The sequence below is a fragment of the Arhodomonas sp. AD133 genome (assembly GCF_051195215.1).
Classification (GTDB): domain Bacteria; phylum Pseudomonadota; class Gammaproteobacteria; order Nitrococcales; family Nitrococcaceae; genus Arhodomonas.
Genome location: NZ_JBNAZM010000007.1, coordinates 1 through 56,225, shown reverse-complemented (window position 1 = coordinate 56,225; position 56,225 = coordinate 1). Strand labels below are relative to the sequence as shown.

General features: G+C 65.0%; 55 protein-coding genes, 2 tRNA genes and 1 pseudogene (1 of these 58 running past the window's edge). 21 read left to right on the top strand and 37 right to left on the bottom strand.

Annotation, left to right across the window (positions count from 1 at the left end):
* The 4 genes from ACPEES_RS06250 to ACPEES_RS06235 all read right to left on the bottom strand — a co-directional run.
* Window positions 1-893 carry the 5' portion of a DUF1513 domain-containing protein gene (locus tag ACPEES_RS06250; protein ID WP_435102154.1) on the bottom strand. Its footprint begins 229 nt before the window's first position, so 893 of the gene's 1,122 nt are visible here — the first part of the coding sequence; it begins with the start codon at window positions 891-893; the stop codon falls past the left edge of the window.
* The gene (locus ACPEES_RS06245) at window positions 890-2,272 is read right to left on the bottom strand and encodes a di-heme oxidoredictase family protein (RefSeq protein WP_435102152.1); all 1,383 of its coding nucleotides are present in this window, start codon (window positions 2,270-2,272) and stop codon (window positions 890-892) included. The genes ACPEES_RS06250 and ACPEES_RS06245 overlap by 4 nt, the downstream gene beginning before the upstream one ends.
* A 53-nt stretch (window positions 2,273-2,325) precedes the next feature.
* Window positions 2,326-3,903, bottom strand: a complete 1,578-nt coding sequence (locus ACPEES_RS06240) for a di-heme oxidoredictase family protein (protein ID WP_435102150.1) — start codon at window positions 3,901-3,903, stop codon at window positions 2,326-2,328.
* Window positions 3,904-3,986: 83 nt separating this feature from the next.
* Window positions 3,987-5,282: an imelysin family protein gene (locus ACPEES_RS06235; protein ID WP_435102148.1), complete on the bottom strand. Its 1,296-nt coding sequence runs from the start codon at window positions 5,280-5,282 to the stop codon at window positions 3,987-3,989.
* 260 nt (window positions 5,283-5,542) lie between these two features.
* On the opposite strand from ACPEES_RS06235, the gene ACPEES_RS06230 reads away from it, so the two are divergent.
* From ACPEES_RS06230 to ACPEES_RS06210, 5 genes are all read left to right on the top strand, one after another.
* A complete protein-coding gene (locus ACPEES_RS06230; RefSeq protein ID WP_435102146.1) occupies window positions 5,543-5,983 on the top strand; it encodes a (2Fe-2S)-binding protein in 441 nt (146 codons plus the stop codon).
* 12 nt (window positions 5,984-5,995) lie between these two features.
* Window positions 5,996-8,149, top strand: coding sequence for a molybdopterin cofactor-binding domain-containing protein (locus tag ACPEES_RS06225; protein WP_435102144.1), 2,154 nt, complete (start codon window positions 5,996-5,998; stop codon window positions 8,147-8,149).
* Window positions 8,150-8,323: 174 nt separating this feature from the next.
* Window positions 8,324-8,767, top strand: a complete 444-nt coding sequence (locus ACPEES_RS06220) for an NfeD family protein (RefSeq protein ID WP_435102142.1) — start codon at window positions 8,324-8,326, stop codon at window positions 8,765-8,767.
* 115 nt (window positions 8,768-8,882) lie between these two features.
* The gene (locus ACPEES_RS06215) at window positions 8,883-9,818 is read left to right on the top strand and encodes an SPFH domain-containing protein (RefSeq protein ID WP_435102372.1); all 936 of its coding nucleotides are present in this window, start codon (window positions 8,883-8,885) and stop codon (window positions 9,816-9,818) included.
* Between the two features lie 236 nt (window positions 9,819-10,054).
* Window positions 10,055-10,321, top strand: coding sequence for a DksA/TraR family C4-type zinc finger protein (locus tag ACPEES_RS06210; RefSeq protein WP_435102140.1), 267 nt, complete (start codon window positions 10,055-10,057; stop codon window positions 10,319-10,321).
* Between the two features lie 239 nt (window positions 10,322-10,560).
* Here the strand turns inward: ACPEES_RS06210 and ACPEES_RS06205 are convergent, their stop codons facing one another.
* From ACPEES_RS06205 to pncC, 9 genes are all read right to left on the bottom strand, one after another.
* The gene (locus ACPEES_RS06205) at window positions 10,561-11,703 is read right to left on the bottom strand and encodes a sulfite oxidase (protein WP_435102138.1); all 1,143 of its coding nucleotides are present in this window, start codon (window positions 11,701-11,703) and stop codon (window positions 10,561-10,563) included.
* A 302-nt stretch (window positions 11,704-12,005) separates the two neighbouring features.
* Window positions 12,006-12,095, bottom strand: a tRNA-Ser gene (locus ACPEES_RS06200).
* Between the two features lie 79 nt (window positions 12,096-12,174).
* The gene (csrA, locus tag ACPEES_RS06195; RefSeq protein WP_435102136.1) at window positions 12,175-12,381 is read right to left on the bottom strand and encodes a carbon storage regulator CsrA; all 207 of its coding nucleotides are present in this window, start codon (window positions 12,379-12,381) and stop codon (window positions 12,175-12,177) included.
* Window positions 12,382-12,609: 228 nt separating this feature from the next.
* Window positions 12,610-13,869, bottom strand: a complete 1,260-nt coding sequence (locus tag ACPEES_RS06190; protein WP_435102134.1) for an aspartate kinase — start codon at window positions 13,867-13,869, stop codon at window positions 12,610-12,612.
* 60 nt (window positions 13,870-13,929) lie between these two features.
* On the bottom strand, window positions 13,930-16,533 hold the full coding sequence (gene alaS / locus ACPEES_RS06185) for an alanine--tRNA ligase (RefSeq protein WP_435102370.1): 2,604 nt from the start codon (window positions 16,531-16,533) through the stop codon (window positions 13,930-13,932).
* A 32-nt stretch (window positions 16,534-16,565) separates the two neighbouring features.
* Complete coding sequence (locus ACPEES_RS06180) at window positions 16,566-17,021, bottom strand: regulatory protein RecX (RefSeq protein WP_435102133.1); 456 nt, start codon at window positions 17,019-17,021, stop codon at window positions 16,566-16,568.
* A gap of 6 nt (window positions 17,022-17,027) precedes the next feature.
* Window positions 17,028-18,074: a recombinase RecA gene (gene recA / locus ACPEES_RS06175; RefSeq protein WP_435102130.1), complete on the bottom strand. Its 1,047-nt coding sequence runs from the start codon at window positions 18,072-18,074 to the stop codon at window positions 17,028-17,030.
* Window positions 18,075-18,199: 125 nt separating this feature from the next.
* On the bottom strand, window positions 18,200-18,736 hold the full coding sequence (thpR, locus tag ACPEES_RS06170) for an RNA 2',3'-cyclic phosphodiesterase (RefSeq protein ID WP_435102128.1): 537 nt from the start codon (window positions 18,734-18,736) through the stop codon (window positions 18,200-18,202).
* On the bottom strand, window positions 18,723-19,232 hold the full coding sequence (pncC, locus tag ACPEES_RS06165) for a nicotinamide-nucleotide amidase (protein ID WP_435102126.1): 510 nt from the start codon (window positions 19,230-19,232) through the stop codon (window positions 18,723-18,725). The genes thpR and pncC overlap by 14 nt, the downstream gene beginning before the upstream one ends.
* Before the next feature lie 129 nt (window positions 19,233-19,361).
* Between pncC and mutS the strand changes: the two genes are divergently transcribed.
* Window positions 19,362-21,932, top strand: a complete 2,571-nt coding sequence (mutS, locus tag ACPEES_RS06160) for a DNA mismatch repair protein MutS (RefSeq protein ID WP_435102124.1) — start codon at window positions 19,362-19,364, stop codon at window positions 21,930-21,932.
* A 95-nt stretch (window positions 21,933-22,027) separates the two neighbouring features.
* Window positions 22,028-22,351 carry a ferredoxin FdxA gene (gene fdxA / locus ACPEES_RS06155; protein WP_435102122.1) on the top strand — a complete coding sequence of 108 codons (324 nt, stop codon included), beginning with the start codon at window positions 22,028-22,030 and terminating at the stop codon, window positions 22,349-22,351.
* A gap of 24 nt (window positions 22,352-22,375) precedes the next feature.
* Here fdxA and relA read toward each other — a convergent pair whose 3' ends face one another.
* Entirely contained in the window at window positions 22,376-24,592 is a 2,217-nt protein-coding gene (gene relA, locus ACPEES_RS06150; RefSeq protein WP_435102120.1) for a GTP diphosphokinase, read from the bottom strand.
* 140 nt (window positions 24,593-24,732) lie between these two features.
* Here relA and ACPEES_RS06145 point away from each other — a divergent pair, with 140 nt between their 5' ends.
* A complete protein-coding gene (locus tag ACPEES_RS06145; protein ID WP_435102118.1) occupies window positions 24,733-25,854 on the top strand; it encodes a hypothetical protein in 1,122 nt (373 codons plus the stop codon).
* Window positions 25,855-25,916: 62 nt separating this feature from the next.
* Here ACPEES_RS06145 and ACPEES_RS06140 read toward each other — a convergent pair whose 3' ends face one another.
* Window positions 25,917-26,870, bottom strand: coding sequence for an ABC transporter substrate-binding protein (locus tag ACPEES_RS06140; RefSeq protein WP_435102116.1), 954 nt, complete (start codon window positions 26,868-26,870; stop codon window positions 25,917-25,919).
* Window positions 26,871-27,084: 214 nt separating this feature from the next.
* Here ACPEES_RS06140 and ACPEES_RS06135 point away from each other — a divergent pair, with 214 nt between their 5' ends.
* Together ACPEES_RS06135 and ACPEES_RS06130 are read left to right on the top strand one after the other, a co-directional pair.
* Window positions 27,085-28,311: an RtcB family protein gene (locus ACPEES_RS06135; RefSeq protein WP_435102114.1), complete on the top strand. Its 1,227-nt coding sequence runs from the start codon at window positions 27,085-27,087 to the stop codon at window positions 28,309-28,311.
* On the top strand, window positions 28,296-28,877 hold the full coding sequence (locus ACPEES_RS06130) for a DUF1643 domain-containing protein (RefSeq protein WP_435102368.1): 582 nt from the start codon (window positions 28,296-28,298) through the stop codon (window positions 28,875-28,877). The genes ACPEES_RS06135 and ACPEES_RS06130 overlap by 16 nt, the downstream gene beginning before the upstream one ends.
* Here ACPEES_RS06130 and ada read toward each other — a convergent pair.
* On the bottom strand, window positions 28,811-29,908 hold the full coding sequence (ada, locus tag ACPEES_RS06125) for a bifunctional DNA-binding transcriptional regulator/O6-methylguanine-DNA methyltransferase Ada (RefSeq protein ID WP_435102112.1): 1,098 nt from the start codon (window positions 29,906-29,908) through the stop codon (window positions 28,811-28,813). The genes ACPEES_RS06130 and ada overlap by 67 nt on opposite strands.
* The gene (locus tag ACPEES_RS06120) at window positions 29,905-31,107 is read right to left on the bottom strand and encodes a DMT family transporter (protein WP_435102110.1); all 1,203 of its coding nucleotides are present in this window, start codon (window positions 31,105-31,107) and stop codon (window positions 29,905-29,907) included. Before ACPEES_RS06120 ends, ada begins: the two co-directional genes overlap by 4 nt.
* On the opposite strand from ACPEES_RS06120, the gene ACPEES_RS06115 reads away from it, so the two are divergent.
* Window positions 31,106-31,531 carry a GNAT family N-acetyltransferase gene (locus tag ACPEES_RS06115; protein ID WP_435102108.1) on the top strand — a complete coding sequence of 142 codons (426 nt, stop codon included), beginning with the start codon at window positions 31,106-31,108 and terminating at the stop codon, window positions 31,529-31,531. The two genes, ACPEES_RS06120 and ACPEES_RS06115, sit on opposite strands and share 2 nt — an antisense overlap.
* 98 nt (window positions 31,532-31,629) lie before the next feature.
* On the opposite strand, the gene ACPEES_RS06110 is transcribed toward ACPEES_RS06115, so the two are convergent.
* The 16 genes from ACPEES_RS06110 to ACPEES_RS06035 all read right to left on the bottom strand — a co-directional run bounded on the left by ACPEES_RS06110 (window position 31,630) and on the right by ACPEES_RS06035 (window position 46,414).
* Complete coding sequence (locus ACPEES_RS06110) at window positions 31,630-32,601, bottom strand: OmpA family protein (protein ID WP_435102106.1); 972 nt, start codon at window positions 32,599-32,601, stop codon at window positions 31,630-31,632.
* Window positions 32,602-32,621: 20 nt separating this feature from the next.
* Window positions 32,622-33,392 (bottom strand): TadE/TadG family type IV pilus assembly protein, encoded by a 771-nt coding sequence (locus ACPEES_RS06105; protein WP_435102104.1) that lies wholly within the window; start codon window positions 33,390-33,392, stop codon window positions 32,622-32,624.
* Window positions 33,393-33,423: 31 nt separating this feature from the next.
* On the bottom strand, window positions 33,424-33,873 hold the full coding sequence (locus tag ACPEES_RS06100; protein ID WP_435102102.1) for a tetratricopeptide repeat protein: 450 nt from the start codon (window positions 33,871-33,873) through the stop codon (window positions 33,424-33,426).
* Window positions 33,873-34,208, bottom strand: a complete 336-nt coding sequence (locus tag ACPEES_RS06095) for a DUF192 domain-containing protein (RefSeq protein ID WP_435102100.1) — start codon at window positions 34,206-34,208, stop codon at window positions 33,873-33,875. Before ACPEES_RS06095 ends, ACPEES_RS06100 begins: the two co-directional genes overlap by 1 nt.
* Window positions 34,209-34,215: 7 nt before the next feature.
* Entirely contained in the window at window positions 34,216-35,079 is an 864-nt protein-coding gene (locus tag ACPEES_RS06090; RefSeq protein WP_435102098.1) for a type II secretion system F family protein, read from the bottom strand.
* A 15-nt stretch (window positions 35,080-35,094) separates the two neighbouring features.
* A complete protein-coding gene (locus tag ACPEES_RS06085; protein WP_435102095.1) occupies window positions 35,095-35,949 on the bottom strand; it encodes a type II secretion system F family protein in 855 nt (284 codons plus the stop codon).
* Window positions 35,949-37,694, bottom strand: a complete 1,746-nt coding sequence (locus ACPEES_RS06080) for an ATPase, T2SS/T4P/T4SS family (RefSeq protein ID WP_435102093.1) — start codon at window positions 37,692-37,694, stop codon at window positions 35,949-35,951. The genes ACPEES_RS06085 and ACPEES_RS06080 overlap by 1 nt, the downstream gene beginning before the upstream one ends.
* A gap of 49 nt (window positions 37,695-37,743) precedes the next feature.
* Window positions 37,744-39,084 carry a type II and III secretion system protein family protein gene (locus tag ACPEES_RS06075; RefSeq protein WP_435102091.1) on the bottom strand — a complete coding sequence of 447 codons (1,341 nt, stop codon included), beginning with the start codon at window positions 39,082-39,084 and terminating at the stop codon, window positions 37,744-37,746.
* Window positions 39,081-39,986, bottom strand: coding sequence for a Flp pilus assembly protein CpaB (cpaB, locus tag ACPEES_RS06070; RefSeq protein ID WP_435102089.1), 906 nt, complete (start codon window positions 39,984-39,986; stop codon window positions 39,081-39,083). Before cpaB ends, ACPEES_RS06075 begins: the two co-directional genes overlap by 4 nt.
* 56 nt (window positions 39,987-40,042) lie before the next feature.
* A complete protein-coding gene (locus ACPEES_RS06065) occupies window positions 40,043-40,222 on the bottom strand; it encodes a hypothetical protein (protein ID WP_435102087.1) in 180 nt (59 codons plus the stop codon).
* 5 nt (window positions 40,223-40,227) lie between these two features.
* Window positions 40,228-40,935 (bottom strand): hypothetical protein, encoded by a 708-nt coding sequence (locus ACPEES_RS06060; protein WP_435102085.1) that lies wholly within the window; start codon window positions 40,933-40,935, stop codon window positions 40,228-40,230.
* Between the two features lie 35 nt (window positions 40,936-40,970).
* Window positions 40,971-41,798: a hypothetical protein gene (locus tag ACPEES_RS06055; RefSeq protein WP_435102083.1), complete on the bottom strand. Its 828-nt coding sequence runs from the start codon at window positions 41,796-41,798 to the stop codon at window positions 40,971-40,973.
* Between the two features lie 129 nt (window positions 41,799-41,927).
* Complete coding sequence (locus tag ACPEES_RS06050) at window positions 41,928-42,368, bottom strand: hypothetical protein (protein ID WP_435102081.1); 441 nt, start codon at window positions 42,366-42,368, stop codon at window positions 41,928-41,930.
* A gap of 19 nt (window positions 42,369-42,387) precedes the next feature.
* The gene (locus ACPEES_RS06045; RefSeq protein WP_435102079.1) at window positions 42,388-43,926 is read right to left on the bottom strand and encodes a Tad domain-containing protein; all 1,539 of its coding nucleotides are present in this window, start codon (window positions 43,924-43,926) and stop codon (window positions 42,388-42,390) included.
* Window positions 43,927-44,168: 242 nt separating this feature from the next.
* Window positions 44,169-44,453 (bottom strand): Flp family type IVb pilin, encoded by a 285-nt coding sequence (locus ACPEES_RS06040; protein WP_435102077.1) that lies wholly within the window; start codon window positions 44,451-44,453, stop codon window positions 44,169-44,171.
* A gap of 1,265 nt (window positions 44,454-45,718) precedes the next feature.
* Window positions 45,719-46,414, bottom strand: a complete 696-nt coding sequence (locus tag ACPEES_RS06035) for a S24 family peptidase (protein ID WP_435102075.1) — start codon at window positions 46,412-46,414, stop codon at window positions 45,719-45,721.
* Between the two features lie 271 nt (window positions 46,415-46,685).
* On the opposite strand from ACPEES_RS06035, the gene ACPEES_RS06030 reads away from it, so the two are divergent.
* The 9 genes and pseudogenes from ACPEES_RS06030 to ACPEES_RS05990 all read left to right on the top strand — a co-directional run bounded on the left by ACPEES_RS06030 (window position 46,686) and on the right by ACPEES_RS05990 (window position 52,109).
* Window positions 46,686-46,886: a hypothetical protein gene (locus tag ACPEES_RS06030; protein WP_435102073.1), complete on the top strand. Its 201-nt coding sequence runs from the start codon at window positions 46,686-46,688 to the stop codon at window positions 46,884-46,886.
* On the top strand, window positions 46,883-47,119 hold the full coding sequence (locus ACPEES_RS06025; protein WP_435102071.1) for a hypothetical protein: 237 nt from the start codon (window positions 46,883-46,885) through the stop codon (window positions 47,117-47,119). Before ACPEES_RS06030 ends, ACPEES_RS06025 begins: the two co-directional genes overlap by 4 nt.
* Before the next feature lie 644 nt (window positions 47,120-47,763).
* On the top strand, window positions 47,764-48,315 hold the full coding sequence (locus ACPEES_RS06020; protein ID WP_435102069.1) for a class IV adenylate cyclase: 552 nt from the start codon (window positions 47,764-47,766) through the stop codon (window positions 48,313-48,315).
* A gap of 310 nt (window positions 48,316-48,625) precedes the next feature.
* Window positions 48,626-49,057 (top strand): VOC family protein, encoded by a 432-nt coding sequence (locus tag ACPEES_RS06015; RefSeq protein WP_435102067.1) that lies wholly within the window; start codon window positions 48,626-48,628, stop codon window positions 49,055-49,057.
* Window positions 49,058-49,221: 164 nt separating this feature from the next.
* Window positions 49,222-50,307 carry a calcium/sodium antiporter gene (locus ACPEES_RS06010; protein ID WP_435102065.1) on the top strand — a complete coding sequence of 362 codons (1,086 nt, stop codon included), beginning with the start codon at window positions 49,222-49,224 and terminating at the stop codon, window positions 50,305-50,307.
* Between the two features lie 168 nt (window positions 50,308-50,475).
* Window positions 50,476-50,766 (top strand): AAA family ATPase, encoded by a 291-nt coding sequence (locus ACPEES_RS06005; protein WP_435102063.1) that lies wholly within the window; start codon window positions 50,476-50,478, stop codon window positions 50,764-50,766.
* Window positions 50,767-50,903: 137 nt separating this feature from the next.
* The gene (locus ACPEES_RS06000) at window positions 50,904-51,371 is read left to right on the top strand and encodes an AAA family ATPase (protein WP_435102061.1); all 468 of its coding nucleotides are present in this window, start codon (window positions 50,904-50,906) and stop codon (window positions 51,369-51,371) included.
* A gap of 210 nt (window positions 51,372-51,581) precedes the next feature.
* A pseudogene (locus ACPEES_RS05995) lies at window positions 51,582-51,875 on the top strand (TetR-like C-terminal domain-containing protein); the annotation flags it as partial.
* 147 nt (window positions 51,876-52,022) lie between these two features.
* Window positions 52,023-52,109: transfer RNA gene (locus ACPEES_RS05990), tRNA-Leu, on the top strand.
* Window positions 52,110-52,675: 566 nt separating this feature from the next.
* On the opposite strand, the gene ACPEES_RS05985 is transcribed toward ACPEES_RS05990, so the two are convergent.
* On the bottom strand, window positions 52,676-53,020 hold the full coding sequence (locus ACPEES_RS05985; protein ID WP_435102059.1) for an HVO_A0114 family putative DNA-binding protein: 345 nt from the start codon (window positions 53,018-53,020) through the stop codon (window positions 52,676-52,678).
* Window positions 53,017-53,301 (bottom strand): toxin-antitoxin system TumE family protein, encoded by a 285-nt coding sequence (locus tag ACPEES_RS05980; RefSeq protein WP_435102057.1) that lies wholly within the window; start codon window positions 53,299-53,301, stop codon window positions 53,017-53,019. Before ACPEES_RS05980 ends, ACPEES_RS05985 begins: the two co-directional genes overlap by 4 nt.
* A 487-nt stretch (window positions 53,302-53,788) precedes the next feature.
* Between ACPEES_RS05980 and ACPEES_RS05975 the strand changes: the two genes are divergently transcribed.
* Window positions 53,789-54,451 carry a hypothetical protein gene (locus ACPEES_RS05975; RefSeq protein ID WP_435102055.1) on the top strand — a complete coding sequence of 221 codons (663 nt, stop codon included), beginning with the start codon at window positions 53,789-53,791 and terminating at the stop codon, window positions 54,449-54,451.
* Window positions 54,452-54,518: 67 nt separating this feature from the next.
* Here the strand turns inward: ACPEES_RS05975 and ACPEES_RS05970 are convergent, their stop codons facing one another.
* The gene (locus tag ACPEES_RS05970) at window positions 54,519-55,049 is read right to left on the bottom strand and encodes a hypothetical protein (RefSeq protein ID WP_435102053.1); all 531 of its coding nucleotides are present in this window, start codon (window positions 55,047-55,049) and stop codon (window positions 54,519-54,521) included.
* Window positions 55,050-55,480: 431 nt separating this feature from the next.
* Window positions 55,481-55,861: a hypothetical protein gene (locus ACPEES_RS05965; protein WP_435102051.1), complete on the bottom strand. Its 381-nt coding sequence runs from the start codon at window positions 55,859-55,861 to the stop codon at window positions 55,481-55,483.
* Window positions 55,862-56,225: the final 364 nt, after the last annotated feature.

Below are 56,225 nucleotides of genomic sequence, written 5' to 3'. Positions count from 1 at the left end.
CGGTGGCCCCGCGGGCTGGTGAGCCCCACACGGCGCCGGCGCGGATCCACCACCACGCTCAAGGCATAGTCGCGCATACGCGCGAACTCCTCCACGCCGTCGGCCAGGCGAATGCCCGCCCCCGGTCGCCAGAAAGCGAGCAGGGGCACGGGCTCGTCATGCCCGGCGGCACGGCGTTGGTACTGGATCGCCACTGCCGCACCGCCATCCGGCCCCGGGGCGAGATGCCGCAGGCTCATGTACTGATCCGTCGCCCGTGCGCGCTCCACCAATCCGCCGTCGGTCGATATCACCACCAGCGAGGAGTCCATGTCCGCGAGCGCGAGCTTGCGCCGGCCCGCCTCGGGGTTCGTGCGGATGCCACCGTTGGCCACCAGCAGCCGGTCATCGCCAAGCCGCCGTATCTCGTGGGGGCCCACGCCGTGGGAGGCAAGCTCGCCGAGGAACTCGAAGCTGCGCCCATCGCGCACGCCGATGACGCCGCGGCCGCCGGCGTAGTCGTTCTCCGCGGTGTAGAGATAAGCACCGTCGGCGCTGAAGCAGCCGTGGCCGTAGAAGTGGCGGTCCGCGGTGGGCTCGAATACGTCGGTGATCTCGCCGCGACGCAGGTCGAAGGCACAGGCGGCAAAGCCGGGACGGCGTCCGAACATCACGCCGCGATGCGGCGCACCCGGCACGAAGGCGAAGCCGTGCCCGCGGAAGTCCGCCGGCACGGTGGCGCTGCCGGGCCCGGACCAGGCCACGTGGTGACTGCCGTCGCGATAGTCCTGCGCGGCCACGAAGCGCTCGCCGTCACCACCCGCCGCAAGTGCACGGCCGGGCCACATGCCGGCGGCGAGCAGCGCGCCGGCACTCTTGAGCAATGCCCGGCGTTGCCGGTCAACCGTCGTCACAATGCCTCCAGAAAACTGATCAGTGCCGCACGTTCGTCGCGCGCCAGGGCGGCGAATCGAGCCCGCGCGGCCGCCGCCTCGCCGCCGTGCCACAGTACGGCCTCCGCCAGGGTGCGTGCGCGGCCGTCGTGAAGATAGCTCTGCCCATCGGTGACCCGTCCGGTGAGCCCGATGCCCCACAACGGCGGTGTCCGCCACTCCGCCGAGCGCGCCTCGGCGGTAGCCAGACCGTCGTCGAGCCCCGATCCCATGTCATGGAGCAGGAGATCCGTGTAGGGGTAAATTCGCTGACCGCTGAGCTCCGGAAAGCCTGCCAGCTGCTCCGTGCGGTGGGCGGGCACGTGGCAGGCGGCACAGCCGATGCGCTCGAACAGCGCCTCGCCGCGCCGGGCCGTGCCTTCCACCGGCCCGCGCGCCGTCACCGCCAGGGTGCGAACGTAGAACGCCGTAGCCGCAAGCAGGTCGTCGGCAATCTCCACCCCCGCCTGCTGCGGCCCATCGCCGTTGGGCTGGGCCCGGCAGGCCGTCTGGGCCGCGGTGCACGGCTGCTCGCGAAAGAGCGCGCTGGTGATCCCGAGATCGTCACGGAAGGCGGCCGCGGTTTGCGCGAGCACGTCGGGCTGGGAAGCCTTGTGGCCGAAGCGCCCCACACGGCCATTGCCGAGGCGCGCCAGCCGGCCGGAGATCCCGTCACCGTCACGATCGTCCGGGTCAGCGAGCGCGGCAAGGCGTGCCTCCGGAATGGCCTCCAGGAGCCCCACACCCAACAGGGGCTGGGCCACCCGCCCCGACAGGCGCGCCCGCTCCGACAGCGGCCCGTAGGCAAGCTCCTCGATGTTGAAGCGCGGCTCGCGCAGGCGATAGGGCGTGCCGTCGTCGTAGTGTCCCTCGACCGTGCGGTAGCTCACCGACACCCGCGCCTCCCCGGTGGCGGTGCGCCCGTCGAGTGCCGCATTCGCCGCCGCCAGCCCCTGTGCCGGGCCGCGGGAAACGCCGTAGGTCTGAATCTGGCGGCCGTAGGTAGGCTCCGGCCGGCTGGTGGCGCCGTCGGGCACACCCACGTGCACCACCAGGGACTGCAACGGCTCGTCGCCCTGTGGTGGGTGGCCGCGACCACCGCCGCGGTGGCAGGCGAGACAGGAGCGGGCGTTGAACACCGGTCCCAGCCCGTCGCGGGCATCGGTGCTGGAAGGGGGAATTACCCACGGATTGCGAAACAGCGAGCGCCCGATGAGATGGCGCTCCTGGCGCAGCAAGCCGAGATTGGCCAGGGGCTCGAGAAAGTCGTCCGCCCGGGCGCGCGAGACCGTGGTCTCCCCGCCCGCGAGTCGTGGCGACGCCGGCGCCGCCGCGGGCCCCCCCCACAGTGCCAGGCACAACAGGCCGGCAGCTGCTCGCCGCCACCTGGCGCGCCGATGTGTCCCGCCGCCGCTCACAGGGTGCGCAGGAAGGCGATGAGCGCCGCACGCTCATCGGCGCTCAGGTGCGTGAATGCTGCGCGCGCTGACGACGCCTCGCCGCCGTGCCAGAGAATGGCCTCCTCCACGGTACGCGCGCGCCCGTCGTGGAGATAGCCGGCACGCGGGTTGACGGTCCTGGTGAGCCCCAGGCCCCAGAGCGGTGGGGTACGCCACTCCCGGCCCGTGGCGTTGCCCTCGGGCCGGCCGTCGGCGAGCCCGTCGCAACGCTGCACCCACACACAACGGTCGCTCGCAGCCGGGTCACAGGCCTCGCCCGCGGGCGTCTCCACCGCCACCCGGCAACTTCCGCCCATGTCATGCAGCAGGAGATCGGTATAGGGCCAGATATGCTGGTCGGATAGGCTCGCGCGCGGCCGGGCCTCACCCTCCAGGCCCAGCAGGGCGATCTCCCCGAGCACGCTGCCGGGCGCATCGCCGGTGGTGTGACTGGGCACATGGCAGGCCGCGCAGCCCGTTTCCTCGAACAGGCGCCGTCCCTCGGCCACCCGCGGTTGCCAATCCCCGGCGGCGGTATTCCAGCCCCGCGCGGCCGGCACGGCGAGATGACGTACGTAGAACTCGACGCGCGCAAGCCGCAGGTCGCTCACGTCCACGTCCGCCGGGGCGTCGGCGGCGGCTGCCTCGGTCTTCGCGGCCCGCAGACAGGCCGCCTCCGCTGCGGTGCACGATTCCTCGGGAAACAGGCGGTTGGTAAGGCCCATGTCGTCCCGATAAGCCGCGGCGGACTGCTGCAGCACCGTGGGTGCGCCCCCCTTGTAGCCGAACCGCCCCACCGCGTCGGCGCCGGCGATAACGTCGCGGGTGAGGCGCAGCCGCCCCGAAACGCCGTCGCCGTCCGCGTCCCCCGGATCGGCGAGCGCCTCGAGCCGTGCCCGGGGAATCGCCTCCAGCAGACCCGCGCCAAAAACCGGCGGCGCCACGCGGGGCGAAAAGCGCACGCCGTCCATGAATGGCCCCACCGCCGGATCGCGCAGATGGTACGCCGGGCGGCGCAGCGTGTAGGCAGTACCGTCGGGATAGCGGCCCTCAACGGGCTCGTACTCGATCCAGACGTACGCCTCACCCGGCGTGCCATCGCTCGGTGGTTTTTCGCCGGCAACCGCCGGCACTTCACGGCCGGGGGCATGGCCAAGCGGCTGGAGCTGGTGGCCATAGCGCGGGTCCGGCTGCCAGCCGGCTTCCGTCCGACCGCTCAGGCGCACGAGCATGGACGCAAGCGGCTGGTCCGGACCGTCGGGCACGTTGCCGCGGCCGTCCTGACGGTGGCAGCCCTGGCAGGTGCGGGCGTTCAGCAGCGGCCCGTCGCCCGCGTGGGGGCTGCGGAAGAACATGTTGCCGGCCTTGAAGCTCGCCTCGTCCCGGAAATCGAGCTGCGGGACCGACTGCGAGAACGCCTTGGCACCGGCCTGCTCCACCGTGGCGGCGCCGCCCGCGCGGCGGGCGGCCGGATCGAGAATGTCACTCGCCGAGACACCGCCAGCGAGGAAGGCGGCGGCCGCCGCCAGAGCTACGAGTAAGAGACGCGTCATTGCCGTCGGCATTGCCTCCAAGACGACGGCCCCACCGACGCCTTCGCGCCGTGGGGCCGTATTCCGGTTCACTGGATTCCGGTCTAGAGCTGCTCGAGGTTCTCCTCGGTGTCCTGACGCAGGTCGGCGTCCAGGTCCAACTCCGCCATCAACCTCTCGATGTAGTGGGTCTGGTCGCGCAGGTCCACGATCACGTCGCGCACCAACGGCTGATACTCAGAGGACTGGATCTGGACATCGAACGGCGCACCCGCCTTGGCCACACCGTCCATGCGGGAGATGTCCACCAGGGTCTTGCGCAGCGCCTCGTCCAGCCTGGCAGCGAGCTCGGGGTGTTCGCTGCGGATGTAGTCCGCCACACCCGGGCCCGAGACCACGCGGCCGTCGCTACGCACGTAGGTACCCTGGTAGCTGTTCTGCACGCCCTTGGCGTTCAGCAGGATATCCCGGTGCGTATTGTCCGCGAAACAGCTGTGCTCGTCCTCCTGGGAATTCGCCGCCAGCGCGATGAGCATGCGCTCGCCGGCGAGCTCGCCATAGGAGAGCCGGCCCATGCCTTCGAGAATTTTCCGCAGGGCACTCTCGCCACCGGCAACGAACGCCTGGTAGTGCACGCCCTCGCCGGGCGCCCAGGCGTTGGTCACACGCTCCAGATCGGCCACCAGCAGGCCGGCGACCGCATTGAGATACGCGCCGCGGCGGTCACAGTGGCCGTGGGTGCAGCCCTCGCCGGTGACGTAATCGGTGTACGGACGGCTGCCGGCGGTGGCGTCACGGGAACCGTAGCCCTTGCCATCGGCGTTGAGGTCCTGGCCCCAAAGGAGAAACTCGATGGCATGATAGCCGGTGGTGACGTTGCGCTCGTCGCCGCCGAGCTCGTTCATCGAGGCGAGTTTGTCGACGCTGATCTCGAAGGTCTCGTCGGCGATCAGGTTATCGCCGACGTCGGCGACCGTTTCCGGGCTCTCCGGCCCGGCATCGCCGTCCACACGCTCGGCGGTGTAGTCGATCAGCGCCTCGCCGAGCGGCCAGGCATTGATGCGGCCCTCGGGACCGTCACCCTCTGCCCCCATGGTGCCGTCGTCCCGCAAGGCATCGATGGGACCGCCACGGAAGCGGTAGACCTCGGTCTGGCCGTAAGGCTCACGGGCCTCGAGCCAGGCGGCCTTCGCGGCGGTGAGGGTCTTCTCCGACGGATTCTCCACCAACGCCTCGATGCGCGACTCCAGGCGCCGGGCTGTAATCAGAGAATCCTCGTAGGCGGCGTGCGCGATGCGGGCGTTCGTCTCGAGCACAGCGTCCAGGCTGGGGCTGTTGGCCAGCACCGCCGTCGGCGCCACCAGGGCGACGGTGAGGGCAACATGGCGAGCGATAGGCATTGGGTCGATCCTCGATTCTTGTCGGCGTCCAAACGCCGGAATCGTAGACGGGCGATTTTACGATTACAAGTAATTCTTATTTGCTATAGCACTTCACATCAATCCAGCGACAAATCCACCCCGCCCCACCGCTTCGCATCCCCCGTGCATAGCCACGGTAAAAAGCTACACTGGAGACGCTAGATCCCTCTCCGGACAAATAGCCCCGCAATGTTCCATTCCGACACGGCGCACGAGAACGCCGTCGAAGGGAGGCCGTCATGGCGATAGAGCTAACAGTCAACGGCGAACCACATACCGTGGACGTGGCCCCTGACACCCCGCTGCTATGGGTACTGCGCGACAATCTCGGGCTCACCGGCACCAAGTTCGGCTGCGGTATCGCCCAGTGCGGCGCCTGCACCGTGCACCTCGACGGGCAGGCAACCCGCACCTGCGTGCTGCCTGTCTCCGCGGTTGGCGACCGCGAGGTGCGCACGATCGAGGACATGGACGGCCACCCCGTCCAGCAGGCCTGGCGGGATGAGCAGGTGCCGCAGTGCGGCTACTGTCAGTCGGGCATGATCATGGCGGCAGCCGCCCTGCTCGAGCGTACCCCCCAGCCGAGCGATGCCGATATCGACCAGGCCATGACCAACATCTGCCGCTGCGGCACCTATGCGCGGGTTCGCCGTGCCATCCACGCCGCCGCCAAGAGCTGATCAGGAGGCGAGATGACCGAGACAATCGACCGCGGACGCCGCCGCTTTCTGCAGGCAGGCGCCGCCACCGCCGGCGCCCTGGTCATTGGCTTTCATTTGCCGATCGGTGGCCGGGCGGCCCGGGCCACTGCCGCAAGTGGCGACACCGAGCTGGTGAACGCGTGGCTGCGCATAAGTCCCGACAACACCGTGACCGTAACCGTACCCTCTTCCGAGATGGGTCAGGGCGTCTACACGGCGCTGCCCATGCTGGTCGCCGAGGAGCTCGCCGTGGACTGGCGTGACGTGCGCGCCGAAATGGCCCCTGTGGGCGAACAGTTCACCAACCGGATGTTCAACATGCAGGCCACCGGGGGCTCCACCTCGGTGCGCTGGACGCACGAGCCACTGCGCCGGGTCGGCGCCCAGGCCCGGGAGGTGCTACGCAAGGCGGCAGCCAGCGAATGGGGCGTAGAGGTTTCGAAATGTCGTGCCGAGGCGGGTCGAATTCACGGCCCCGATGGCCAGGCCCTCACCTATGGTGAACTCGCTGGCGCCGCTGGCGAGCTCCCGGTACCCGAGCAGGTGACACTCAAGCCCCGGAGCCAGTGGACATTGCTGGGCACCCCGGCACCCCGACTGGACGTACCGGCGAAAACCAACGGCAGCGCGGAGTTCGGCATCGACGTCACGCTCGATGGCATGCTGGTGGGAGCGATCCGCGCCTGTCCGACCTTCGGTGGCCGGCTCGACAGCGTGGACGAGGCCCCGGCCCTGGATATCCCGGGCGTGCAGCGGGTAATCCGGCTGGACGACGCCGTCATCGTCCTCGCCAGCGGCTACTGGCCGGCCCAGAAGGGCGTGGAGGCGCTGAAGCCTGAATGGGACCCGGGTGCAAACGCGGAGCTGGACAACGAGGCAGTTTCCCGTCAGCTCCGGGCGGGCCTCGCGAGCCCGGATCCGGCGGTGGGACACGACGAGGGTGACGCGGCCAGCGCGCTGGAGACCGCCGCCCGACGGATCGAGGCGGACTACGAGGTACCCTACCTCGCCCACGCCACCATGGAACCCATGAACGCCACCGTACACGTGCGCGACGACGGCGTGGAGGTCTGGGCGCCCACGCAGTCCCCCGGCCTCATTCCTGTGGTGCTCTCCCAGGCGATCGGGGCTGATCCGGATCGTGTCGCCGTGCACACCACGTTCCTCGGCGGCGGCTTCGGCCGGCGCTTCGAAATGGATTTCGTGGTGCAGGCAGCATTGGCGTCACGAGCGGCCGGCGCGCCGGTCAAGCTTATCTGGTCGCGGGAAGAGGACGTCCGGCACGACTTCTACCGACCGGCCGCCGCCGCGCGCTTACGTGCCGGCGTCGACGACGCCGGCAACCCCACGGGCATCATCGCCCGGGTGAGCAGCCCGTCCATCTGGGCGCGGGTGAACCCGCAGCAGGTCCAGGACGGCCTCGACCACAGCGCTGTGGAGGGTCTGGAAGGCTCCCACTACCGACCGACGGCGATGCGCGTCGAGTATGCGCTTCAGGACATTGGCGTGCCGGTCGGGTTCTGGCGTTCGGTGGGCCACAGCCACAACGCGTTCTTCATGGAGAGCTTCATCGACGAGTGGGCGGAAGCGGCCGGCAAGGACCCGGCAGCCATGCGCCGGGCTCTGCTGCCGGAGGACGCCCGCGCCCGGCGGGTGCTCGACCGCGTCGTCGCACTCGCCGGCTGGGGTGAGACGGGTGCCGGGCGGTTCCAGGGCCTCGCGCTGCACACATCGTTCGGGAGCATTGTCGGCGAGGTCGCCGAGCTCTCCGTGGACGACGCCGACCGCATCACCCTGCACAAGGTGAGCTGCGTGGTGGACTGCGGTACGGTGGTCAACCCGGACACCATCGAAGCGCAGGTGGAAAGCGCCGTGGTCTACGGGCTGACCGCCGCGATGTATGGCGAAATGACCCTCGAAGAAGGCGCCGTGCAGGAAGGCAACTTCGACACATACCGCATGGTGCGTCTGTCGCAGATGCCCGCCATCGCCACCGAGGTCATCGCCGAGGGTGACGATCCCGGCGGGCTGGGTGAGCCGGGGACGCCCCCCATCGCCCCGGCACTCGCCAACGCACTCTACGCGGCCACGGGCAAACGCATTCGCTCACTACCGCTCACCCGCCACGGCTTCGAGCTGGCATAGGCCTGAACACGCGAGGGCCGCGTCGACGACCGGCCCTCGCCGGCCATCCGCACATGCCCCGCCACGCGTACCGCTCGCCCATCGCTGCGCGCTGAATTGCTGGCATAATCCAGACGCCATCACGCGCTGCGAAACTGACCACCAGCGCGGACAACAACGGAGAAGGAACGGATCATGTTGGGTTTCGAGGCCTGGCACCTGTGGATCGCACTGGGGCTGGCGCTGGCGGTAGCGGAGCTGCTGGGCGCGGAGTTCGTCCTACTCGCTCTGGGCCTCGCCTGCCTCGGGGGTGCGGTCGCTGCGGTAACCGGCGCGGCCCTCGCCACCCAGATTCTCACTGCCGGCGTGCTGGCCGGCGTACTCGTCCCGCTCGCCGTCATCAAGTTCCGCCACGCCATGCGCCCCAACAGCCGCTATGGCGTCACGGGATCGGGCGTGGAGCGTGGCACGGTGGCCGAGATCGTCGAGCAGGCCGGCGAGATCGGTCTGAAATTTCGCGGCGATTTCCTGCCCGCGCGCCTGCCGGACGGTAACAGACCCGTACCCGGCACACGCGTGCGGATCAGAGAGGTACGCGGTATTACCGCCATCGTCGAAGCCACCGGGCCCGACGACTGATTGCCATCACCACTACCGGCAACAACGGAGCGTTCACGTGGAGTTCGTCAACCCTACCCTCATCCTGGCCGTCATCGTGGCCATTCTCGTGGTCGTGTTCCTGTTCAAGGGGATCATGCTCGTCCAGCAAAGCGAAGCCGTGGTGATCGAGCGCCTCGGTTCGTACCTGCGCACGTTGCAGCCCGGCATCAACTGGGTGGTGCCCTTCGTCGACCAGCCGCGGGCAATCACCATCCGCCGTTACCGCGAGAGCGGCGGTGAGAACGTCGCCTACATCGTGCAGGAAACGCACATCGACCGGCGCGAGACCGTGCTCGACTTCCCGGGGCAGAACGTGGTGACCCAGGACAACGTCACCGTTACGGTCAACGGCGCCCTGTACTTCCAGATCCTCGACCCAAAGCTTGCCGTCTACGAGGTGGAGAACTTCATCCAGGCGGTGGAGGTCCTCGCAAAGACCTCCCTGCGCTCGGAGATCGGCAAAATGGAACTGGACAAGCTCTTCGAAAGCCGTGCGGAGGTCAATCAGGCCCTGCAGACCACCATGGACGAAGTCGGCGACAAATGGGGCGTCAAGGTCAACCGGGTCGAGATCCAGGACATCTCCATGCCCGAAGAGGTGGAAGAGGCGATGCGGCTGCAAATGGCCGCCGAGCGCCGCCGCCGGGCCACCGTGACCGAGGCGAACGGTGAGAAGGAAGCCGCAATCGCCCGGGCCGAAGGCGAGAAACGCTCCGCCGTTCTGACCGCCGAAGGTGAGCGCGAGGCGGCGATTCTTCGCGCCGAGGGCGAGCAGAAGGCCATTGGGATGGTGCTGGAGGCCGGGGGCGAAGGCACTGACGTGGACACCGTGATCGGCTATCTCCTCGGCCTTGAGTACCTCAAACGCCTGCCGGATATCGCCAAGGACGGCGAACGCGTGTTCGTCCCGTACGAGAGCTCCGCGCTCATCGGTGCCCTGGGCAGTCTACAGAAGGTCGGCGCCAACACGGCGGATGCCGGCCGTGCACTCGGCCTCGCCGGCGTCAGCGCCGCCAGCGGAAGCAGCTAACACCGCCACCATCGGATCCGCGCGGCGGCCGTGCCGCCGGACATCGCCCCCGGCCCTGCGAGCCGGGGGCGTTGAGCGCCACGCGCACCGGGGTTAGGCTTACTGAGCTTTGACAAGTATTGCCATGTCTCAGCGAAGGTTAGTCCGGGCCACGGCGGCCCGACCCATCCGGGATGCATGACCACCGGCGGCGGGCGCGCCCGCCACGGCAGGTCCCCTGCACGGGAGGCGTTCACATGGCCAACGGCTGGACGCACGACGGCGCCGTCCAGGAGCAGATCGACAGCACGGTCGAGGACGCGCTGGCACACATCCGTGAGCAGCTGCCCCGCGGCGAGAGCCTGCAGCATTGCGAGGAATGTGGCGAAGCGATCCCGCAAGCGCGCCGCGAGGCGATCAAGGGCGTTCGCCTGTGCGTCGGCTGCCAGAGCGAGCACGACGGCGAGAGAGCGGCTCACAGCCCCTATAACCGACGCGGGAGCAAGGACAGCCAGCTGCGCTGATCGGCCCTGCACCGACCTGCTTCGGTCGTGCCGTCGACAGAGCGACTCGCAGGCGTGGATTCCACGCCTGCGCAGCTGTCCGGTCATCCAGCGCGGGCGTGTCAGTGCCGGGGCTGGTCAGCAGCCCGGAAAGCATCCACAGCCCCACCAATGCCACGACGGCCGCGGCATCCAGCCAGCTTCTGGAAACGCGCCCAATGAATAGACGTTGGCCGCCTGGCCGGTGAGCGATTGTGACCTCACGGGACGACCATCACCTCCACGCGCTGGACCATATTGTTCCCCATGCCCTGGTAGTTCCAGCGCTGGCCGAACGGCTGCGTCTCGCCGGTGGTATCCGTCGCGCGGACACAGAGCGTATAGCGCCCGGGCTTTGCCTCCCATCGATACGTCCAGCCACGCCAGGCCGGCCCGTGCATGGGCGCCTCGAGCTCCGCATCGCGCCAGAGCGTTCCCCCGTCGAGACTCACCTCGACAGTGGCGATATCGGCACGACCCACCCACGCCCGTCCCTGCAACGTCACCGGACCCGGAGACAAAATCCGCACCCGGGTCACGAAGTCCGGGATGCCGGGCGGGATCACGAGCGACTTGGGACGGATGAGACTGATGGGCAGCCCCGGGTCCTCGGCGTCCAGGGAATCGCGGTAGGATTTCACCATCTGAAAGCCATCGAACGGCTCGGCACTCACCTCGATGGCGGTCAGCCACTTGACGCTGGTCATGCCGTACCAGCCGGGCACGAGCAGGCGTAGCGGGTACCCGTGTTGGGCTGGCAGCGGTTCGCCGTTCATCGCGTACACCAGTAGAACGTCGTCGCGCAGCGCTTCGGTGACGGTCAGGCTGCGCTGGTACGGCTGCACCTCCCCACCCTGAACGCCCCAGTCCTCGCCGGTGAAGACGATTTCTTCAGCGCCCTCGACGATTCCGGCCTCCTCGAGCACGCCCCGCAACGGTGTCCCGGTCCACTGTGCCGTGCTGACGGCTTCGCACAGCCATGGCTGGCTCAGAGAGCGCGGCGACAGCCGCGCCCGCCCGTTGCCGGCGCACTCCATGGTGACGGGCACGGTGACGGCCCGACGTGCCTTGATATCGGCGAGGCTGAGCTGCAACGGGCGGGCAACCTGTCCACCGACGGTGAGTTGCCACCGTCCGGTCTCCACGGCAGGGATATCGAAGTGGACGAGCAAATAGTGCAACCCGGCCGGTGTCACCGGATATCGCAAGGCCTCCAGCGGCAACCCCCGGTTTCGCAAGGCGAGTTGAATCTCTTCCGGGTAATAGCGATTATCCGGTGACAGGCCGCTGCCATCGCCGACCGTAGGCAGCCCACTGATTTCACGGGTCGCGACCGGAGGCGTCGAAGGTGGTGGTCGCGTCATGAATCCGCCCCTCCCAATGCCGCCGTTCACTCACACGGCCCGCGCCCCGCGTGGACCGCAAGCCGGTGTGTCTCATGAGCGTAGCAGCCGGCCGCGAAATCGGTGGACGCAACCCGACAGGAAACCAGCGAGACGATGGACGGGAAGGGGGAAACGATAACGGGGCGGTGAACCGCCCCGTTATCAAGGCGCTGCCATTGCGGCAGCGGCCCTGGCAGATTCAGCCCGCCCGGCTCAGCCGGGACGAACGAAAGCACGATAATAGGCGTCGTGTCTTTCCAATGCTTGATCTGCTGCTTGTATGGCGGAGAGAGAGGGATTCGAACCCTCGATGGGCGTTAGCCCATACTCCCTTAGCAGGGGAGCGCCTTCAGCCACTCGGCCATCTCTCCGTTGCTGCCGCTTGATCAGCGGCAACGGGGGCGAAATATACGGGAATTGGCTTCCGTCGTAAACCCGCCCCTGCGAGGATCACTCCTGCCCGGCCGATCCATCACCCGACGGCTCGTCGTCGTGCTCTTTCTGGATCCGGTCGTAGATCTCCTCACGGTGCACAGAAACGTTCCGTGGCGCATTCACCCCGATACGTACCTGGTTGCCCTTGACGCCGAGCACCGTCACGGTGACTTCGTCGCCGATCATTAGCGTCTCTCCGACGCGCCGAGTCAAAATCAACATCGCTCCGACACCTCCTTGCCTCATCGGCGCCACGCAGCTCCATCTCGCCGCTCGCGATCCTCGCGTATCGTCGGTCCTTCCCCCGACCCACGCCGGACCCGCCGGACACAAAGCCCCGGGCACCCGATCACCCTTCCAACAAGTGAACCCAAACGTCGACTGTCTAAACGCAAGCATGAGGGCGTTCCGTCGCCCTCGCAACCAATGCGTCGACCCTACGGGCCTTCGCTACTGGACTTCACCCTCGACGCGCACCGTGGCACCGTCCTTCGCATCCAGATCGAAGGCACGATGGAGCGCGCGCACTCCGAGCTCCAGATATTTTTCGTCCACCACCACCGACACCTTGATCTCGGAGGTGGAGATCATCTGGATATTGATGCCCTCTGCGGCGAGCGCCTCGAACATGCGGCTCGCAACCGCCGCATGCGAGCGCATGCCGACCCCCACCAGCGAGAGCTTGACGATGCCCGTATCCCCGTAAACTTCGGACGCGCCGAGCGCCTGCGCGTGCTCGCGGAGAATGGCGAGTGCGTTTTCGTACTCGTTACGGTGCACCGTAAACGTGAAATCGGTCAGCCCGTCATTGCTGATGTTCTGGACAATCATGTCCACGTTGATATTGGCACTGGAAACGGGGCCGAGGATCTGCGCGGCGATACCCGGATGATCCGGCACGCCGATAACGGTGATTTTCGCCTCGTCGCGGTTGAACGCGATCCCGGAGATCAGCGGTTCTTCCATGCCTTCTTCCTCGTAGGTAATCAATGTGCCTGGGCCCTCTTCGAAGGTGGAGAGCACCCGCAGCGGAACCTGGTACTTGCCGGCAAACTCGACGGCACGGATCTGGAGGACCTTCGAGCCGAGGCTCGCCATCTCGAGCATTTCCTCGAAGGTGATGCGGTCGAGCCGGCGCGCCATCGGCACCACCCGGGGGTCGGTGGTATAGACGCCGTCCACGTCAGTGTAGATCTGGCACTCGTCGGCCTTCAGCGCGGCGGCGAGGGCGACGGCGGTGGTATCGGAGCCGCCACGGCCGAGCGTGGTGATCGAGCCGTTCTCGTCCACGCCCTGGAAGCCGGCGACCACGACAATGCGCCCGAGCTTGAGGTCCTCGCGGATGACGTCGTCGTCGATATCCTGAATGCGTGCCTTGCTGAAGGCGCTGTCGGTGAGAATGCGCACCTGCGCGCCAGTGTAGCAGCGTGCCGGCGCACCCAGACGCTCGAGCACCATGGTGAGCAGGGAGATGGTGACCTGCTCGCCGGTGGACAGCAGCAGGTCGAGCTCACGGGGGCGCGGTGTGGGCGACTGCGCCGCACCGTGCGCGAGCTCCATGAGGCGATCGGTCTCCCCCTTCATGGCCGAGACCACGATCACCACGTCGTGACCGGCCTCGCGACTCGCGATGGCTTTGCGGGCGACATGCTCGATGCGCTCGATGCTGCCCACCGAGCTGCCGCCGTACTTCTGTACGATCAGTGACATATCCCTTTTCCTGGATTGTCCGTGGGTTTGGCAGATGGCCCCCAGGCGCCGCACGGACGCCTAGCCGAGTCGCTCCCTGACCCAGTCGGCCACCGAACGGAGGGCGTCGTCGAGCCTGCCGGGATCGCTGCCGCCAGCCTGCGCGAAATCCGGCCGACCGCCGCCACGCCCGCCAACCTGCTCGGCGACGACGTTGACGAGATCACCGGCCTTGATCCGGTCGGTGTAGTCCTTGGTCACACCCGCGACCAGGCGCACCTTGTCGCCGTCCACGCTCGCGAGCACGATGGCGGCGCTGCCCAGCTTGTTCTTGAGCTGGTCGACGGTATTGCGCAACGCCTTGCTGTCGCCGCCCTCCACGCGCGAGGCCAGCACCCGTACCCCGTTCAGGTCCACGGCCTGATCGGCGAGGTCGGTGCCGGCCTGACTGGCGAGCTTCTGCTTGAGCTGCTCGATCTGCTTCTCGAGCTGGCGATGGCTGTCCACCATCTGCTCGAGACGCACCTCGATGTTGTCGGTACTCGAACGCAGCAGCTCGCCGATCCGGCCGAGGCGGCGCTCGACCTGTTCGGCCCAGGCGACCGCCGCGTCGCCGGTGATCGCCTCGATCCGTCGCACCCCGGCGGAGATGCCGGTCTCGGAGACGATTTTGAAAAACCCGATGTCACCGGTACGCGCGACATGAGTGCCGCCGCAGAGCTCCGTGGAAAACTCCCCGAAGCGCATCACGCGAACCTCGTCACCGTACTTCTCGCCGAACAGCGCCATGGCGCCGAATTCCATGGCCTCGTCATAGCTCATGCGCCGCACGTCGGCGGCGACGTTGGCGCGGATCTGGTCGTTGACCATCCGTTCCAGGCGCTCGAGCTGCTCTTGGGACAGCGGCTCGAAGTGGGAGAAATCGAAACGCAGGCGGTCCGGTGCCACGAGCGACCCCTTCTGCGTCACGTGCTCGCCGAGCACTGTGCGCAGCGCCGCGTGCAGCAGATGGGTGGCGGAGTGGTTGAGCACCGTGGCCTCACGGCGCTGCCCGTCCACCTCGGCAGCGAGCGTATCGCCGGGTACGACTCGGCCCCGTCGCAGCACGCCCACGTGGCCGACGCCGTCGCCGTACTTGACGGTATCCTGAACCTCGAACTCCACGCCCTCGGCGCTCAGCACACCACGGTCGCCGACCTGACCGCCGGACTCGGCGTAGAACGGCGTGCGGTCGAGTATGATCATACCCTCGGCGCCCTCGGCGAGCTCGTTGACGGAACGGCCCTCAGTATAGAGCGCGTCGACCCGACCGGTATCGCGCAGGTGCTCATAGCCAGTGAACTCGGTGGCGCCCTCATAGTCCGCGCCGCTGCCGTAGTCGGCCTTGAAACCGCTGGCCGCGCGGGCGCGCTCGCGCTGCGCCGCCATCTCCCGCTCGAATCCGTCGAGGTCCACCTCGAGCTCACGCTCCCGGGCAATGTCGGCGGTTAGGTCGACGGGGAAGCCGTAGGTGTCATAGAGCTTGAAGACAGTCTCGCCGGGGATAATACGGCCCTCGAGCCCGGCAAGGTCGGCCTCCAGCAGCTTCAACCCCTGCTCCAGGGTCTCGCGGAAACGCTCCTCCTCCTGCTTGAGCACGCGTTCCACCTGCTCGCGGCCGCGGGGCAGCTCCGGGAACGCCTCGCCCATCTCGTCGATGAGCGGTCCCACCAGGCGATGGAAGAACGTCCTGGAAATCCCGAGCTTGTAGCCGTGACGCACCGCGCGGCGAATGATCCGCCGAAGCACGTAGCCACGCCCCTCGTTGCTGGGGAACACACCGTCGACGATCAGGAAAGCGCAGGCGCGGATATGGTCGGCGATCACGCGCAGGGAGCTGTTGGCGTGATCCGTGACACCCGCCAGCTCGCCGGCGGCGGCTACCAGGCGCTGGAAGAGATCGATCTCGAAGTTGTTGTGCACGCCCTGGACCACGGCGGCGATGCGCTCCAGGCCCATACCGGTATCGATGGACGGCTTGGGCAGCGGATGCATGGTGCCGTCGGCGTCGCGGTCGTACTGCATGAACACGAGATTCCAGATCTCGACGTAGCGATCGCCGTCCTCTTCAGGCGTTCCGGGCGGACCACCGGGCACCTCGGGACCGTGATCGTAGAAGATCTCCGAGCACGGCCCGCACGGACCAGTATCGCCCATGGACCAGAAGTTGTCGTGAGCACCGATGCGGGAGAAGCGGTCGGGATCGACGCCGATCTCCTTCAGCCAGATGTCGGCGGCCTCGTCGTCGTCCTCGAATACGGTCACCCACAAGCGTTCGGCGGGCAGGCCGATGACCTCCGTGAGGAACGTCCAGGCGTACTGGATGGCATCACGCTTGAAATAGTCGCCGAAGCTGAAGTTGCCCAGCATCTCGAAGAAGGTGTGATGCCGGGCCGTATAGCCGACGTTCTCCAGGTCGTTGTGTTTGCCGCCGGCGCGCACGCAGCGCTGGCTGCTCACCGCCCGGGTATAGCCACGCTGCTCGCGGCCGAGGAACACGTCCTTGAACGGCACCATGCCGGCATTGGTGAACAGCAGCGTGGGATCGTTGCCCGGCACCAGCGGCGCGCTGGGCACGACCTCGTGGCCGCGCTCGCGGAAGAAATCGAGAAATGCCTGGCGAATCTGTGCGCTCGTGTTGATCATGTCCATACAGCCATCGGTCAGAATCGACGGGGTCACTCGTCTTCGAGGCCCCCCACCACGCGGCGTACCTGCTCCGCGGTAAAGCCCCGGTTGGCAAGATAGCGCGTGCGCCGCGCCTTCTCCCGCACGTCCTGCGGCGGCGCGTCGCCGTAACGTTTTCGGTGGAGCTCGCTGGCCGCCGCCACCCACTGGGCGTCGTCGGACAGATGGGGCGTGATGAGAGCGTCGTCCACGCCCCGGCGGGCAAGGTCAGCGCGGATGCGCAGGGGGCCGAATCCCTGGCCACTACGGGCGCGAACGAACTCCTCGGCGAATCGTTCATCGCTGACCAGGCGCTCGGCGGCGAGATCGGCGATCACCTCGTCAACCACGGTGCGCTCGTAACCACGCTGTGCAAGCTTGCCGGCGAGCTCGCGCTCGGAGTGTTCCCGCCGCGCCAGCAGGCGGAGGGCGCGCTCGCGCACCTCCGCGTGGAGGTTCTCCTCCATGATGCGTCAGCCGTTCGACCCGCTCTCAGCGGTTTCGTCCTGGGCCTCTTCGCTGGCCTCGGGGCGCCCCAGGAGCTGCGCGCGGAGCTTGCTCTCGATGTCGTCGGCGAGCTCCGGGTTGTCCTTGAGGAAGTTGCGGACGTTGTCCTTGCCCTGGCCGATGCGGTCGCCGTTGTACGAATACCAGGCACCGGCCTTCTCGATCAGGCCCTGCTTGACGCCCAGGTCGATGAGCTCGCCGTGCCGCGAAATACCCTCGCCGTAGAGGATCTCGAACTCGGCCTGCTTGAACGGCGGGGCCATCTTGTTCTTGACCACCTTCACGCGCGTTTCGTTGCCGAGCACCTCGTCACCCTTCTTGATCGCGCCGAGACGGCGGATGTCCAGACGCACGGAGGAGTAGAACTTGAGCGCGTTGCCGCCGGTGGTGGTCTCGGGGCTGCCGAACATCACCCCGATCTTCATGCGGATCTGGTTGATGAACACCACCAGCGTGTTCGAGCGCTTGATATTGGCGGTGAGCTTGCGCAGCGCCTGGGACATGAGCCGCGCCTGCAGGCCGACATGGGAGTCGCCCATCTCGCCCTCGATCTCGGCCTTGGGCGTGAGCGCGGCCACCGAGTCGACGACCACGATGTCCACCGCGCTGGAGCGCACCAGCATGTCCGCGATCTCCAGTGCCTGCTCGCCGGTGTCCGGCTGGGAGACCAGGAGCTCGTCGACGTTCACGCCGAGCTTCTCGGCATAGTCCGGGTCGAGGGCATGCTCGGCGTCGACGAACGCCGCCGTGCCGCCGGCCTTCTGCGCCTCGGCCACGGCATGCAGGGTGAGTGTCGTCTTGCCGGAGGACTCCGGCCCGTAGATCTCCACCACGCGGCCACGGGGCAAACCGCCGACGCCGAGCGCCATGTCGAGGGTCAGCGAGCCAGTGGAGATGACGGGCACGTCGCGCACGGCCCGGGCATCGCCCATGCGCATCACGGCACCCTTGCCGAACTGCTTCTCGATCTGTCCTAACGCGACCCCTAGGGCCTTCTTGCGGTCTTCGTCCATTGCCATCCCCAAGACGTGGGTGAAGCCGTCTCACCATGTCCAAATGACCGGTCATTATTCCACAATCGCTGCCCGCCTCCCACCCCTGCCCCCGGCACAACCGCCGGCGAAACGCGCACCTGCGCTCACGCCGGGGCGGCCGCAAGCGGCCACCGGTGCAGGCGCTCGTAGCGTGAGCCATCCGGGTGCAAACGCGAGACGACCAGGCAGAACTCGGATACCGGCCAGTCGACCGGGGTGATGGTTCGCGTGCGTTGCGGCGCGGCCTTGCGGGCGACCGTCACGTGAGGGCGGAAGGGACGGCGGTCGAGATTGAACCCCGTCTCGATGAGCCCTTCATGCAAACGGGTGACGAGCGTCTGCAGCGCGGGCGGCGTCACCTCCGGGGCGAGCCATGCGACACCGCTGCGGCGGAAGGTGCCGCAGCGCGTCAGCGTGAGCGCGAACGCCGGCGCCACGACGGTACCCGCAACCCGCACGGCCGCCTCACGGGCGCGTTCGTCGCAGTCGCCGAGAAAAGCGAGGGTGAGATGAAGATTCCCGGTCGGCACGCGCCGGCCATGCCGCACCGTCTCGGCAGCAGCGGCCAGACGGGCGCGCACCGCGTCGTCGGGCCACAGGGCGAAGAACAGCCGCTCGCGTTGCCCGCTATTCCCGGGCACGGTCGAGCAGTCCGGACAGGGCATAGGCGACGCTCGCCCGGCGCACTGCGTCACGGTCGCCGTCGAACTGGTGACACTCACAGTCGGGCTCGCCGTCGCGGCGGCACCAGCCGAACCACACCGTGCCCACGGGCTTGTCCGCACTGCCGCCTTCAGGGCCGGCGATGCCCGTCACCGCCACGGCGAGATCCGCGTCCGCCGCCGCGCGGGCGCCGGCAGCCATCGCCGCGACCGTGTTCAGGCTGACAGCGCCGTGCACCCGGAGCGTGTCGGCGCTCACACCGAGCAGATCCACCTTTGCGTCATTGCCGTAGACGATGAAACCGCGCTCGAACCAGCCGGAGCTGCCGGAGACGTCGGTGAGCACCTTGCCGATCCAGCCGCCGGTGCACGATTCGGCCGTGGTCACGCGCCAGCCGCGCGCGGCGAGCGCTTCGCCCAGCTGCGCGGAGAGCTCGGTGAGCGCGGTGTCCGTAGGGAGCCTGTTCCCGTTCATAGATGCCTCCTGCTCGACCGTCGTCAATTGTGGCGCTCGCGCCCGAACACCGGCAATGATGCCTGCAAACACTGCCACGGCGCCGGTATACTGCCGCGCCTAACCAAACGAAGAGCCAGCGCCGTCCCAATGAGCGAGACAGCCACCGCGCCGCAGAAGCACACCCCGATGATGCAGCAGTTTCTGCGCATCAAGGCCGAGCACCCGGACATCCTGCTCTTCTACCGCATGGGGGATTTCTACGAGCTGTTCTTCGAGGACGCCCGCCGGGCGGCCCAGCTGCTGGACATCACGCTGACGACCCGGGGCGAGTCCGCGGGCCAGCCCATCCCCATGGCCGGGGTACCGGTACACGCCTACGAGTCGTACCTCGCCAAGCTCGTGCGCCTGGGCGAGTCGGTGGCAATCTGCGAGCAGATCGGCGACCCGAATACCGCCAAGGGCCCGGTGGAGCGTCGCGTGGTACGCATCGTCACCCCGGGAACGCTGACCGACGATGCCCTCCTGGAGGAACGCCAGAGCAACCTGCTCCTCGGGGTCGCCGCCGAAGGCGCGCGCTACGGCCTGGCCGCGCTGGAGCTCTCCAGCGGCCGCTTCACCGTCTCCGAAGTGGAGGGTTCGGAAGCACTGATCGCCGAGGTCGAGCGCTTGTACCCCGCCGAGGTACTGATTCCGGAGGACGGCGAGCTCCCCGCGGCGCTCACCGAACGCACCGGGCTCACCCGTCGGCCACCGTGGCATTTCGAGCGCGAAGCCGCCGAGCGCCTGTTGACCGACCAGTTCGGCACGCGCGATCTCGCCGGTTTCGGCGTCACCGGGCTGCCGCTGGCAATCGGCGCGGCCGGCTGTCTGATGCAGTACGTCGCCGATACCCAGCGTGCCGCCCTGCCCCATATCCGCGGCATGCAGGTGGAATCCCGCGAAGAGGCGGTAATCATCGACGCGGCGAGCCGGCGCAACCTGGAGCTCGAGCACAACCTCTCCGGCGGCAGCGATCACACCCTCGCCTGGGTACTCGACACCACGGTCACCGGCATGGGTAGCCGGCTGCTGCGGCGCTGGATCAACCGTCCGCTGCGCGACCGTGCCATTCTCAATGCCCGCCAGGACGCCATCGCCATGCTCCTGGAAACGGCGACGGTGAGCGAGCTGCGCGAGACGCTGCGTGGCTGCGCCGATGTGGAACGCATCGGCGCGCGCATCGCCATGCGCTCCGCGCGCCCCCGGGACCTGACCGGCCTGCGCGAAGCGGTCCGCCGGTTGCCGACACTGCAGGCCACCCTCGCCGGCATGGACGCGGAGCTGATGCTCCAGCTGCGCGCCCATCTCGCCCCGCGTGCCGCGCTCCTGGACCTGCTCGACCGTGCCGTGGTGGAGCAGCCGCCGGTGGTCATTCGCGACGGCGGTGTGATCGCCGATGGCTACGACGCCGAGCTCGACGAGCTCCGGGGTCTCTCGCGCAACGCCGACCAGTTCCTGGTGGACCTGGAGACCCGGGAACGCGAAGCAACCGGCATCAGCACACTCAAGGTGAGCTTCAACCGCGTTCACGGCTACTACATCGAGATCAGTCGCGCGCAAAGCGACAACGCGCCCGCTCATTACGTTCGCCGGCAGACGCTCAAGGGGGCGGAGCGCTACATCACGCCGGAGCTCAAGGAGTTCGAGGACCGGGTGCTCTCCGCCCGCGAGAAAGCCCTGGCACGGGAGAAGGCGCTCTATGAAGCGCTCGTCGAAGAGCTCGCCGGCGATATGGACAACCTCCTGCGCCTGGCCGAAGGCCTCGCCACCCTGGATGCCGTCACTTGCCTGGCCGAGCGCGCCGAGGCGTTGGACTACGTACGCCCGACCCTGAGCCGGGAGAATGGCGTGCGCATCGAAGGCGGCCGCCACCCGGTGGTGGAGCGCGTGATGACCGAACCTTTCGTACCCAACGACGCGCGCCTCGAGGAAGGCCGGCGCATGCTCATGATCACCGGCCCGAACATGGGCGGTAAGTCCACCTACATGCGACAGGTGGCGCTGATCGCGCTGATGGCCTCCATCGGGAGCTTCGTGCCAGCGGCGAGCGCGCGCATCGGGCCAATCGACCGTATCTTCACGCGCATCGGTGCCTCCGATGATCTCGCCGGCGGGCGCTCCACGTTCATGGTGGAAATGACCGAGACCGCCGCCATACTGAACAACGCAACCGCGCGCAGCCTGGTGCTGATGGACGAAATCGGCCGCGGCACCTCCACCTTCGACGGCCTCGCCCTCGCCTGGGCGGCGGCCGCGGATCTCGCCGAGCGCATCGGCGCCTACACGCTGTTCGCCACGCACTATTTCGAGATGACGGTGCTGCCCGAGCAGTACGACGGGGTGGTCAACGTCCACCTGGATGCGGTGGAACACGGCGATCGCATCGTCTTTCTGCATTCCGTCAAGGACGGTCCCGCCAATCAGAGCTACGGCCTGCAGGTGGCTGCGCTGGCTGGCGTGCCGCGACCGGTGATCCAGGCTGCACGGCGCAAGCTCTCGCAGCTCGAAGAGGATTCACGCGCCCATCAGCCCGAGCCCGCGGGGCAGCTGGCGCTGTTCAACGCGGCCGCACCCAACCCGGCGGTGGAGCGGCTGCGGGACATCGACGCCGACGAGCTCAGCCCACGGGCAGCGCTGGACCTCGTCTACGAGCTCCAGCGGCTGGCCGATTCGGACTGAGCCGCGCCACGACTATTCCCTTTGGTCCTGTAGGTTGATGGCCACCCGGACCCTGTTACCTTAGGCGCCATCTGAACTGACCCGGAGTTCATGCGATGACTTACGTCGTTACCGAGAACTGCATCAAGTGCAAGTACACCGACTGCGTCGAAGTCTGCCCCGTGGACTGCTTCCACGAAGGGCCGAACTTCCTCGCCATCGACCCGGAAGAGTGCATCGACTGCACCCTCTGCGAGCCCGAATGCCCGGCCGAGGCGATCTATTCGGAGGATGATCTGCCCGCCGAGCAGGAGCATTTCCTCGAGCTCAACGCCGAGCTGGCCCAGAAGTGGCCTGTGATCACGGAAATGAAGGACCCGCCGGAGGACGCCGAGGAGTGGGACGGCAAGCCCGACAAGCTTCAGCACCTGGAGCGCTGAGCCGTCCGCCGCAGCGCGCCCGGATCAATGCCCGGGCGCCCGGCGCACTTCGCTCACGTTACGCAGCCCCGCCAACCGATCCATGATCCGGCTCAACTGAGCCACGTCCCGCACCTCCAGCGTCAGCGTCATGTGCGCGAGCTGATCCTCACGGTCGGTACGCGTGTTCACGCCCGCCACCGGCACCTGCTCGTTGGTAAGCAGGGCAGTCACGTCCCGCAGCAGCCCCTGCCGGTCGTAAGCGATGACCTGCACGTCCACGGGGTAACGGTGATCGCCGGGGCGGTTCCAGCTCACCTCGATGAAGCGTTGACCGTCCTCGGCCTGCTCGAGCTGCTCCACGTTCGGGCAATCCCGCCGGTGGATGGTCACGCCCTGCCCCCGCGTGATGAACCCGACGATCGGATCGCCCGGTGTCGGCTGACAGCAGCCGGCCATGCGGGTGAGCAGGTTGCCCACACCGTAGATGGTGACGTCGTCGTCCTGGCGGTCCTCGCGCTTCTTGCCGCTGCGCCGGGAACGCGGCGGCATCGGCTCCTTGGGTGCTTTGGGCAAAAGCTGATCGCCCACCAGCCCGGCGATCTGCCCGCCGGTGATATCCCCCCGGCCGACAGCGGCGAAGAACTCGTCGAGCCGCGGATACCGCGAGCGCTCGGCGAGACGCTCGAGCTTCACGTCGCTGAGGCCGAGGCGGGAGAGCTCCCGCTCGACGATGCTGCGCCCGTCGGCGACGTTCTGTTCGAAATCCTGCTGGCGGAACCAGGCACGCACCCGTGAGCGCGCCTTGGGCGTGACCAGATAACCCAGCGAAGGGTTCAGCCAGTCCCGGCTCGGCTGGCCATTGCGGGCGGTGAGAATCTCCACCTGGTCACCGTTACGCAGCTCGTAGGTCAGCGGCACTATGCGGCCGTTGGCCTTGGCGCCCCGGCAACGGTGGCCCACCTGGCTGTGTACGTGGTAGGCGAAATCCAGCGGCGTCGCCCCGCGGGGCAGGTCGAAAACATCGCCCTGAGGCGTTATCACGTAGACCCGGTCCTCGAACACCTCCGCCTTGAAGCGGTCGAGGAGATCGTCGCCATCCTCTTCCTGGCCGCTGTCGAGGAGCTGGCGCACCCAGGCGATCTTGTTGTCGAAGCCCGGATCCACGCCCCGACCCTCCTTGTAGCGCCAGTGCGCAGCGATGCCCAGCTCTGCCTGCTGGTGCATCTCGCGGGTGCGGATCTGCACCTCCACGTTCTTGCCCTCGGGGCCGACCACCGCAGTGTGCAGCGAACGGTAGTTGTTCTCCTTGGGCGTGGCGATGTAGTCGTCGAACTCCCGCGGGATCGGCTGCCACAGCGCGTGCACCACGCCGAGCGCGGCATAGCACTGTGCAACGGTATCAACCAGCACCCTCAGGGCGCGGATATCGAAGAGTTCCTCGAAGCCCAGGCCCTTGCGCTGCATCTTCCGCCAGATGCTGTAGATGTGTTTCGGCCGGCCTTTGACCTCGGCGGGAATCTCCTCTTCCTCCAACGCCGCTTCCAGGCGCGCCTGCACCTCGCCGATGTAACGCTCGCGGTCGACACGTTTCTCGGCGAGCAGCTTGGCGATGCGCTTGTAGGTCACCGGCTCGAGTACCGCGAAAGCCCGGTCCTCCAGCTCCCACTTCACCTGCCAGATGCCCAGCCGGTTGGCGAGCGGCGCGTAGAGATCCTGCGTCTCCCGGGCGAGCGCGACCTGCGCCTCGGCCTCGCGGCTGCGCACCGTACGCATGTCGTGCAAGCGCTCCGCAAGCACCAGGAACACCACTCGGATGTCCCGGGCGATGGCGAAGAGCATCTTGCGCAGCGCCTCCGAGCGCCCGCTCTGTGTCCCCTCCGGCTGCTGGTGGAGCGCGCTGATGACGCCCATGCGTGCGCTGCCGTCGACGAGGCTCGCCACGCTCTCGCCGAACGCTTCGCGCACGGCCCTCTCGTCGTAGGCCTCGAACCAGGGCAGGTCGTGCAGCAACGCCGCGGCGACGGTCTCGGCATCGAGCTTGAGCGCGGAGACGATGTTGGCCACCGTCGCAGCGTGGGCCAGATAGCTCTCACCGGAGATGCGCTCGTGCGCTTCGTAGACGGATTCGGCCTTCCGCCACGCACGCTCGAGCAGCGCACGCTCTTGCTCGTCGGGAACGTTCGGCAGCCGCTCCACCCAGGACTCGAAGGTCAGGGTGGCGTCGGGGGCATCTTCCAGCTCGCCGGTGACGTGGACCATCAATCAAACCATGAGCATCGCGACAAATACCCATTTTAACGCAAGGTTACTGCGGGATGCGCCGGCCGGTAGCGCGGTTTGCATGATCCTCCCCGCTCCGGGCAGACTCGCGTGGCCTTCAGGGACAAGGAGTCCGCCTCATGGATGAGAGCGTGTCATTTCGGCTACCGCGTCCGAAGCGGTGGATCTCGTTCGCCTTCTTCGTACTGGCCATCACCGGCATCCCGATTGGCGTGGTCATGCTCGGCTGGGAATTGCAGATTCCGACCGGGACCCTGATCGGGGTCGTGGTGCAGGAATGGGTCGAGTGGATCAAGACCGAGCCCGTCACCGCCGGCGCCTGCGGTCTGCTCGGGGTCGCGGCAGTCATCTTCGACCATCTCCAGTATCGCTACCAACACCGGGCACGGTTGAACCTCGGCCCCGACGGCATCGCGCTGCACAGCGGCTTGCCGCGATTCATAGCCGCCTGGCTGGAGCGGCAGTGGCCAGTGCGGTGGTCGACGCTGCAGCGGGTGGTTCTCTCGGGCACGGTGATTCAGCCCAGACTCACCTTCCATTCCCGAGGCGGCCACAGCGTGAGCGTCGACCCCGAACAGTGGCACCCACGTGACGCCACGTCCGAGACTCCGGTCTTCCGGCGTTCGCGACGGCGCTCACTACAGTCGCTGGTGGACAAGGACGATGGCCTGCCCCTTCTGCGGGCGCTGCAGGCACTCGGCGTCAACGTGGAAATCGAGCAGCCGACACCGACAATCGCCGAGCAAGGCACGCCTGCACGGGAGCTCATCCGGGTTCCGGATTTCGTGCTCGCGGGGTCAACGTTTCTGGCACTCGGTGGCTATGCGCTGGTGGATGGCTACCTTGCGCCTCCATACGCCTATATCGACGGCCCCCCATGGTGGCTGATGGCAGCGACGGGCGTCTCGATGACGATGGCGAGCGGATCCATTCTGCTTCTCCGCCATCGACTGCTCAAAGCGGACGTCGCAGCCATAGCCGGCTTTCTCGGCCTGGCCAGCGCGCTCGCTGCCTGTCCAGCGGGGCTCCGGCTCAACGCAGCGAGCGATCCGGATGGCCCGACTACCGCTCGCTACGTCGCCCAGCCGAACGGGACACTACGTCCGGTGACACCGGACGACGCGCCGGTTTTCAAGGCGCCGGCCAAGCTGCCGGCTGGTGAGCAGCAAGACATCGTACTCTACCGGGGCCTACTCAGGCGCTGGCAGTACGAGATCGCCAGCATGGGCGGGAATCCGTGATCTGGACCAGGCGGCGCCGGCACAACCGCCGGTTCACCGCCTGGTCACTAGCATAACCCGGATTATTCGGCGTATCGCGCGCGCACGGCGTCGATGGCGGGCTCGCCATCGCGGGTCTCGACACCTTCCAGCCACCCGGCCACGGTGTCCAGGTTCGCCGCGATCCACTCGGAGGCCACGTCCCCGGCATCTCGTTCCTTGTAGGCGTACTCGAGCACCCAGGCGGACTGGACGTTCTTGGCCACCACGTACTGGCTGAACAACCGCGCCACGTCCGCGTGCCTCTCACCCAGCCGCGGGTTGAGCACGGTGAGCACGTCGCTCTTGGTGCCCGCGATGGTCGCCTCGCCCACCGGCTCCAGGTACTTCATGTCGTACTTGGCGTTCATCCAGTGCGGCTCCCACCCGAGGAACACCACCCATTCCTCCCGGTCGATGGCGCGGCCGACCTGGCTCAACATGCCGCTGGTGCTGGACTCCACCAGCGACCAGCCCTCAAGGCCATGGCGATCATTGTCGATCGCCGCGCTGATGGCGTCATTAAAACCGGTGCCCGGCTCGATACCGTAGATCCTGCTACTGAACCGCTCCGCGTGGGCCGCCAGATCGGCTTCCGTGTGCACGCCGGCCTCCCAGACATAGGCAGGCACGGCGATACCCATGGTCGCGTCGGCGATGTTCGTAGCCACGACCTGAACCGCATTCTCCTCGACGAGAGGATCGATCATGTGCTTTTCGGTGGGCATCCAGCCACCGAGGTAGACATCCAGATCGTCGCTCTTGAGCGAGTTCAGGGCGAACGCCGGGCTGGCGTTTACCTGCTCGGTCCGGTAGCCCATGGCCTCCAGGAGCTGCGCAGCCACCTCGCTTTTCACCGTCACCCCCGGCCAGGTCGGCACACCAAAGCGCACCAGAGCGTCCTCGCCGGCGTGAGCCGGGGCGATCACACTCGTGGCTGACACGGCGAAGGCGACGGTCACCGCCTTCATGCACTTGCGCATGCAGCTCGTTATCATTGGAATCTCTCCTGTTGCGATGTTCTCCATCGTCCACGACGATGCGGCTCGAAACCTCGAATGGATCATCGGCAATAGCGATCCATGCCAGTTGACAACGGGCGCCGGTTACTTGCCGTAAAACGCCACGGCGGACCAGCGCGAGTGCGATGCGCACGCGTCGGCCTCGGTTCATCACGCTCCCGCGAATCGGCGATAATGGAAATCCACAGGCATGGGAACCGAAGCCACGACCATGGGCGCGCATTCACTCAACAACCTCAGGGGCACCGGTGTGCCGGTGCGGACCTGGACCGAAGACATCGATGCCCAGTGCGCCGCACAGCTGCGCAACATCGCCGGGCTGCCGTTCGTGTTTCATCACGTTGCCGCGATGCCCGATGTGCATCTCGGCAAGGGCGCAACAGTGGGCAGCGTCATTCCCACGCGGGGGGCAATCATCCCCGCCGCCGTCGGCGTCGACATCGGCTGCGGCATGAACGCGGTGCGTACCTCGCTCACCGCGGCCGACCTGCCGGAGAACCTCCGGTCCCTGCGTCGGGCCATCGAAATGCGCGTGCCGGTGGGTTTCGACCAGCACGGCCGCGACGACGCCCACGCCGGGGACTACCGGCCGCTCCATGACCGGCTCGAGACGATTCTCGCGCGTCACCCCAACATTCGGCCCAAACGCGTGGACAAGCCCGTCTGCCAACTCGGCACCCTCGGCGGTGGCAATCACTTCATCGAGGTCTGCCTGGACGAGGCCGACCGGGTGTGGGTGATGCTCCACTCCGGCAGCCGGGGCATCGGCAACCAGATCGGCACCTACTTCATCGAACGCGCCCGCGCCGCAATGGGCAACGCGCTAGGCCAGCTCCCCGACCGCGACCTCGCCTATCTCACCGAAGGCGATGACGAAGGCCTGTTCGCGGATTACATCGACGCCCTGGAGTGGGCACAGACGTACGCCCGCGAAAACCGCCGGGTAATGATGCGCGAGATCGTTGGCGCCCTCGCCGCCTCGGACGCGCTGCCGCCATTCGAGCTCACCAGCGAAGCGGTGAACTGCCACCACAACTACACGGCCGTGGAGCACCACTTCGGCGAACAGGTCTACGTCACGCGCAAAGGCGCCATCAACGCCGCCAAGGGCGTACTCGGCATCATCCCCGGCTCCATGGGGGCGTACAGCTATATCGTCCGCGGCAAGGGCAACCCCGAGGCCTTCAACTCCTGCGCCCACGGAGCAGGACGGCGCATGAGCCGCGGCCAGGCGCGACGCTCGTTCAACCGTGCCGACCTGCAGGCGCAGACGGAGGGCGTGGAATGCCGCAAGGACAAGGGCGTGATCGACGAGATTCCCGGCGCCTACAAGGACATCGACACGGTGATGGCCAGTCAGACCGACCTGGTGGAGACCGTCCACAGGCTCCGCCAGGTGATCTGCGTGAAGGGCTGAACGCCGGCGCCGATTTCTCCGCCTGCGGCCGCTACCGCTATCGGCTGTGGCGCCGCTGGTCCGACGGCCCGGCGGTCATGTGGATCATGCTCAATCCCAGCACCGCCGACGCCACCCACAACGATCCCACCATCGAACGCTGCCAGCGCCGCGCCGTCATGGACGGCTACGGCACACTCATCGTCTGCAACCTGTTCGCGCTCCGCACCACCGACCCACGCCTGCTGTACACCGCCACCGATCCGGTCGGGCCCGGCAACGACCTGGTCATCGGCGATCAGATACGAAACGTCAGCGCCATCGTGTGCGGGTGGGGTGACCACGGGCGTCTGCATCGCCGCAGTAAGCGAGTGCTGGCGATACTGCGCGCACTTCGGGCGCCCGTATTCGCACTCGGCGTGAATGCGAGCGGTGAGCCGAGGCACCCGCTTTACGTACCCTACCGCATACACCCGGCCCCGATGCTTCCCCAGGATGACGACGCGCCCTGTGACGCCCCTCAGGGATTGCGCTGCTCACCCTCTCGCGCCAGCAGCCGGCGCTTGCGCTCGGCGCCCCAGCGATAACCCGCGATCTCGCCGTCACTGCGCACGACCCGGTGGCACGGTACGGCCACGGCGACCCGGTTGCTGGCGCACGCACGGGCGACGGCTCGCGCCGCACCAGGGCGGCCGACCATGCGGGCGAGCTCCGCGTACGTTACCCGCTCGCCCGGCTCGATGGTCCGTAGCGCCTCCCAGACCTGGCGCTGAAATGCCGTTCCCTGAATATCCAGCGGCAGCTCCAACGCCCCGGTGGGCGCTTGCAGAAACGCCAGCAAGGTGTCGAGCCAGTGCGTGAACTCGTCGTCGGCTGGTGCCAACTCGGCGTTCGGGAATCGATTACGCAGGCTGGCCACGAGCTCGGCGTCGGTATCACCGAACTCGATGGCACACACACCGCGCACCGTGCCGGCAACGAGAATCCGACCCAGATAACAGCCCGTGACAGCGTACCGCAGCATCTCGCCCGAGGCCCCGCTTCGCCAACGTTGCGGGCTCATACCCAACTCCCCGAGGGCCGTCGCGTACGCGCGGCTGGGTCCGGAAAAGCCCGCCTCGTATATCGCCTCGGTCACCGACACGCCTTTGCCGAGAATCGACTTGATGCGCTCACTGCGGACCGCCTGGGCATAGGCCTTCGGGCTCACGCCGAGCTGGCGCTTGAATACCCGCTGAAAGTGCGAGGGACTCATGCCGGCGGCCTTCGCGAGATCAGCGAGGCTCGGCTCGTTCTCCGCGGACTCCAACCGGCGGCAAGCCTGCTCGATCGCTGCGCCGTGTGCCGAGGTCGACGCCTTGTCCGGACGACACCGTTGACACGGCCGGAAACCCGCCCGCTCGGCGGACACTGCGTCCGAAAAAAAGACGACGTTGTCGCGCTTGGGCTTTCGCGAAGCGCAGGTGGGACGACAATAGACACCTGTCGTCGTCACCGCGTACACGAACCGGCTACCGGGCTCGCCCCGCCGCTCGAGAACCAGATGCCAGCGGTGTTCGTCCAGGTCGTCCGCGCTCATGGCGCCCCGCGAGCGCTCGATATCCTCCGACCCCCTCATGCTGCCCTCTTCTCTGCCGCGACATCCTCGCCGGCGCCGCCAAAGCGCCGCCACAGACGTCCATCGATGGCCGACAAACCCAGAGCGATCAACGCAATGCCGACCACATGGCTCGGTGCCAATGACTCACCGAGAAACACGATGCCGAGCCCGATCGCCGAAGCGGGAATGAGGAACGTCACCAACAGCAGGTTGGTAGCGCCCGCAGAGGCGAGAACTCGAAAGTAGAGCACATACGCGACGGCCGTCGATAGCAAGGCAAGCCCGAAGACCGCTGCCCACACGCCCGCGCTCGGCACGCCGGATTCCCAAGGGCGTTCGGCGATCAGCGCGAGCGGCATCAGGATCACCGACGAAGCGGAGACCTGTCCGGCCGCCGTGATAACGGGCGAAATCCCCATGGCCCGGAAGCGACGCCCGAAGACGCCGCCCAATGCGTAGCACAGCGCCGCCGTCAGTACCGCGACTTGCGCCACTACGTCACGCCCGAGCCCACCCAACGCCGTCGGCCCAACCATCGCCACGACCCCGGCGAATCCCACACCGACACCGATCACCTTCAACCCCGTCATGCGCTCATCGGCGAGCAGCAGCCCGGCCACCACCACGGTAAACAGCGGCGTCGTCGCGTTGAGAATCGACGCCAGCCCGGAGGCGATCTCGGTCTGCCCCCAGGCGATCAGCGAGAACGGCAGAACGTTGTTGACCAGGCCCATCACCAGGAAGGACAGCCAAATCCGTACCGACCGCGGCACGCGAAGACCTATGCACGCGCCGTACGTCCACAGAGCACACGCCGCCAGGCTGACACGCAGCGTGACCACGGTGAGCGGTGCCAGCTCCGCGACCGCAACCTCGACGAAAAAGAACGACCCTCCCCATAGAACCGACAGCGTCAGGAGCATCGTCCATTCCCGGAACCCCATACGGGCATTGATCGAGCCTGTCATGTTCACTCCCGCAATGCGTGATTCCCGACTCATATGAAACGACACCCTGCGGGCGGCGGCATCCCGGTTCTTGTGCGTGAATGTTGCCGCCGGCGACGGAACCATGCGAACGAGGTTTCGACAACCTGGAGAACTGCGTACAAAGGGTCGAAACGCTGGACTGGCGATATCACGCTGGTGGAGAATCCGGTTCTTCCCGACCACCGCCGGCAATGATCGGCTCAGTACGAGCAGGGAGCTCGGATCCATGATTCGTGATTTCGAGCCGCAGGACATGGAAGCCGTCCTCGGCATATGGCTGGAAGCGTCCATACAGGCCCACGCTTTCGTCGACCGGGGCTTCTGGGAAGCCAGTCTGCCAGCGATGCGGCAGACCTACATTCCCGCCAGCGAGACCTACGTGCACGCGGAGGCGGACCGGGTCACCGCCTTCATGTGCCTGGATGGCGATACCCTCGCCGCACTGTTCGTCGATCCCGCGCACCAGCGCTGCGGCATCGGCGAACGCCTTCTCGCGAAAGCGAAGGCGCTGCATAACCGCCTGACCCTTACGGTCTACAAGGAGAATCTACAGGCGGTGCGCTTCTACCTCGCCAACGGGTTCACCATCATTGGCGAGCAGCGCGACGAGCACACCGGGCACCCCGAGCTGCGCATGACGCTCACGCCCTGATCGGCAAGCGGCGATGCCTGACGGGGGAGGTACTCACCGCGTCGCCCCGCCATGCGCCCGGCATCGGTGCGGGCAGCAGGCGCGGCGACGGCAGTCGATTAGCGTGGACCGTCAGCCATACCGACCATCGCGCCTGTGTCGGCCCCGGCGGCAATCACCTCTACCCTTCGGTTCTCCGCCATCGACGCCCCTCGCGGGATCAACGCCCCCATCCCCATCGCAATGACGGCTTCCCGGTTCACGCCGTACTCACGTACCAGCGCGTCGCGGACGCTGAGCGCGCGCTGGTTGGACAGGCAGATGTTAGTCAGCAGATCACCATCACGGTCGGAATGCCCAACGACGACCAGCCTGCCGCCGTCGCCGAGACGCCCGGCCCGTTCAGCGATTGCGCGCAAGCGCGCGTCGAATCGTCCGGCGACGTGACTCGCGCCCTTGGAGAAGAAGACCGGTTCCCCGACGGGGCCACCGGCGCCGTCAGCGCCCCCCTGCGCGCTCTCGTAGCCCCACTCGGGAACGGCATAGTCGAGAATCACCCGCGGCTGCCCATCGAGCTCGTTGACGTAGACGGCAACGTGTGGCGCCGCCACCTCCCCGTCGCTCTCGGCCCGCCCGAGGAAATAGTACTGATGCGCCGGTGAGCCATCGGCTCGCGGCCCGATATACAGCCGCCACCCGGCCACATCGCCGCACGCCCGTCGACGACACGCGTACACCGACTCGTACCCCGCTTCCACGAGCCGTTCGGTAACTGCCTCGTAGACGCCGTACGCCATGTAATCCGACGGATAGTCGTAGACTTCCCGCCACCGCGTTCCCGACACGACCGACTGCGCCTTCGGTCGATAGCCCCGTGTATATCGCTCGCTGTCACGGTCCTGGTAGATCAACGGGCCGGCGATGAACGAGAACCGTCCGCCAACGGCATGCTCCCGGTGGAAAAGCGTCTTGTCCTCCAGGTTCACGGGCGCCCCCGCCGCGGAACCAATACTCGCCCCCAGTAGGGCCAGAACAATGGCCGCCTTCGTCCACCGACCGATGGATCCAAACCCGTTGTCGCTAGCAATCATCAGAACTTTTCCTTTGCCGATCACGGCAGGTTGCGATCATGCCTGTCGTAGAAGACGTCACTTTCCATTCGCACGATCGATTGCGACGTAATGGCGATATAGCGGTCATGGTCATCCGCGCTCACGGCCGCGAGGCGATCGCACGCGCGCTGTTCGGGGCTGTCGGGGCCGATCGTGACCGCCGAGTGTATTAACCGGTCCAGCAACGGTGTGAGCAGCTCGTGGCACCAATAGGTCCGAACCTTGAGCAGGTTCGCGTCCTGTATATTGATTTCCTGCCGCTCTCCGTTGACATTCACCCGCCGGGTATCCGTGCTTCGCCACTTGAGGTTGTCACTCGGGATGACCGCCCGGTCGTCCGGCGGACCATCGGGCAGGCGCACTCTCCGTGTCACCGAGAACTTGTCGAAAATCTGCTTCGTCGGGCTGACGATCACCACCGGATCCACCGCTACCCAATCAGGGAGCGCATTCAACCCCGTCACCATGGCACGGCTCGTCGCGAAGGCGGATGCGTAATTGGTCACGCCTGTGTCGGCATCCATGTACAGCGGCATCATCCCGCGCGCCAGCGCGTCACGCATCGGTCCGCGCAAGGCGTGATTCATGGCCCCCGCCCGGGTGGCCTGAAACGTCGCAACGTTCAGTGTCGCCCGCGTCCGGTACATGTACGCGACCTCGAGAATGCCGAACAGCAACACGAAGAAAAGCGGCATTACGTACAGCATTTCAGCCAGGGTCGCACCCTGGCTTCGCCCGCGTTGCCCCCGATTGGCCAATCGCACTCGCATCACGCCATCCTTGCGCGTTCAACGCGCTGGTCTATTCGTCCGAGAACTTCAGCATCAGCCGCTTCTTGAGGTCCGTCAGAACCGTTTTCTGCTCGTTCCGGTCGGGCACTCTCTTCAGCGCGGTATCCAGCGTACGGGTCGCCTGCTTTACCCGGGTCAGTGCCAGGTTGTGCCACGCATCCACGTTTTCCCGGTCGTACTGCAGGGTCTTCTCATAGGCACGAATCGCCGCCGTGTACCGCCCGGTGCGGAAATAGACGTTGCCCAGCTTGAACCACGCCTGGGATACGGTCGGATAATGCTCCGTCGTGCGCCGGTAAAGACGCTCCGCATCGTCGAGACGGGCTTCGGCGTAGGCCGCGTTCGCCTGCCGGAGCAGATCCTCCAGGCTCGGCTTGCCGTCGGCGCGCTGCTGCACCGTCGCGCAACCGACGAGCAGGAACATGAATACGCAGACAACCGCGCGCAGCAAATAGCTCATTATTCGAAAACCGCCCTAATACCTACATCCAGCCCGAGTTTCTCCGCATTCCCGGAGGCCGTCTCCAGCGTGTCACACGCCCCGGAGCACCCTGCGAACCGCCATGGCCCGAGATCGTCCCGGCGCGCGAGAACCACGCCATCAGCATCCAGAAACACGACATCGATCGGAAACGACATGCCCACGGTGTGCACCGAACGGCACTTGCGAAGCAGCAATCCCTCCCCCGGCCCGAGTTCCCGCGAGAACAGCAACCCCCTCGCCCGCTTGAAGAACGACTCCGCAACGCGCACGTCCGGCAGCATCAAGTTGCCGTTTACATCATACAAGCGCATGCCGCCCTTACAGGTCATACATGAATTTCATGACGATCGGAAAAAACAGAATCACGAATGTCGTCGGAAAAATGAATGCGACCAGCGGAAAAACCAGTTTTACCGGTGCTTCCATCGCCAGTTTCTCCGCGCGCTGGAAACGCTCGATGCGCCGCTGATCCGCCTGAACCCTGAGCGTCTGGCCAATGCTGCCCCCGGTCTTCTCCGCCTGTGCCAGCGCAGACACAAGGGACGATATCTCTTTCAGCCCGAGGCGATCGCTCATCGCCCGTAGCGCGTCCAGCCGCGCCATGCCGGCCTTGATGTCGCCGAGCACCCGCTGCAGCTCGGTCTTCAGCGGCCCCTCGGGACCTTTGTCCACGGCCTGTACCAGAGCGCCGTTGAGGTTCAGACCGGCCTCGACGGCCATCGTCACGTAGTCGAGATAGACGCTCAGGGAGCGCACGATCTCCTTTTCCCGTTTCTTGCGACGGTCCTTGATCGAGGTCAGTGGCAGGAAATAGCCAATAGCAGCCGCCACCAAGGGCATGGCACCGACATCCAGCCCCGCCATGGCGAGTACCACCCAACACACGAGAGCTGCCAGCACCGCGATGACGACCTGCAGCCCGATGAACTGCTCCGGGCTCATCAGGAACATCAAGCCCGAACGCTGAAGATAGGCCCGTGTGCGCTCAATGTACTCGACGCTGATACGCTCACCGAAATAGTGGGCGAACACGTTGACCAGGGGCCATATGGGCCTCAATGCGGCGGGCAAAGGATCCAGATAGCGCCGGTCGTCACGCGGCACGGTCCGCCGGATATTGTTCACGGCGATGACGGCCACGGTGACCGATATCGCGAGAAGCGATGCGAAAAAGATAGGCATCATCGCACTCATGGCTCAGATATCGATATTCACGATCTTGCGGATGAAGAAAAAGCCAAGACTCTCCAGCACCAGTACTCCGGCGAGCACCGCCCAACCGATTGGTTCGGTGAACAAGCGCGCCATATGCACCGGCTCGAGCTGGTAAATCGCCACACCCAGTATCACCGGCAGCAGCGCCATGACGACGCCCTGCATCTTCCCCTGAGAGGTCAACGCGCCGATCTTTCCTTCCATTTCGTGCTTTCGCCGGATGGTGTCCGCCAGTCGTTCCAGGATGTCCGATAGATTGCCGCCGATCTCCCGGGATATACGCATGCTCGCGACCACCAGGTAGATGTCCTGCGCCGGCACGCGCCGGGCGAGGTTCTCCAGGGCGTCATCGAAGGTGACGCCGACGCGGACTTCCCTGAGAAACAGATCCAGCTCCTGGGCGATTGGCGGCAGCTCCTCGGTGACCGTGATCTCCATGGCCTGGAGCAGGCTCGAACCGGCCTTGATCGCACTGGCGAGCGCCAGCAGCACGTCCGGAAGCTGTCCGAGAAGGCGCTTGAGTCGCCGCGCCTTGAGATACCGCAGCAGAAACGGGGGCGTCACACCCACGACGAGCCCCGCCAGCAGAGCTGCCACGAACGTACCGAATGCCAGCCACGCGATCGCAGCGGCGGAGACGATTGCGATAACGTTGAGCAGAAAGACCTTGTCCGGCTCGATGAACAGGAAAAGGTCCGCAAGCCCGATGCGCGCCTCGGCAGTGAAGCGCGTGCGATAACGCTTGACCGCCGTCGCGAAGACACTGAAGGTCATCGTGGCCAGCAACGTGACGCAAAGGGCCACGAAGGCGGCCACAATCGTGGGCATCCCCACCATCAGTGCTCCGCACCCGCCTGGAACATTTCGAGATCCACCGGTATGCCCCGGTCGCGCAGATCCTCGTACAGGGCGGGAATATGGCCGGTGGCGACCAGCTTGCCGCGGACCTTGCCGTCGGCGTCATACCCGGACTGCTCGAAGCGGAAGATCTCGCCCATCTGCACCCGGCTGTTCTCGACGCCGGTCACCTCGCTGATACTCGTCACGACACGCGTGCCGCAGCTGAAACGCGTCTGCTGGACAACCAGATCCACCGCCGAGGCGATCTGCTCACGAATGGCGATCACCGGCAGATCCATACCCGCCATCATGACCATCACCTCCAGTCGGGACATGCAGTCACGGGGGCTGTTCGCATGCGCCGTGGTCAGGGAACCGTCGTGGCCGGTGTTCATCGCCTGGAGCATGTCCAGCGCCTCACCGCTGCGGCACTCGCCGACCACGATCCGGTCCGGACGCATGCGCAGGCAGTTCTTGATGAGCTCACGGATGGACACCGCGCCCTTGCCCTCCTGGTTCGGCGGGCGCGCTTCCAGCGATATCAGGTTCGGCTGATAAAGCTGCAGCTCCGCGGCATCCTCGACGGTGATAATGCGCTCGTCGTTCGGAATGAAATTCGACAGGACGTTGAGCAGTGTCGTCTTGCCGGAGCCGGTACCGCCGGAGATGACGACGTTGGAGCGGTTCGTCACCGCGGTCTCGAGGAAACGCACCATCGGCTCGCTCAGCGAACCGAATTTCACCAGATGATGCGCCTCGAGCTTGTCCTTGGAGAATTTCCGGATGGTGATACACGGCCCCTTGAGCGCCAGGGGCGGAATCACCGCATTGACGCGTGAGCCGTCCTTAAGGCGCGCGTCGACCATGGGCGAGCTTTCATCGATTCGACGCCCGAGCGGCGCGACGATTCGCTCGATGGCGAACGTCACCGATTTATCGCTGGTGAACGTAATGTCGGACTTGTAAAGCCGCCCGGCTTTCTCATAGTAGATTTCGTCTGCGCAGTTCACCATGATCTCGGTGATGTCATCCTGCGCGAGGAGCTCTTCCAACGGCCCCAGCCCGACGGCCTCGTTGATGACCTGCTGGATGATCTCGCCCTTGTCGAGCTCGCTTGGGAAATCCTTTATATCGTCGACGGCGCTCTCGATGATTTCCGTCGCCACCCGACGCAACTCGTCATCGCCCATCTCGTGGGTATTCAAGCGACGCAGGTCGAGCTGGTGAATGAGGAGCTTGTGGATCCTGCGCCGCCAGCTCTGGGTCAGTTCCTTTAGCCGCTCCGTGTCCTCCGACTCGGCCACGACCGGCACCTGGGCCTGGGCCTCGGCCACGGGCGCCTGCGCCGTCGCAACCGGTTCGGCGGCAGGCACCGGCGCGCTGTCGGCACCGACGACATCGCCGGTGCGCGGCGTTTCCACGGCGGGCGCCGACTTGCCCGCACCGTGGATGGCACCACCGACCCGGATCCGGTAGGAGTGGATCGCGATCTCGTCGCCATCGTTCAGCGGGCCGTATTCCTCGACCTTCGTGCCGTTGACATAAGTCCCCGAGCTCGTACCGAGGTCGCGCACGTAGACACCATCCGGCTGGCTGAGCAACCGGGCGTGCCTCTTCGCGACCTTCCATCCGTGCAACGTGATGAGGCACTCGGGATCCTTTCCGACAGCACACTCCTCCTGGGCACAGACGATGCTGTCGACTTTGAGACCACGCCGCGTAAAGACCGTGACTTCAAACATAGGGCAATTCCCGATTACCGGTGAGCGGATTGCGAACGCGGAACGCCGTTCACTCCCTTAACCTCGCATTGAGATCCACATCGCCGAGCACCGTGCGCAGCTCCTTTTCGGCCTTTTGCAGGTTTTCCGGGACATCCGGCTCGGGGGTTACGATTTCGGGTGTCACCAGAATCACCAGCTCTTTGCGGTTCTCCGCCCGGTTGGTGGATCTGAACAACCCACCGACGAGCGGCAGGTCGCCGAGGAGCGGCACTTTGTCCACATCCTTGGCGTCCTCGGAGGTCAGCAGCCCGGAAATCACGATCGTCTCGCCGCTTTTGACGTTGATGGTCGATTCGGTTCGGCGCGTCAGCAGCCCCGGCACGCCATCGATCGCGGTCCGATAGTCGACGCTGCTCACTTCCGCCATGACATGTGAGACGATATTTCCGTTGTCGTCCGAAATGGGATTGATCTGCAGCTTGATGCCGTACTCCTGGAAGGCGACGGAGATCTCACCGTCCGCCCCGATTGCCTGATACGGGATCTCACCCCCCGAGAGAAACTCCGCCGTTTCGCCGCTGCGTGCCGTGAGCTCGGGCTCGGCGAGCAGACGCGCGGCGCCATCCTCGGCGATGAGCTGCAGGCGGGACGTCAATGCCGAGGTCATGCCCACGAACGGGTGGAAGCCGGTATCGAACAGCTCGTCCGAATCGATTATGCCGTCCCAGTCCACGTTGCCGTCATCGCCCGGCTGGATGCGATAGACGTCGTTGGAAACGAACGAACCGGCAACGGCGACCGTCGGTCCGGGCGCGGAATCGTCCCACCGTATGCCGATCTCCTTGCGGTACTGCTCATCGACCTCCACGACGCGTGCCTTGATCCTGATGAGATCACGCATGTGCGCCGAAGCCGGCCGCACCAGCGAGATCGTCTTGGGCAGCTCCTCGACGACCTGTGAGTACAGCTCCATGAGCGCCGGATCGAGCTCACCCTCGACAACCACCATGCCCTGCACGGTGCGAACCGTAAGGCCGTCGAACCCGGACAGTACCGAACGAATGGACGACAACCGACGATGCATGTTGCCCGGGCGAATGGCGACGCGGTAAGCCTGCTTGCGCATGCCGGCTTTCCAGACGACGAGATCCGTTTCACCTGGCGCCTTGGGGATCAACAGCATCTCGCCGCTGTCGAGCACGCGGACGCTGAGTACCTCATCGTTGCCGACCGCCACTTTCTTCGCGCTGCCGACGGATACCGTTTCCACCGCGCCGACATGGAGGGTGAGATGCTTCAGCGCATTGCCCGCGGTAGCCGAACCGGCCACGCCAAGCAGCGCGAACACGAGAATGACCAGCCACGCGGACTTGTACCGCGACACCCCCAGCGATTGAATACTTATCATTGTTCACCCTGCGCCGTGATTACCGGCACACTTTTCGTTAGTTTTCGGTTATTCCCCGGCGTGATACTTTCCACCGGCGCAATCGCGGGTTTCATGATCCCGTTTTCGTTATTGGCCGGTGTAAAGAATTCGACGAATTGCCTGTCGTCTTCCGCGAGCTCCGTTAGCAGCAAACGTTTGTCGAGCGGTCCGATATTCCTCCGCTGCGAGTCCTCGGCATTGCGCAGCATGAAGAGCACGTCCCCCAGCTCGGTGGCGAGCTGCAGGCGCGCGGCGTCGGCACGCTCAACCCCGACCGTGACCGTTGCGTATCCACGGTAATCGTCCTCGGAGCGGCGCCTGACGAATGACTGCTCCCGGGCGAGCAAGCGCTTAGGGCCCGCCGCCAGCACACGCACACGCTGCTGCACCGGATAGAGGATCGCATCCCCGTCACCGCCCTCGCCCTTGCCGAGCTCTTCGGCGTTCATTCTCACGAAGACGTCCACGTAATCGCCGGCGCGCAGCATACCCGCATTACTGTTGATCTCGTCGACCTCGAGGGTGACCGCCCGCTCGCCAACCTCGAGGAGGTCCGAGAAACGCTCCGTGGCCTTGCCCTCGACGAAGTGCGCGAGCAATGGCTCGCCACGCGACATCGGCTGCGCCAGCACGGCCCCCTGGAACCGATTGAAGTCAGAGGGTGTGACCGCGAACTGGGACAGATGCTCTGCCGGCACGTCAGCGACCGCCATCGTCGAACCGTTTACCACGTCGCCCGGCCCGAGATCGGTCGTCGCCACGACTGCCTGGCGGCTGTGTTCCCCTTGCTGACGCATCTGCTCGCGAATCGCCTGTTCCTTGGATTCCAGGTAATGTCGCGCGAGAAAGAACGCGCCGGCGGCAAGGACGAGAGCGAGCAAAAGCAGCCCCCACGACCTCAATGCTTGTCGTATACGCTCCACGGATTTCAACTCATTCAAAGGGGAAGGGAAATCGCATGCATGTAGGCCGCATGCTCCTGTTTGATAGCGTCGACGAGCAATTCGATGGCGCTGTCTCCATCGCTGATGGGCGCCATCAATGCCAGCACCAGGACCACCAGGCCCACCAGGTACTCGGTGTAAGAGTTACCCTTGAATCGCGATGGTGCACGCATGCCATTCACTCCGGGTGCACCAGCACCGCGACCGTGTAAGTCTGACCCGCCGTCTCGGCGAAATTCATGTTCAGACGCTGCTCACCTTTGGTGAGCACGAGGTTGTGATCCTTGAGACGGTTGCTCGCCGACTGGATGTCGTGAAAACTCTCCTGCCAGCCCATATCCTCCAGGCGCTTGCGGTAATAGTTCGCGTGATGGCGAACGCTGCGATTACTGCCCAGCACCAGCGTCCTGCTGACCTTGCCGCCGTCATTGCTGCGGATATCGTTGAGCACCTTGGAACCAGGCATCACGGGGAAGCCTTTACCCAGCTCCTTGTCCGCCTTCAATGCCCCGGAGAACATTGGTGCGATAGAGAGGTTGCCACGCGCTCTCATCTCGTTGCTCTCGGTGACCTGCACGGTCATGAGATACTCGCCGTTCTTGTGGGAGAGCACGCGCCACGGACGCATGGTCACGTCCCTGAGCTCGTCGCCCCACTGCGCTTCGTAGAAGGCCACCAGGGCCTCTTCGGGCTTGGTGCTGGAGAACTCCATCAAACGCATGGGAACGCCGTTGTACGTAACGTCATCGGCAACCATGGTGGTCTTTACGAAATCCGGAACCGGAAACTCCGGATACTCACGATCGCCGGCAAAAGCCAGGCTGGCCCACGCACAGCCGAGCACCGCCATTACGGCGCCGACCAGCGTCATCGTTACACGCTGCATATGCATCCGCTCCCGGCCATCCAGGCCTTATCGTTTTATTCAAGATACTGCGGCGGCACCGGCTCGACGTCGACGTGGCCGAATTCCAGGTCCTGCAGCGGTTCGAACGCCGGGAAGAACGACAGCATGTCGAACGCGTCCTCCAGAATATCGACATCCAGTAGCCCCAACGGCACGAACGCCTGAACCCGCCGTTCGTTATGCGCCGGACCGCCGACATTCCACGGCGCCGCCACCAGCGTCACCGAACGCCCCATGGTGAGATCAAGCTCCGACCACGGCCCGCCGAGGGACTCGATCGGTTTGAGATCCACCGATATCTCCGCGGTATACGTTCCGCGCGTGTTCACATCGAAATTATCGACGTAAGGGATACTCTGAATCCGATCGAATGCCGTCTCGACGCGGCTGGACGCCACACCAGGCGTGCGCCCCTCATCGATATCGGCATCGACGTATACCGGCAGCTCGTCGCCGGAGGTGACCTGCGCCTGCTCGATAAGCATTTCGGGCTGGCCACCGCTCGCCACGAACGGCGAGTTGAGAATCGGATCCTCGCGAAACACCCCTTCGACCTGGTGCTGTAGGCTGTGTATGCCTTCTTCCCGCCGGCTGAACACCCGCACCTGCGCTTCGCGCTTGATCTGCGCCTCGCTCTTCTGCGCGATGCTCGGCGCCGTGCTGGGAGCACCCGCCTTCCACACGGTGCGCTCCCACGCCGCATAGCGGGCAGCCACCTCGACCTTCTGCCGGGTGTCTATGTACTTGCCCAGCATGGACACCGCTATCACCATCGGTACCAGCACGAAAAGCGCCGAAACGATGAACTCCGCCCATGCCTGCCCGGTCTGTCTGCTTCGCATGCTCACGACGCCTTCCCTAGCGGCCATCCCCAGGCAATCGGGGGACGGCCGTCGCTGCCAACGAGACTCGAGCGCCGGACGGCCCCACAGGGGCTTCCACACCAACGGCGTCGTCCGGCGCATCACCCATTACTCGCGAACGGTCGGATTCGGCTGCCACGCGCCCTCGAGCTGGACATCCTCGGGCGCGTAGCGCCGGCAGATCTCCAGCACACCACTGCGCAGATCTGCCTTGCCCATACCGTCGGCCGCGTTCTCGATGAGGAACTCCGTCATCTTGTAGCCCGCGCTGCTCGGCGCCTCGCCCTGAAGGCTGAGCTCGCGAAGCTCGTCGCGGATCTGTTCGTCGCTGCGGGTTCCGCCCTTGGCCGTCTGTACCTCACCGTGGATGCTGTCCGCCTGGAGCAGCCACTCGGCACACGCATCACCACCCCACATCTCCTTGTTGAGCTCGTCCTTCGACATACTCAGCAGCGGATCGTTACCATTCGCCGCCAACGCGCTCGCGGACATTGCAACGCCCGCCACGAGCACGATTTCAATCGCGATTCGGGGAACTCGGTGCATCATCGGCCTTCCTGTCGCTGTTTCAGAAATCAAAGCCCTCGAAAACGTCACCCGCGCTCAATGCAGCAACCGCCGTCCTTTCCGCATCACTCGGCTGGACGAGCCTCACTTGCCAGTAAGGGTTATACATGTTGCCGTACTCGTGCTTGTTGTTATACCGGCTGGACCGGTGGCGTTTCGGCCAGAGGCGGTGTGGGCGCGAAAAATACGGCTGCACTTTTGCCAATGCCGACAACCGGTTACTCGCCATCCCGCCATGCTCCTCGATATCCAGGCGATCGCTGGTCTCGTAATCGGTATTGTCCGCTGCGATGGTGGACATCGTTTCTATCTCATCGGCCGGTTTACTCAGAAAGATGAGAAACTCCGGGCCCGAGCTGGTATCCGGATGTTGCAGTGATGAATTGTATTTCGGATCTCGCTCCCGGGAGAAATCGTAATACCGCTGCAATCCGCTGGTTTTTCTCAGGTTGTTGTCGCCGTCGTCCCACGCGGCAGAATACGCCGACGTGCGGTTCTCCCAGGCATCGCCCCATCGATGGGTATAGCGGTACCGGGAATAGTTGTAGTAGTCCGTTGAATAGTTCTCGTGCCGGGCGTGTGCCGCCCCCCAACCGATGGGGGCGGTTTCATCCACGCCGTAATGGCAGTCACCGTCCCAGTGACAGTGGTAATGCCCCAGCCAGAGGCTCTCCGTATCCATGGACGTCCAATCCCACACCAACTCCCGACGCCGGGTTTTCATGTTGAACTCGGTACCGCCGTGCTTCTCCATTCTTCCGCGCACGACCAGCGGAATGGTGAACTCCCAGTAGCGTTTGTTGCGCTCGCGGGTAAAACCGTCCCGGGAATCCTGGACCAACTGTGTTCGCTCCGCGTACCGCTCCCGGCGGAATCGGTTCTCCTGATGGTTCCACGAGGTCAGGCGCTTTCGGTTGCGGACGGTGTAGTTCCGCCACGCGTCGTAGAACGACGTCCAGTAGGCGGTCTCTCCGAACAGCGCGAGCTCCACGTCCGGATCGTTCTCCTCGACGACGCCGGAGAACGTCTCCCGCGCCATGTACAGGGTACCGAGGTGATGCAGACGTTGAACCTGGGAGAGCGCCTGGTTGATCAGGTCCGACGCCTCGATCACGGCGCTTGCCCCCGTATCCACGACGTCACGCACTCTGCTCATCACCTGCCGCAGGACTCGGGTCACCTGCTTGATGGCCTGCCCCACGTAGGGAATCCAGCTCGTCAGCGTGGCCGCGGAATCGATGTTGATGGCCTCCTGCTCCAGATAGGAGGTCCAGGACGCGAGCGCCACCATCTGCCCGATCGCTGCCTGATTGGCGATCATCGCCCGGTTCGTGTAGGCGATGAAGTTGAAGTCCCGGGCGACCATGACCCCCGTGCTGTAAGCCGCCGCGTCGGTGGTGTTCTGCAAGCGCACCTTCTCCGAGGTGGCCTGACCGATGTCGTACATGGAGTACACACTGAGCGCCACGGCCACGAAAAGAATCAGCGTCAGTACGGTGGCGTAACCCTTCTGCCTGCGCGGCGGAGTCTTTCGAATCATTGTCGGCCTTTCCCTGCGTCACCTGGCGCGCTCGCCGAAACGGCGCGCGGCCCCACCGGGTCACTACGGCAATACGCCGCGCCCCAGCTGGACGGACCGCACACCCCAACTGCCGACCACCGAGGCTGCTGCGCAAAGCCGCAGACCCCGCGGCATGACTACTCGACCGAAAAGACGGGGGCCGGCCAGAGCGAATGCTGGCTACGAACACCCGCGTGCAGCACCGGCCCTACACCGTCTCGTTAGTTGGTCGAGCTGGTGCCGGCCTCGTCGTAGTTGCCGAGGTTGTTGTTGGTCGAGGTCGCCGTGGTCTCCGCCCGCGATGCGTTGTCCTGCGCGTCGCTGATATTGCCGTCCGACGTCTCGCCGGAGAGCTCATTGGCCATGCCGGCCATCTGGTCCTGGATGACGTCACCGAACGCGCCGTAGACGCCAATCGCCGCTACCGCGATGAGAGCAGTGATGATGATGTACTCGGTCATTCCCTGTCCCAGGGAACGCTTCTTGAGGTGCGTATGCTTTTTCATTGTTGCCTTTCCCTTGCATTGGTTGACGAAGTCCACGCACCCGCGGCTGCCCGCGGGAACGTCTCCTGGCGGAGACAGTCCACTCGATGTAGTGGAACCGGAAAGCCAAACCCGACGGACAGGCGACGACCCACCCCGACAGCCCAGGCCGGATCGGTTGGCCGCCCGGCGCAAAACCGCGGCATGCGCGACGCCGGCGGGTTCAGCCCGGCGCCCTGGGACCTGACAGCCGACACACCCCGCTCGCGCGACCAAGATGCTCGGCGCGATCGCAAGCGACGATACGGTTGACCAAAACTGCGGGATGGTTCACAGTATGGCTCCGAGTTCGCAGGTACCGCACAAGCGGTTACGGTGGCGTCGGATACAGGCTGGACGCGAGAAGTGAAAACGGGTTTCGAGCCCGTCGTAGATACAGCGCGTTCGTAGCGGTGGCCTTCCTGAGCCATCGTGCCCCCCAATTCCGTTTGTTCGTCGCAACCGGGCGAAAAGCTACCCTGAAGCGTTCGCCGTTTCAAGCCCGCTGCTTAACACGTAACGTGGCAGTCATGGAACTGTAACGTTCAGGATCCATTTCAGCCGTGCCAGGCCAGCTACTTCGGTGATGAACTGAAACATTGCTGTCGTCTTATTCGTTGTCCGCGTCGCCCCGCCTTTCTAGCATGAGCGGAGCGCTTGTCAATACCCGGTTCGCTTTTCAAGCGCCCGCGCCCATCGCCAAATCCCGCAACGATTCGCGAAGCCGCCCCGTTACAACCGGACGTCGGCATCCCGCGCACTATGCCGAACCCGTGCTACACGCCCGTGAACAGCGGGCAAACGGCGCACCGCTGCGCCCGACCTGCACGACTGAAGTCTACATTCTGAAACACACCGAAACGGAAACTTCCCGGCGCAAGTATACGAACGCCGTTCGCCCGGGAAAATAGAGACATAAGATACATGATTGGAATGCGAAAAAGCGTATGGTCGCGCGCCCACCGTGCGGCATACCATACAGTTGGCGCACCGCTCAGCCGGCGACAATTGCAATCAATCATGCCGGCCTTGCGCAACCCGGTTTGCATCCCCCACGCAACCCGGATTGCGCCTCTGCCAGCATCACGGAAAACCGCACGGGGCAATGGGACGAAACACCGTCCGATACGTATCGAATTCAGGCTACTGCTGCATTCGGCTTTCGGGCGAGCACAGAGGGCTTCGGTTCAGTCGGGACATGCCACGAATTCGTGGGCGATTCGCTGGTGCGCAAAGCCATGTGTCGCCTACACCCGACGTCCCACCCACACGATACGGCCGACGATGGTCAATGCCTCGTAGCCTTCGTCGGTGATGTGCTGGTCCTGGTAGTGCGGGTTGTCGGAGCGGACCCACAACCCGCCGGACCAGTCACGCTGCAGGCGTTTGGGGAATACCTGTCCGTCGATCCGGAGTGCGTAGATCGCATCGTCTTCGATGTCGGGGCGGCTGGTATCCACCAGGAGGAGATCACCATTGCCCACGGTCGGCTCCATGGAGTCGCCCCTGGCGGTAACCAGGACGAGGTGATCCGGCTCCAGCGCTTCATGGCGAAGCCACTCACGGTAGAACGCGAGGCGCTGGACTTCGCTGGCATCGCCGACCACCGGGTCCGCACCGGCTTTGGCGTACGCATCGTACCGGGGGATCAACGCGTAGTCGTCCGTGGGCGCGTCGCGCACGACGCCCTTGCCGGACTGGACCTCCTCGCCGGTTGCCAGCCACTGCACGCTGACCCCGGCGGTCCGCGCCATCACCAGCACCTTGTCCAAACCAGGGAGGGAGCCGGAGAGATACTTCCGGACCAGGCTGTCACTGAGACCACACTCACGGGCGAACGACAGCACCGAACGGTTCCCGATCGCCTGCTTGAGACGCTCGGGGAACTCACGCTCGAGTTTGGGTGTCAGACCGGAGTGCTTGTACTCGACTGCTTCAGGCATGCTCGATTGACCGCATAACTTGTTGATATCAATGGTTAACGCGGCACAGAAAACGCCTTCCGTTGGCATCGGGACCGGGACAGCTCCAAAGTGCTTGCACACCTATCTCTGTAGTGCTACCGTCATAACCCGTAAATCACGGACGGCCGGCCCGATGAGCCGGCTCAAGGACCGACAGTGCACGAGCTGCGTCACGGCGCTCGACGATACGGGCATGCGTCGTCACGGAGCCCACTGTGACATGGAGTGCATTACTGTGCAGGACGAGCATATGGAAATGCCTACCCTGGAACAACCGAACGTCTGCCTGATGACCAGGGAGCGGTTCGCCCAGCTCTCGGGGCTCGGTGAAGATGTCGTGCGCGGTATGATCAACCGCGGCCAACTCCCCACCGTCAAGCTGGGCCGCTACCGCATGATCAATCTCGAGGCCCTGCGCCGCATGTGTCGCGACGCGGAGGTCCGGGAATGACGGACCGCCACCCCGTAGTCCACCGCCTGTCCGCCGCGATTGCGGCTGCCCCTTGCGGACGACAAGCGGCCTGGGAAATCACCGTATCGGCCCTGCTCGACCATGGCGAAGTCTCCGCTGAGGCCCTGGAGCGCTGCGCCGCGCGCCTGGAGTGGAGCGCCGCTTGCACCCGGGCACAGTCGAAGGACGGCGCGGCGGAGATCCGGCACTGGACGCTTGCCGCGTGCTCATGATCCCCCGATTCAGTCAATTCAACCCGAGGCTTACACCGCCCCGGCGCTCTCGAGCAGGCGCATTCCGGCCGGCGACACACCCGTGCGTATCGCGGCCAGTGGATGCATCGCAGCGAGAGCCGGAGCCGTTTCGCGCCAATGTCGATCTGCATCCAGACGCGCGAGAGCGGCTCCCGGGCAGCGGTCTTCTCCCGATTCCTGGCGGAGGCGTGCTAGTGACGGCTCGCCGCCTCCTTTCACCCGGGCGCGTGTCCCTCCAACTACGTCGCATCCACCACCGCCCGGGTGCTTCCTACACCGAGGGGGCGGCCCACTCGCCGCCCCCATCATAGAGCGGCGCCGGCACCGACGTCGGCTCGCCGCCGCCGAGCCCCGGCCACAGGCGTGAAGACTACGCCCGCGGCCGGGGCAGGCGCTCCTCCTCGCAGCGTTCTGATCGATGGCCGACCATGCCGTATGCCGGAGCACGCGCATACCGGCTTGCGCACGCCGGGGCCACAACACACAACGCATGATAATGTCCCCGCAGGCAGGCTCGGATCACGACACGCGGGACCGGGCTCGACGCCGCCATCACCGCCGTGCAGGAGTCGGCAGACCCGACTGTTCGGCACGATTTGCTGCCCGCGAGACAGGGAGGACCAATGGGCCAGAACATAGAGATCAAGGCGCAGGCACGGAACTTCAGTGCGCAGTCGCAAGCGGCGGCGGCCATGGCGGACCAACCGGTTTCCGTGCTGCATCAGGTAGACACCTTCTTCCACGCCCCCCATGGCCGACTCAAGCTGCGGGAGTTCGGCGACGGTACCGGCGAGCTGATTCACTACGAACGCCCGGACCGCACTGGACCGGCAGCGTCGGCTTACGTGTTGCACCCCACTGTCGCTCCCGACTCGCTCAAGGACGCACTGACGAACGCGCTCGGTGTTCGTGCTGTCGTCGAAAAGCGACGCACGGTATATCGGGCGGGGCAGACCCGGATTCACCTGGACGAAGTCGCAGGGCTCGGCCGATTCATCGAGCTGGAGGTCGTGCTCCGGGACGAACAATCGGCGGACGACGGCATGGTCGTAGCGGAGCGAGTCATGTCCATGCTGGGAATTGACGAAAGTGAGCTGGTCTCCGAGGCATACGTGGATCTACTCGCCGGTGACAGCAGCGACATGCGCCGCACGAGCGTTGGAGACAGCCGCTAGTGCCAACGTTTCGCGCCGGACGCACAGGCACGGTCGCGGATCGTCATAGGGGACGCGCTTTGGGCAACCGCCGTTGGTCTTCGAACCGTTGCGGGCGTCTGAGGATGAACGCTGCCCGATGACTCCGATGACGCAGTGCATGGAATACCTCCCGCGCAAGTACGCGCCCTGACCGCTACGCTGCGTACGACGTCTACCTTGCCCGCCCCGCTGGAACTGCTATAAGCCAGGCATAACCTGCTGACATCGGGCGTTATCGCCAAGTCACCGGCCGTTTACACGCCACTTGCGGACAAGGGAGGGTCGCGACGTGAGTGTTCAGCTCAATCACACCATCGTCTGGTGCCGCGACAAGAGAAGGTCAGCGGGTTTTCTCAGCCAGCTCCTCGACTTGCCGGAACCCAGGCCATTCGGCCCAATGCTCGTCGTTGCGCTCGACAACGGCGTCTCACTCGATTTCCACGAGAAAGCCGGCCACGTCGCACCTCAACACTATGCGTTCCTCACCAGCGAGGAACACTTCGACCGTATCTTCACCCGCCTCCGTGACCGCGGCCTCCCGTACTGGGCCGGCCCCGACAAACAGCACCCAGGCGAGATCAATCATGACAACGGCGGCCGCGGCGTCTATTTCGAGGATCCCGATAGTCATCTCCTCGAGATCATCACCCGCCCCTATGGCAGCAGTGACGCAGGCTGGGAAGAACAAGCGACGGGGCCGCGCCTCAATGAGACTGACTGAGATGACGCCGCCTCATCGCCAACGCCCGCCGCCGGCCGACTCGACCACACCATGGGCACACTCGGGCTGGCCGTCGCCCTCGACCCGGGAACCGGTCGCTTTTCCGCTTAGGGGCATGTCGATGTCGTCACAGCCTGTTGGGGCCGCCGGAACGTGAGGGCACAATGTCGATTGTCTTGTTCATCACCGGCCTCGTATGCCTGATCGCCGGCGCAGAAGCCCTGGTACGCGGGGCATCGCGTCTGGCATCGGCTTTCGGCGTCTCGCCGCTGATCATCGGCCTCACCGTGGTCGCCTTCGGTACCAGCGCCCCTGAGCTCGCCGTCAGCATCAAATCGGCGCTCTCCGGCCAGGCCGGCATCGCCGTCGGCAACGTCGTTGGCAGCAATATCTTCAACGTTCTGTTCATCCTGGGCCTTTCGGCACTCATCGTGCCGCTCACCGTGTCGCAGCAACTCGTGCGGTTCGACGTCCCCCTGATGATCGCGCTGTCCGTCGTCCTTCTGCTGCTGTCGCTGGACCAGGCTCTCACCCGTCTCGATGGCCTGATGCTCGTGGCCGGGCTATTCGCCTATGTCGCATTCCTGCTCTTCCAGAGTCGCAGGAGCAGCGCGGGTACGCCGGAGGCGCACGAGGCCGGCGGCGCGACCGGCGGTGACCAACCCGTCGGCTGGGCCAGGAACGCGGGGCTGATCGTCGGCGGTCTGGTTCTCCTCGTGCTCGGATCGCGCTGGCTCGTGGACAGCGCGGTGACGTTCGCAGGACTGATGGGCGTCAGCGAGCTCATCGTGGGCCTGACCATCGTGGCCGCGGGCACGTCGCTGCCCGAGGTGGTAACGTCGATCATCGCCGCCCTGCGCGGCGAACGCGACATCGCCGTGGGCAATGTCGTCGGCAGCAACATTTTCAACATCATGGCCGTGCTGGGTATCACCTGCATCGTCGCCCCGAATGGCGTGACGGTCTCACCCGCAGCAGTACACTTCGACATCCCCGTCATGATCGCAGTGGCACTAGCCGCCCTGCCCATTTTCTTCACGGGCGGTATCATCAACCGCGCCGAGGGCATCGTATTGCTGGGCTACTACATCGCCTACACCGCCTACCTCATCATGGCCGCCGCCCAGCACGATGCCCTGCCGGCGTTCAGTGCGGTGATGCTGTACTTCGTCGCTCCACTGACGGCAATTACCCTTATTGTCGTGACCATCCAGGAACTCCGCGCCAGCCGAAGGCGGCCAAGCGAATAAGCCTCGTCGACCACCCTGCGCCGCCCCATATCATCCCGCCAGTGCCGTAACCCGCCCGCACGGCAGATGCCTACGAGCGCCTGACCCGTTTCCGAAACCGACATCACGGCATGAGAAGGACGAACACCGGTACGTGGGGATCCACCACTCAAAACCCGAGGAAAGACGATGACCCACCGATTCGTAATCACGGGCGGCCCCGGAGCCGGAAAGACAACGGTGCTGGCGACCCTCGAAGAACGCGGCTATCACTGCGTGCCCGAATCCGCACGAGAGATGATCAGGTGCCGCCTGTTACTAACCTTGCAGGAAGTATTGCCAGATCTCAGTGACCGTGTGCGCCGCTGTTCGCTTCGACACTCCTTCGTGGTATGCCGCCACAACGGGCTTGCGATATCCCGAGTCACTCGCCTCGATGGTCAGTGGCGTGAGGAGCGTGGTGCAGCAAGGACTGCATGAGTGACGAGCAACGCAGACCACAGCGGCGCACACGGCCACCCGCAGGGCGCCACTGCGCGGCGCCTCGGCGGCGTTGCGTTCGCTTGACGTGAGCCTCGCCACGCCGGCGCTCACGCGCCTTGCCGAGCCGCCGCGCAGTGGCGCTGAGACCTGACAAGACTTCCTGCAAGGTTAGCAAGGGGCTCCCGCCGCGCCCCGACGCAGTCACCTTTGCGAGAACCATCCTTCGTGACGACATCGACAAGCACCGCCAATTCCCGGCGAGCCGCAGCCCGGTCTTCTACGACCGCGGCGTACCGGATGCCCTCTACATGCTCGACGCCACCAGCAATCTCCCCCGGGCGATGGCCGTCAGCCACGTGGCGAAGTATCCATACAACCGGACCGGTTTCATTCTCCCGCCCTGGGAAGCGATCTACAGCAAGGACACGGAGCGGGACCAGACCTTCCGGGAGGCATTGGACGTCTATGCAGGCATGAAACGCTGGTATGCCATGTGGGGCTACGCGCTGGTGGAAGTCCCGAAAACCGACGTGGAACGAAGAGCCGACTTCATTGTGAACACCGCATGTCAGCGCATTCGCCAGTCGCCCCGGGAACGTTAGCCCACCGATGCCACCGTGTGGCGCCGAGCTGTGCCCATGAGAGCCATCATGCGAGCACCATGACGGCCGCACCATAGCCTTATGTGGTGACGACCAGCCCCAGTATCTGTGCCGACAGGCCGGCGACAATGGCGGGTAAGCTGAACGAGAGGTAGCTCAACACGTAGAACACCGCCATCAGCGCCGAACGCTCGCTGATCTCTCGTCTCCGACCTCCAGGGCTGGGGCGAACAGTACCTGGAAGCGATGATATCGGTGCCGGGGCAGCGCATGCTGTGCGACATGATGGCCAGCGAGGACGATACGCGGCGCCAGCGCTGTTTCCAGTACGCGCGCGAGCAGATCCAGCAACGCGCCGTGGAGCGCGGCGAATCTCCGCCCGAGATCGATACCCTGATGGACTTCATCATCGGGCCGCTGTTCTATCGCGTGCTGTACGACCGGGACTCGGCCACGCCCGCACGGCTGCGGCACTGGATCGCACGGGCCTTGGCCGACCGTTGAGCATCCCGGCTCAGTGCCGCCAAAGCGCTTGCTGCGCCTCGATGCCTTGGTAAAATGGCACCGCACTTCGGTGCCTGTCGAGCGGGGAATGGGCAACAACGCCACGTCGGCAAACGCCCACAACCTCGCGATGACAGCCCACCAGGAGCCCGGGTGGCGGAACTGGTAGACGCAAGGGACTTAAAATCCCTCGGAGTATTCTCCGTGCCGGTTCGAGTCCGGCCCCGGGCACCAATAAAATCATATACTTACGCACCCCACCACCCTACTCCGCGGACTGTCACCCCGCAGGGTGTCAACCAAGTGTCAACGCGGTTATACGCGACTCCCCCATAGCAAGCCCAAGAACCGGTTGGCCGGCTTCAGGCTCCACACAGCGAGCACGATTCGATCCCGGCGATCTGTCATCCGTCATGAATACGACTTCGCGAGACAACGCCCCACCAGCGTCAAACTGCTTCATCGTGGCTGGCTCGTAGATATTAATCGACGAAGTCGGACCATCACTGACGGTAGGCATTACAAGATCCGGATCCTCATAACTCAACGGCGACTCAATAGCTTGACCGATACTGCGAACGCAAGCAGTGCCATTCACAACAACGCAAACGCTAAAGAGCAAAACTGCAGGCAAATAACGATACGCCATAAGAAAGCCGACGTGACGTTACGAATATCTTTTGACTCCACAGTACTACTATCGGTTCCATCCGCATATTTCGCTCGAATCTGTGCGACACCTCAACGCGGCGACAGCGGATTCAGGCTGACAGGCCCGATCTATTTCACGGCGCTCCGGGTCAAGCGGCCGCGGTTAGCGTGAAGTCCACGTGAACCTTGTCATAGGGGAAGATGACGCGGCCGCCTTCCGTGCGGTCGAGGATGCCGGCATCGAGCAAGGCATGAACGTCACGGTGGACGGCCTTCACGTCGCGATCCAAGCGGCGGGCAACCTCGCGAATGCTCATGGCGTCCTGGCCGGTCATGGCCTTGAGCAGTTCCCAGCGCTTGCGGGTCATCGTCTGCCACAACAGGTCCACGGAGGCGAACGAGATGTGCGCGCCCTGCTCCTTACCCTCGAAGGCTTCCAGGGCACGGCGAGTTACGTCTTCGCGTGAGGCGACAGAGAGCGTTACGGTGGTCATTCGCGCCTCCATTGATCGACGTCCGCCCAGAAATCAGTGAGCAACTGGGCCGGCGTGGTGAAGTGATACGGCACTTCGTCGTCACCGATATGCTTGTGATCGCCCTTGCCTGCCTCATTATCGTAGCGGAGCACACATTCCCAGGCGACGACGTAGACAAGAGCGTACTTGTAGTCATGGTTCGAGCCACGCACCGGTTTTGGTACGCGCCAGACGCGCAGCTCTACGAAGGCGTCTTCAGCAACCACATGGCGCTCACGCAGTAGCAGCTCCGCTTTCATGTTGTTATTTTGTCCAACAAAGATGCCGTTGTCAAACGATCCAACCCCCCCGCCGAATGGGTATCCACCCAGTGTCCAGGCGAGAGTGACCAAGAGTGCGTTACGGTGCAGGCCCGACGACGCAAGTTCTTGTATTGTCAAGAAGCGTGTAGCACTGTGCCGCTAAGGATCGGACCTAGGAGCCTTCGGAGTATCCTCCGTGCCGGTTCGAGTCCGCCCCGGGCACCGGATACCACGTCAGGAAATCGCAATAAGCCACGGCGTAACCCGACCGTCCTCTCTGTAACCGATCGACGCTCGCAGTCATCATCGGAACACAGGCTGGGTTGCACGATCGACACCAACTCCTGCCTCCCGGGATTCCGTCTTCTCTGCCGTCAGTACCCTCGCTACTCGCCGCGCTCGGATTGAACTAATCTGTGCGACAGATCACACTTACGGATTGATAGCCACGAACGAAACAAGACGAAGCATGTTGGGGTGGGTGATGCAAAGGTCGATTGTCGCAGCTCTGCTAGTCGTCGCTGGACTGACTACGGGCTGCTCGACTCTGAAACAGCAGGACGCCAGCTACGAGGTGGGCTCTCATCCGGAGGTGGGAGAGCAGACCACAGCTAGTGTCGGCGAGGTCATGGTCACCAAATATGACTACCTTGCCCGTGAAACCGCGAAGCCCCGGAAGTCCCTCGAGGGTAGCTTCTGGCTGAGTCGGCGCTCGGTCGCGGCGGGTACCACGCTTATAGGCGCTATCGCCGGCGACAAGAAAGTGTACTGCCAGCCGCCCGGGGGTTTTGGCAGCCCGTGCCTGAGTGACTCAGACGGTGATGGCTCGTTCGACACCGCATACACGATCAACGCCTATGGCTTCGCGGTTAACGGGACCGATGTCAGCCCGGTGCCGTACAAGATCCAGGACGCCAAGATTCAGGACGGCTTCAAATACGAGCTGGTCTACCAAGGAATAGAGGATAACGTTGTCAGGATTGCGTATCGTGAATACACGGATAACCTTGCGCGCCCGGCCTACAGGCAAGACCTTAGCTACACGATATCGGATGATGGGGACAATGCGACTTTTCGGGATGTAATCCTGAGAATTCACTCGGCGGACAACAACGAGATTGTCTACACGGTAAAGTCCGGTTTCTGAGGCTCACCATCAAAGTATCGCCCCGCCGCCAGACCGACGGGGCGTGTACTAGATGTCAGGTCCCGGACTATTGCGCCCCTGTAGGCTTAAAGATACGGGCCAGGGATCGCCTCCAGCAGAAGGCCAGCACAATCGATAAAAACGTAAAAACGGCCGTCCCGACCGCACAGGCAACGCGTGCCCCCTTGGCCAGCCTCAGCTGCTCCCTCCCTCGAACCATTTCCACCTCGCCTGCTTCAAGTTGCTTTTCCCCAGCGCTGATCGCGCTCCCTCCTTCGGCAACTTTCTCGGCGCCTTCAGCGATATCCTCTCTACCCTCCCTGAAACCCTTTCCACCGTATAGCAGCTTGTCAGCCAACACCAGGAAAGGGTTTTTTCTGGCTTGCTCGTATTCCTTTTTACCCTCTGACAACTCTCGCTTGCCGGCCTCCAGCTCCGCTTTGCCTTCCTCGAGCGCAGACTGCCCTTTTTCAAGCTGTCTTTGACCGACGGCCAATGCCCTCTCCCCGGCAGTAATTTTTTCGGTGAAAAATAGATAGCCGCCCCCCGACGCAAGAGCCAACAAGATAAGTAGCAGCAGCACGAGAAGCCTGACCATTATGCTAAGCTCTGTGATTTCCTGACCTAACGCGTGCGTTCAGTTGCGTCTGATCCGCCGAGCGGGGCAGACGTCAACTGGAACGCATTGTTCGGCGCAATAGTCGAATGGCTGATGCCGCCCGAGCCGACACCAGCCATCCGAGAGGCCCTTTCTCTTTCGACCAGAGCTCTGCGGGGACTCGCACCCCAACAGAGAAGCTTCGACATGGAGCTTGCCCCAAAGCGGCTCAGCCGTCGTTATAGCTCGGATACCGATGACTTCGCCGCTTCGAAAGTCTTCGCATTACTTCCTACTCGAACACTCACGGAAAGTCTTTGTGCGGCCTCAATTCACATGCCACCTTCCGCTTTTCTCTGGCCCGGCAGCCACTTCAAAATTGCTTTCAAAGCGACCTCCTCCTCCGGGGACAAACAACACCCCCTGCACACTCATGTATGCAGGGGGTAGCGTAGAACCCATTTCCCGGTGTCTGGGTCCTCAACCATCAACCTCTTGCACTCCTTCTTGTACTTCGGATCCGGGTAGCGGCTTTCGAACGTCCCACCAAAACCATCAACGAGTTCAACATACTTCTGGTATGCCTCTGCCTTCGATGAACCCCGGATCTCGCCGTGTGTGCCCCCCATTTTCGATTCTACCGCTGTCGCTCTTCCGCCGAACAATGCTTCAGAAGGAATCGCCAGGCTCGCCGCTGTCCACTCGGCGATGAGCTGGGCACGAGCTTGTCGATCCTCCGGGGAATGGGCAGGTTCCGCCGTGTAGTCGCCGGAGCTATCGATGCGGTCCCCGCCGATCAGGTCTCCGCCCACTGTGTCCCCTCCCACCGAACCAGCATAGTCCGCACCGATCTGATCGCCACCCGCCAATGCCCCCAATGGGGTCGCCGTTGTGAATGCGGGTCGGACGTCGCTGATGGCGATCGCAGCGTCCCAGCCGTCGGTCTCCTGGGTAGGCGGATCTGGCGGTCGTGGGGGGGCTGTGTTGGCGACGGAGCTGCCGCGTGTCAATCCCGGTTGAGACTGTCCGGTTTTCCCCGGGCTAAAATGTCCGCCGCTCGGTGATGGGGTGTCTGGGGTGACGAGCCCCGGTGTCTAGGTGTCAGGTCCCGGACGATTCCGTGGCTTTTTGTGAAATAGATCGGGCCTGTCAGCGTACCAGTGTTTCATCGCCTGC

Excerpts from the sequence above, each read along its gene's own strand:
- alaS (WP_435102370.1), bottom strand. The coding sequence starts at position 16,533 with ATGATCAACACGAGCGCACAGATTCGCCAGGCATTTCTCGATTTCTTC.
- ACPEES_RS06090 (WP_435102098.1), bottom strand. The coding sequence starts at position 35,079 with ATGCCTATCTTTTTCGCATCGCTTCTCGCGATATCGGTCACCGTGGCC.
- ACPEES_RS06180 (WP_435102133.1), bottom strand. The coding sequence starts at position 17,021 with ATGGAGGAGAACCTCCACGCGGAGGTGCGCGAGCGCGCCCTCCGCCTG.
- ACPEES_RS06105 (WP_435102104.1), bottom strand. The coding sequence starts at position 33,392 with ATGCGAGTGCGATTGGCCAATCGGGGGCAACGCGGGCGAAGCCAGGGT.
- mutS (WP_435102124.1), top strand. The coding sequence starts at position 19,362 with ATGAGCGAGACAGCCACCGCGCCGCAGAAGCACACCCCGATGATGCAG.
- ACPEES_RS06115 (WP_435102108.1), top strand. The coding sequence starts at position 31,106 with ATGATTCGTGATTTCGAGCCGCAGGACATGGAAGCCGTCCTCGGCATA.
- ACPEES_RS06050 (WP_435102081.1), bottom strand. The coding sequence starts at position 42,368 with ATGATGCACCGAGTTCCCCGAATCGCGATTGAAATCGTGCTCGTGGCG.
- recA (WP_435102130.1), bottom strand. The coding sequence starts at position 18,074 with ATGGACGAAGACCGCAAGAAGGCCCTAGGGGTCGCGTTAGGACAGATC.
- ACPEES_RS05975 (WP_435102055.1), top strand. The coding sequence starts at position 53,789 with ATGCAAAGGTCGATTGTCGCAGCTCTGCTAGTCGTCGCTGGACTGACT.
- ACPEES_RS06190 (WP_435102134.1), bottom strand. The coding sequence starts at position 13,869 with ATGTCACTGATCGTACAGAAGTACGGCGGCAGCTCGGTGGGCAGCATC.
- ACPEES_RS06095 (WP_435102100.1), bottom strand. The coding sequence starts at position 34,208 with ATGCGCTTGTATGATGTAAACGGCAACTTGATGCTGCCGGACGTGCGC.
- ACPEES_RS06035 (WP_435102075.1), bottom strand. The coding sequence starts at position 46,414 with ATGCCTGAAGCAGTCGAGTACAAGCACTCCGGTCTGACACCCAAACTC.
- ACPEES_RS06010 (WP_435102065.1), top strand. The coding sequence starts at position 49,222 with ATGTCGATTGTCTTGTTCATCACCGGCCTCGTATGCCTGATCGCCGGC.
- ACPEES_RS06110 (WP_435102106.1), bottom strand. The coding sequence starts at position 32,601 with ATGATTGCTAGCGACAACGGGTTTGGATCCATCGGTCGGTGGACGAAG.
- ACPEES_RS06005 (WP_435102063.1), top strand. The coding sequence starts at position 50,476 with ATGACCCACCGATTCGTAATCACGGGCGGCCCCGGAGCCGGAAAGACA.
- ACPEES_RS06145 (WP_435102118.1), top strand. The coding sequence starts at position 24,733 with ATGGATGAGAGCGTGTCATTTCGGCTACCGCGTCCGAAGCGGTGGATC.
- ACPEES_RS06045 (WP_435102079.1), bottom strand. The coding sequence starts at position 43,926 with ATGATTCGAAAGACTCCGCCGCGCAGGCAGAAGGGTTACGCCACCGTA.
- ACPEES_RS06230 (WP_435102146.1), top strand. The coding sequence starts at position 5,543 with ATGGCGATAGAGCTAACAGTCAACGGCGAACCACATACCGTGGACGTG.
- pncC (WP_435102126.1), bottom strand. The coding sequence starts at position 19,232 with ATGAACGGGAACAGGCTCCCTACGGACACCGCGCTCACCGAGCTCTCC.
- ACPEES_RS06140 (WP_435102116.1), bottom strand. The coding sequence starts at position 26,870 with ATGATAACGAGCTGCATGCGCAAGTGCATGAAGGCGGTGACCGTCGCC.
- ACPEES_RS06055 (WP_435102083.1), bottom strand. The coding sequence starts at position 41,798 with ATGCGAAGCAGACAGACCGGGCAGGCATGGGCGGAGTTCATCGTTTCG.
- ACPEES_RS06220 (WP_435102142.1), top strand. The coding sequence starts at position 8,324 with ATGTTGGGTTTCGAGGCCTGGCACCTGTGGATCGCACTGGGGCTGGCG.
- ACPEES_RS06205 (WP_435102138.1), bottom strand. The coding sequence starts at position 11,703 with ATGACGCGACCACCACCTTCGACGCCTCCGGTCGCGACCCGTGAAATC.
- ada (WP_435102112.1), bottom strand. The coding sequence starts at position 29,908 with ATGAGGGGGTCGGAGGATATCGAGCGCTCGCGGGGCGCCATGAGCGCG.
- ACPEES_RS06020 (WP_435102069.1), top strand. The coding sequence starts at position 47,764 with ATGGGCCAGAACATAGAGATCAAGGCGCAGGCACGGAACTTCAGTGCG.
- ACPEES_RS05970 (WP_435102053.1), bottom strand. The coding sequence starts at position 55,049 with ATGGTCAGGCTTCTCGTGCTGCTGCTACTTATCTTGTTGGCTCTTGCG.
- ACPEES_RS06085 (WP_435102095.1), bottom strand. The coding sequence starts at position 35,949 with ATGGTGGGGATGCCCACGATTGTGGCCGCCTTCGTGGCCCTTTGCGTC.
- ACPEES_RS06120 (WP_435102110.1), bottom strand. The coding sequence starts at position 31,107 with ATGGATCCGAGCTCCCTGCTCGTACTGAGCCGATCATTGCCGGCGGTG.
- ACPEES_RS06065 (WP_435102087.1), bottom strand. The coding sequence starts at position 40,222 with ATGCGTGCACCATCGCGATTCAAGGGTAACTCTTACACCGAGTACCTG.
- ACPEES_RS05980 (WP_435102057.1), bottom strand. The coding sequence starts at position 53,301 with ATGAAAGCGGAGCTGCTACTGCGTGAGCGCCATGTGGTTGCTGAAGAC.
- ACPEES_RS06210 (WP_435102140.1), top strand. The coding sequence starts at position 10,055 with ATGGCCAACGGCTGGACGCACGACGGCGCCGTCCAGGAGCAGATCGAC.
- ACPEES_RS06240 (WP_435102150.1), bottom strand. The coding sequence starts at position 3,903 with ATGACGCGTCTCTTACTCGTAGCTCTGGCGGCGGCCGCCGCCTTCCTC.
- ACPEES_RS06030 (WP_435102073.1), top strand. The coding sequence starts at position 46,686 with ATGGAAATGCCTACCCTGGAACAACCGAACGTCTGCCTGATGACCAGG.
- ACPEES_RS06215 (WP_435102372.1), top strand. The coding sequence starts at position 8,883 with ATGCTCGTCCAGCAAAGCGAAGCCGTGGTGATCGAGCGCCTCGGTTCG.
- csrA (WP_435102136.1), bottom strand. The coding sequence starts at position 12,381 with ATGTTGATTTTGACTCGGCGCGTCGGAGAGACGCTAATGATCGGCGAC.
- relA (WP_435102120.1), bottom strand. The coding sequence starts at position 24,592 with ATGGTCCACGTCACCGGCGAGCTGGAAGATGCCCCCGACGCCACCCTG.
- ACPEES_RS06135 (WP_435102114.1), top strand. The coding sequence starts at position 27,085 with ATGGGAACCGAAGCCACGACCATGGGCGCGCATTCACTCAACAACCTC.
- ACPEES_RS05985 (WP_435102059.1), bottom strand. The coding sequence starts at position 53,020 with ATGACCACCGTAACGCTCTCTGTCGCCTCACGCGAAGACGTAACTCGC.
- ACPEES_RS06100 (WP_435102102.1), bottom strand. The coding sequence starts at position 33,873 with ATGAGCTATTTGCTGCGCGCGGTTGTCTGCGTATTCATGTTCCTGCTC.
- ACPEES_RS06060 (WP_435102085.1), bottom strand. The coding sequence starts at position 40,935 with ATGCAGCGTGTAACGATGACGCTGGTCGGCGCCGTAATGGCGGTGCTC.
- ACPEES_RS06075 (WP_435102091.1), bottom strand. The coding sequence starts at position 39,084 with ATGATAAGTATTCAATCGCTGGGGGTGTCGCGGTACAAGTCCGCGTGG.
- ACPEES_RS06225 (WP_435102144.1), top strand. The coding sequence starts at position 5,996 with ATGACCGAGACAATCGACCGCGGACGCCGCCGCTTTCTGCAGGCAGGC.
- ACPEES_RS06025 (WP_435102071.1), top strand. The coding sequence starts at position 46,883 with ATGACGGACCGCCACCCCGTAGTCCACCGCCTGTCCGCCGCGATTGCG.
- fdxA (WP_435102122.1), top strand. The coding sequence starts at position 22,028 with ATGACTTACGTCGTTACCGAGAACTGCATCAAGTGCAAGTACACCGAC.
- ACPEES_RS06080 (WP_435102093.1), bottom strand. The coding sequence starts at position 37,694 with ATGTTTGAAGTCACGGTCTTTACGCGGCGTGGTCTCAAAGTCGACAGC.
- ACPEES_RS06040 (WP_435102077.1), bottom strand. The coding sequence starts at position 44,453 with ATGAAAAAGCATACGCACCTCAAGAAGCGTTCCCTGGGACAGGGAATG.
- ACPEES_RS06235 (WP_435102148.1), bottom strand. The coding sequence starts at position 5,282 with ATGCCTATCGCTCGCCATGTTGCCCTCACCGTCGCCCTGGTGGCGCCG.